Genomic DNA, 57,671 nt, shown 5'->3' with positions numbered 1-57,671 from the left:
TGGGCGACCCGGCGCAGCCCGGCCTCGGCGGCGGCTTCGTAGACCTCGCGGAATTTGGACGGCGGGTTGCCGACCTCGGCGGAGTCCAGGCCGACGGCGGAGAGGTGGTGCAGGTAGGGGGCGGCCGCCTTGAGGGTGTCGAGAGCGGACTCGGCGGACTCGTCGCGAAGGAAGCAAAGGATCAGCTGGGTGGTGATGCCGTGCCGCTCCTCGCTCCGGTCCAGGGCGCGGGCAAGTCCCTCGATGACGGTGCCGATGTCGACACCGCGGGCGGTGTGGGCCTGGGGGTCGAAGAAGATCTCGGCGTGCCGGACGCCCTGCCCGGCGGCGCGGGCGAGATAGGCGTCGGCGAGGTCGGCGAAGTCGTCCTCGGTGCGGAGGACGGCCATGAGGGCGTAGTAGAGATCCAGGAAGGACTGCAGGTCCGTGAAGGAGTAGGCCCGGCGCAGCTCGTCGGTGGTGGCGTAGGGGAGCTGTACCCCGTTGCGTTCGGCGAGGGCGAAGGCGAGCTCGGGTTCGAGGGTGCCTTCGATGTGGAGATGGAGTTCAGCCTTGGGAATGGGCACAGGAGATCACTTCGCCGGGAGCAGGGGACACGGGGCACGGGGCACGGGGCACGGGACACGCTGCTGGGACACCGTGTCGGGGAATTACTGATTCTAACGGCAACCTTTTCGGCCACGGCGGTCACTCATGGGTGAAGGATCCTCTGATGAAGGACGTCCCCTGGTGTCCAAGCCCTCCTCCGCCGCCGCCCGACACCGCCGGTCGCGTGCCGGACGCCGCACGGCAGTGTTCTCCGCCGCAGCCGTGGCTGCCGCCGGACTCGGCGCGATACCCCTGGTGATGAGCGCGCACGCCGCCACCGACCTGGCCCACCAGGTACTGCCCGCCGAGGACGGCTGGGCCGCGAGCGGCACCGGCACGACGGGTGGCTCGGACGCCGCGGCGGCGCAGATCTTCACGGTGTCGACCCGGGCTCAGCTGGTGAAGGCTCTCGGCAGCGCTTCGAACACCATCCCCAAGATCGTCCAGATCGAGGGCACCATCAATGCGAACACCGACAGCTCCGGCAGCACCGTGAGCTGCGCCGGCTACGCCTCCGGTACGGGATATTCACTGACCGCCTACCTCAAGGCGTACGCCCCGTCGTCGTGGGGCCGGAGAAAGGTGCCCTCCGGCACGCAGGAGACCGCCCGCGCCGCCGCCGCGGCCAAGCAGGCGAAGAACGTGCAGATCACGGTGCCGGCCAACACCACGATCGTGGGTGTCCCGGGGAGCAATGCCAAGATCGTCGGCGGCAACCTGATGCTGAAGAACGTCAACAACGTCATCGTGCGGAATCTGACCCTCGACAGCCCCGAGGACTGCTTCCCTCAGTGGGACCCGACGGACGGCCCGACGGGCAACTGGAACTCCGAGTACGACACCGTCACGCTGCGGGGCGCGACTCATGTCTGGGCCGACCACAACACCTTCACCGACGGCCCGATGTACGACAGCGCCGAGAAGACCTACTTCGGACGCGAGTACCAGGTGCATGATGGCCTGCTGGACATCACCAAGGGCTCGGACCTGGTGACGGTGGAGCGGAACCGTTTCACCAGCCACGACAAGACGACACTGATCGGCAGCAGCGACACGGACGACGCGAGCAAGCTGCGGGTCTCGATCCACCACAACGTCTACGCGGGAATCGTGCAGCGCGCACCGCTGGCCCGGATCGGCCAGGTGGACGTCTACAACAACTACTTCGACACCACGAAGCTCAACGGCTACGCGCACAGCTACAGCATCGACTCCCGGGCCGGCGCCCAGGTCGTCGCCCAGGACAACTACTGGAAGCTTGCCGGCGGCCGCAAAGCCTCCAGTCTCTTCAGCGGCGACGGCACCGGCGCCATCGCGGGCAGCGGCAACCTCGTCAACGGCACCGCGACCGATCTCGACGCCGCCCACAACGCCACCGCGAGCTCGTCAAAGAAGATCAAGACGACCGTCAACTGGACCCCGGCCCTCACGGCGGGCCTGGAGTCCTCGGCCAAGAACCTGCCGATCTCGCTCGCGAGAACCACGGGCGCCGGTGTGCTCACCGCTTCCGGCGGGACGGCCGCGGTGGCGGCGGCTGCCACTGAGGACTGAGACGTCAACCAGTTGTGGGCAGGCGTTCCGCAGGGCGAACGAAGCGAGATGGGGGCACCTCCCGGCCGAAGGCCGGGGGAGGTAGCTGGGGGAGGGTGGGCACAACACCGACCACCGGCCCGCACATCGGCCACAGGCCCGCGCTACCGGCGCCGTGGCACCGGGACCCGCATCAGGTCCTGGGCCACGGTGAGCTCGCCGTCGAAGCCGGCCGCCCGCGCCTGCCGCGCGAACAACTCCGGGTCCGGGTAGCGCTGCGAAAAGTGCGTCAGCACCAAATGCCGTACCCGCCCGTTGACCGCCGCCCGCGCCGCCTGCCCCGCTGTGAGGTGGCCGTAGTCCTTGGCCAGCGCCGCGTCCTCGTCCAGAAACGTCGACTCGATGACGAGCATGTCACACCCTTCCGCCAGCGCGTCCACCCCCTTGCACTCCCGGGTGTCCATGACGAACGCGAAACGCTGCCCGCGCCGCTCCTCGCTCACCTCGTCCAGGGTGACCCCGCCGAGCACGCCTTCGCGCTGGAGCCGCCCGACGTCCGGACCGGCGATGCCGTGCGCCGCCAGCCGGTCGGGCAGCATCCGGCGGCCGTCCGGCTCGGTGAGCCGGTAGCCGTACGCCTCGACGGGGTGCGAGAGCTTCCGCGTCTCGAGTACGAACCCGGCGGTCCGGGCGAGCACGCCGTCCGCCCGCACCGGCTCCTCGCGGAGCTTGACCGTCTCGCGGTAGGCGGTCGCGTAGCGCAGCCGGTCGAAGAACCGCTGCCCGGACAGCGGGTAGTGGGCCGCCACCGGATGCGGCACCCGGTCGAGGTTGATGCGCTGGATCACCCCGGCCAGGCCCAGGCTGTGGTCGCCGTGGAAGTGCGTGACACAGATCCTGGTGATGTCGTGCGCGGCCACCCCGGCGCGCAGCATCTGACGCTGGGTGCCCTCGCCGGGGTCGAAGAGCAGGCCCTCGGTGTCCCAGCGCAGCAGGTAGCCGTTGTGGTTCCGGTGACGGGTCGGGACCTGGCTGGCGGTGCCGAGCACGACCAGTTCGCGTACGGACACAGATGCGCTACCCGGGAGGCCAGTCGAGGCCGCGCCCGCCCAGGACGTGGGCATGCGCGTGGAAGACCGTCTGGCCGGCGCCGGGGCCGGTGTTGAAGACGACGCGGTAGCCGGTGCTGTCCACCTTGTCGTCGGCGGCGACCTCGCCGGCCTCGCGCAGCAGGTCCGCGGTGATCTGCGGCTCGGCGGCGGCGAGGGAGGCGGCGTCCGGATAGTGCACCTTGGGGATGACGAGGACGTGGGTGGGGGCCTGTGGGTTTATGTCCCGGAACGCGACGGTGGTCTCGGTCTCACGGACGACGGTCGCTGGAATGCTGCCCGACACGATCTTGCAGAACAGGCAGTCTGCCTGCGGTTCTCCCGCCATGGCGTCTCCCTCTCCGGTTTTCGAGTTGATGACGTGCGATGACAACGAACGGCATCGTATCGGCGTAGGCACCCGGACGGGTCCCAGGCTAGGGCAGTGGCGGCGGGGACTTGGCCGGGGTCACCGCCAGCGCGTCGAGGGCGAGGCGGATGGCGGTGTCGAGCTGGGGGTCTCGGCCGGCGGCCCAGTCGTCGGGGGTGTGGAGGACCTCGACATCCGGGTCGACGCCGTGGTTCTCGACGTCCCAGCCCTGGCCCTCCAGCCAGAAGGCGTACTTCGGCTGGGTGACGAGGGTGCCGTCGACCAGCCGGTAGCGGGAGTCGATGCCGACGACGCCGCCCCAGGTGCGGGTGCCGACGACCGGGCCGATGCCGAGGGCCTTGATGGCGGCGTTGACGATGTCGCCGTCCGACCCGGAGAACTCGTTGGCCACGGCGACAACGGGCCCGCGCGGCGCGTCCTGCGGGTAGCTGTAGGCGGGGAGCCCACGCGGCAGGTCCCAGCCGACGATCCGCCGGGCAAGCTTCTCCACGACGAGCTGCGAGGTGTGGCCACCGCTGTTCTCCCGGACGTCGACGACCAGCCCCTCCCGGGCGACCTCGACCCGCAGATCGCGGTGGAGCTGCGCCCAGCCGGAACCGACCATGTCGGGTACATGCAGGTACCCCAGCCGCCCGCCGGACTGTTCGTGGACGTAGGCGCGCCGTCCGGCGACCCAGTCGTGGTAGCGCAGCGCCTCCTCGTCCGCGATCGGTACGACGACGGCGTGCCGTACGGCTCCGCCGCCCGCCGGGGCGATGGTGAGCTCGACGGGCTTACGGGCGGCGCCGATGAGGAGCGGGCCGGGACCGGTGAACGGGTCGACGGGGTGCCCGTCGACGGCCAGGACGGCGTCGCCCGCGCGCACGGCGACGCCGGGGGCGGCCAGTGGTGAGCGGGCCTGCGGGTCGGAGGTCTCCGAGGGCAGGACGCGGTCGATCCGCCACAGCCCCTCGGCGTCGCGGGAGATGTCGGCGCCCAGCAGACCCTGGCGGTGCAGGCCGTTCCCATGGCCGCCGGAGGGCATCACATAGGCGTGCGAGGTGTTGAGCTCGCCGACGACCTCGTAGAACAAGTCCACGAGGTCGCTGTGGGTGGCGACGCGGTCCAGGACCGGGCGGTAGCGGTCCCGTACCGCGTCCCAGTCGACGCCGCCCATGTCGGGGCGCCAGAAGTTGTCACGCATGAGACGGTGGGCCTCGTCGTACATCTGCCGCCACTCGTCCTGCGGCCGTACGGTGACGCGGATCCGCGAGAGGTCGACGGCGACATTGCTGTCGGAGTCGTCCTCCGCGGGCACCGACTTGTGGTCGGCTGAGCCGACCCGCACCCGGGTGCCGGAGGTGATGAGCACCTTGTTGCCGTCGCCACTGACCGCGAAGTCATCCGCGGAGTCGGCGAGTTCCTCGATACGGAGCTGCTTGAGGTCGTAGCGCTCCAGCGCGCTGCCGGGCGGCTCGGACTCGGGCGTGGCAAGGGCCGCGCCCAGGACTCCGCGCAGCGGATGGCGCAGCCACAGCACGCCGTCCTTGGCCGCACGGAGCGTGGAGTAGCGGGCGGCCTCGACCGGGAAGGGGATGATGCGGTCGGCGAGCCCCTCGGCGTCGACGCGGGTGACCGGCGTACGGGGCCGGTCCTCGCCCTCCCCCTCCGTCTTCCCCTTGCCGGAGTCGTCCTGACCGTCCGCTTCCTTCTTCTCCTCGGCGGCGGGGTCGACGGGACGGCCGTGCCGTTGCGGGCCGAACGGCGAAGGGGTGGTGGCCGCCAGGGTGATCAGATGCGGGCGGCAGGCGCCGAGGAAGGACAGGTCGAAGACATGCTCGTCATAGATGGGGTCGAAGGCCCGCTCGGACAGGAACGCCAGGTGCTTGCCGTCGGAGGTGAAGGCGGGCGAGAGGTCCCGGAAGCGCAGCGGAGTGGCCTCGGTGACGGCGAGATCCGCCGTGGCCGCCAGCTTCAGCTGGCGCAGCTCGCCGGGCCCCGGGTGGGACCAGGCCAGCCAGCCGGAGTCGGGCGAGAAGGTCAGGCCGGTGGCGTGCCCGTGCTCGGTCGTCTCCACGGTCCGCACCTCGCCGGTCTGCGTCTCGACGAGCAGGATCCGGCCGTCGTGCGACGCCACGGCGATCCGGTGGCCGTCCGGCGAGACGGTCATCCCCAGGACCCGGCCCAGCCGCCCCGCCGCCAGCCGGCGCGGTGGCGTGCCGGGCGCCGTGCCGGCCGCCGGGGCGACCTCCAGCGCGTCCTCGCCCTCCGCGTCGGTGACCCATACGACCTGCTGGTCGCCCTCGCCCCCGAAGGTCCGCGGCAACCGGTTCCGCACCCCCGGCCCGGCGGCGAGCGCCCGGGCCGGGCCGCTCCGGTGGGTGACCCAGTGAACGGTGCCCCGTACCTCGACCACGCTTCCGCGGCCGGTGTGGTCGGGGCGCGCGTCGTTGAGGTGGTGGGCGGCGCGGATGGGGTGCGGCTGGAGGTCGGTGCGCTGGCCGCCGAGGCGTACGTCGAGCTTGCGGGGGGTGGCTTCGGCGAGATCGTCCAGCAGCCAGAGTTCCCCGGCGCAGACGTACACGACCCGGGTGCCGTCCGTTGCCGCGTGGCGCGCGTAGAAGCCGTCGACCGGGCTGTGCCGGCGCAGCTCGGTGCCGTCCGGGAGGCTCGAATAGACCGCCCCGACGCCCTCGTGGTCGGAGAGAAAGGCGATCCTCTCCCCCACCCACATCCCGGACTCCACATTCCCGTCCAGGTCCTCATGCAGCCGCTCGAACTCCGCGCCCTCCGTGCTCCGCAGCCACAGCTTCCCCGCCGTCCCGCCCCGGTACCGTTTCCACGCCGCCGCCTCCCGGCCCATCCCGGCCGACACCAGCAGCACCGCGCCCTCCGGCCCGTACGCCACGTCCCCCACCGGCCCGTACGGCAGAGTCCGCCCCGGCGCCCCGTCCACCGGTACCGCCCACGCCCAGCTCCGGCGCGACGACGCCTGACCGTAGGCGCTGATCGCCAGCACCTCGCCCGCGGCCGTCCAGCCCCGCACCGAGGTCCGTCTGCTCCCCCAGTACGTCAGCCGCCTCGACGGCCCGCCGTCCACCGGCGCGACATGCACCTCCGGTGCGCCGTCGCGGGTCGACGTCCAGGCCACCCACTCCCCGTCCGGCGAGATCCGCGGATGATCCACCGGCATGTTGTCCGCGCTCACCCGCCACCCCCGCCCCCCGCCGAGCGGCGCCACCCAGACGTCGTCCTCGGCCGTGAACGTGATCAACTCGCCGTGCAGATGCGGATACCGGAGGTACGAAGGCTGCGTCACGTCGCCACATTAACCACGAATCGGCCTCATGACGACCGTTTTGGATCTACGATCTGCTCGCCACCGGGGCCATTCCGGCGGATCATGGGCGGTCACCGCGCCGGCGCGTGACATCAGCCGCTCTGCGGCGGGCGCGGCGGCGGCGAAGGGATCGTTCATGATCCGCCGGAATGGGCGGCCCGAAGTGGGCCGTCTTTCCCCATGGTGTGCTGCGAGAAGCCCTACGGGATGGCTCTTAGAGGGCCCGGCAGTAGGCGGGGTGGGTGAAGGAGCGGGGCGAGGGCCGAGTCTGGCAAGGCGGAGGAGGAAGACACAGCGGAGCTGCGGCGACCGACGACAACGCCGCCAGGCGAGCCCGCCGACGGAGTCGGCTGATGTCACAGCTCGGCCCGCGACGCCGCCCCGCCTACTGCCGGGCCCTCTTAGCCCCAGCGGCCTGTGCGGCCCAGCAGCAGCGCCGTAGCGGCGACCCCCGCCGTGGAGGTCCGGAGCACGGTCGGGCCCAGGCGGTACGGTTTGGCCCCCGCCGCGGCGAAGGCGTCGATCTCGTCCGGCGAGACACCGCCCTCGGGGCCGACGACGAGGACGAGGTCGCCGTCGTCCGGCAGCGGGGCAGCAGCCAGCGGCTCCGCGCCCTCCTCGTGCAGGACCGCGGCAAAATCGGCGGCGCCGAGCAGCCCAGCGACCTGACGGGTCGTCATGGCATCGGCCACGTCAGGGAACCGCAGCCGCCGCGACTGCTTCGCGGCCTCCCGCGCGGTGGAACGCCATTTCGCCAGAGCCTTGGCGCCGCGCTCGCCCTTCCACTGGGTGATGCAGCGCGCAGCCGCCCACGGCACGATCGCGTCCACGCCGGTCTCGGTCATGGTCTCCACGGCGAGCTCGCCGCGGTCGCCCTTCGGCAGTGCCTGGACGACAGTGATACGGGGCCGGGGCTCCGGCTCGGTCCGTAGCTCATCGACGGCGACCTCCAGCTCGTCCTTGCCGGAGACCGCGGCGACGGAGCCGTAAGCCGCCCTCCCCCGCCCGTCCGTGAGGACGATCTCCTCCCCGACCCGCAGCCGGCGCACCGACACCGCGTGCCGGCCCTCGGGGCCGGACAACACGATCCGGTCGCCGCTGAGCCGCCCGGGCTCGACGACAAAGACCGGCGCGGTCACGATGCGGCCATCGCGTTGCGGGCGGCGTCGAGTTCGTCGGCCAGGAGCTCGACGAGCTGGCCGGCGGGCAGGTCACGGGCGAGACGGTGGCCCTGGCCGGCCCACAGGGCCATGGCCTGCGGGTCACCGGCCGCGGCGGCGGCCTTGCGCAGGGGCGACGTCAAGTGGTGGACCTGCGGATACGCCGCCGGGGCATACCGTCCGTGCTCGCGCATGAAGCGGTTGACGAGACCCCGCGCAGGACGGCCGGAAAAGGCCCGGGTGAACTCGGTGTGAGTGAAGACGGGATCCGTGACGGCCCGCTTGTGCAGGGCGCTTGCGCCGGACTCGGGGCAGACCAGGAACGCGGTGCCCAACTGGGCGGCGTCCGCGCCGATCGCCAGCACCGACGCGATCTGGTCGCCGCGCATCAGGCCGCCGGCCGCGATGACCGGCACCTCCACCGCCTCGCGGACCTGCGGGACGAGCGCCAGGAGGCCGACGGCCGCGCCGTCGAGCCGCGGGTCGTCGCGATGGGTGCCCTGGTGGCCGCCCGCCTCGATGCCCTGGACGCACACCGCCCCCGCACCCGCCCGCTCGGCGGTCTGCGCCTCGGCGACAGAAGTGACGGTGACCACGGTCAACGTCCCGGCCTTGGCCAGCGAGGCCAGCGCCTTGCCGCTCGGACAGCCGAAAGTGAAGCTCACCACCGGCACCGGATTGTCGACAAGGATGGACAGCTTGGCCTCGTACGCGTCATCCGTGCCCGAGTCGGGGTCCCCGAGGGACGTCTCGTACCAGGCCGCTTCCCCCGCCAGCTGCTCCGCGTAGACCTCGACGGCGGAGCGGTCGGAGGTGTGCGGCTGCGGCATGAACAGGTTCATCCCGAATGGCTGCTGGGTGAGGCTCCGGACCTGCTTGATCTCCTCGTACATGGCCTCGGGGGTCTTGTACCCAGCGGCGAGAAAACCCAGCCCGCCCGCCTCGCACACGGCAGCGGCAAGCTTTGGGCTGGACGCCCCGCCCGCCATCGGGGCCTGAACGATCGGATACAGGGCGAGTTCGGAGAGCTCGGACATGAGCTCATCGTTTCACGTCGCCCTCGCCGGGCTGGCCGGGGCGGTGCCGGGTCCCCCCGTTCGGGGGTGCCGTTTGTCCGGCCGGACCGGCGCGGCGGGGTGCTCCGGCGCTGGCGTGCCGGTTCCGCGCCCCCTCTGCGGTGGTTGCCGGGAGGTGCCCCCACAAGCGCCGGACGGGCTTGGTGGTCGTGCTGGCCGGCACGCGATGTTGTGGTCGGGGTCGGGGCCGCTGTGGGGTGATCTCCTCGGGGCTCGCGCGTGCGGGTCCACAGCCCGCTTGCCCGGGGTGCACGCGCTCGTCCCCTGCGGGGACACCCCGGCGCGTCCCCTCCCAGCCGGACAAGCGCGTGACGGCCTCGCCGTGGCGGAGACCGTAAAACCAAAGGCACCGCACCCGGTGGTTTGGACCCCAAGGAACCACGCACCGCAAGGCGCTGAACCGGGCCGAAGGGGGCGGTGCAGGGGTGTGTCCCCGCAGACTGTGTCGCCCAAGTGCCGGCGGCGATGGCGCAAAGAACGCCGGGTCCTGGCACACAGTCGTGGGGGCACCTCCCGGCCGAAGGTTGGGGGAGCGAGTCACCCCGGAGGCGCCACCGACCCAACCACCGAACAAAGCGCACCCCACCCCCGGCGCAGGGCGCCAAAACTCAGCGCCCGTTAAACGCGTCCTTCAGCCGCGAGAACAGCCCCTGCTGGCCCGGCTGGAAGTGGCCCGACGGCCGCTCCTCGCCGCGCAGCTTGGCGAAGCGGCGGAGCAGCTCCTCCTGGTCGGGGTCGAGCTTGCTGGGGGTCTGGACCTCTACGTGGACGATGAGATCCCCACGCCCGCCGCCCCGCAGATGGGTGATTCCACGCTGGTGGAGGGGGACGGACTGGCCGGACTGGGTGCCGGGCCGGATGTCGACCTCCTCCAGGCCGTCCAGCGTCTCCAGCGGACACTTCGTGCCGAGAGCCGCGGCCGTCATCGGCAGAGTGACCGTGCAGTGGAGATCGTCACCACGCCGCTGGAACACCGCGTGCGGCAACTCGCGGATCTCGACGTAGAGGTCACCGGCGGGGCCGCCGCCGGGCCCGACCTCGCCCTCGCCGGCGAGCTGGATCCGGGTGCCGTTGTCGACGCCGGCCGGAATCTTGACGGTGAGGGTCCGCCGGGAGCGAACGCGCCCGTCGCCCGCGCACTCGGGGCACGGAGTGGGCACAACCGTACCGAACCCCTGGCACTGCGGACACGGCCGCGAGGTCATGACCTGGCCGAGGAAGGACCTCGTGACCTGGGAGACCTCGCCGCGGCCGCGGCACATGTCGCAGGTCTGGGCGGCGGTGCCCGGCGCCGCGCCCTCGCCGGAGCAGGTGGCGCAGGTCACAGCCGTGTCGACCTGGATGTCCTTGGTGGTGCCGAAGGCGGCCTCGTCGAGCTCGATCTCCAGCCGGATCATCGCGTCCTGGCCGCGCCGCGTCCGCGAGCGCGGTCCACGCTGGGACTGCTGCCCGAAGAAGGCGTCCATGATGTCGCTGAAGTTGCCGAACCCGGCCCCGAAGCCACCCGGCCCGCCGGCGCCCGCGCCACCGCCGTTGGCGGAGAGCGGGTCGCCGCCGAGGTCGTAGACCTGCTTCTTCTGCGGGTCGGAGAGCACCTCGTAAGCGGCGTTGATCTCCTTGAACCGCTCCTGGGTCTTCGGATCCGGATTGACATCCGGGTGCAGCTCGCGCGCGAGGCGGCGGAAGGCCTTCTTGATCTCGTCCGGGCCCGCATCGCGGCGCACACCCAGGACGGCGTAGTAGTCCGTCGCCACTTACGACTCCGCCAGGATCTGTCCGACGTAACGTGCCACTGCGCGTACCGCTCCCATCGTTCCGGGGTAGTCCATGCGGGTCGGTCCGACCACGCCGAGTTTGGCGACGGCCTCCTCGCCCGAACCGTAGCCGACCGCGACGACGGATGTGGAGTTGAGGCCCTCGTGGAAGTTCTCATGACCGATACGTACGGTCATGCCCGAGTCCTTGGCCTCCCCCAGCAGCTTGAGAAGCACCATCTGCTCCTCCAGCGCTTCCAGCACCGGGCGGATCGTCAACGGAAAATCATGATTGAACCGGGTGAGGTTCGCCGTGCCGCCGAGGATGATCCGCTCCTCGGTCTCCTCGACGAGCGTCTCCAGCAAGGTGGCGAGGACGATCGACACGGCGGGCCGGTCGTCCTGCTCGAAGCTGTCCGGCAGATCCTGCAGCAGCGGTGGGACATCGGCGAACCGCCGCCCCACCACCCGGCTGTTCAGCCGGGCCCGCAGATCGGCCAGCACGGTCTCGCCCACCGGGGCGGGGCAGTCCACCAGCCGCTGCTCGACCCGCCCGGTGTCCGTGATCAGTACGAGCATGACGCGGGCCGGTGAAAGCGCGAGCAGCTCGACATGGCGCACGGTGGAGCGGGTGAGCGAGGGGTACTGGACGACAGCGACCTGCCGGGTCAGCTGCGCCAGCAGCCGCACCGTACGGGTCACGACGTCGTCGAGGTCGACCGCGCTGTCGAGGAAGTTCTGGATCGCCCGCCGCTCGGCCGTGGACAGCGGCTTGACGCCCGCGAGCTTGTCGACGAAGAGCCGGTACCCCTTGTCGGTGGGTACCCGCCCGGCGCTGGTGTGGGGCTGGTGGATGTAGCCCTCGTCCTCCAGCACCGCCATGTCGTTGCGGACGGTCGCGGGTGACACGCCGAGGCTGTGCCGCTCCGTGAGTGCTTTGGAGCCGACCGGCTCCTCGGTGCCCACATAGTCCTGGACGATCGCACGCAGCACTTCGAGCCGCCGTTCACTGAGCATCGCGTACACCTCCAGTCCGCCATTCGGCCGTCACCTGGCACTCTTCCGTTTTGAGTGCCAACTCCCCGCAGTCAGTGTACGGCGCAGTAGCAAGGCCACGGCAAGGCCAGGTCCGAACCGCCCCGCGAACCACTTGTCATGACCGCCGTGATCCGCCATGACCGGCCACGCTACCGGCAACTTCAGGCCACCGGCGATACCTTCACCCCGTGGACAGCGACAGCACACGCAGAGACCTCGGCGGCTGGGAGCACCTCGCCCCCGGCGTCGCACGGCGCCGGCTCCCATTCCTGGACGTAACGATCGGGATCGTCGTCGGGGACGAGGGCGTGCTCATGATCGACGCCGGCTCCACCCCACGCGAGGGCGAGGAGCTCCGGCAACAAGTGATGGAGCTCACCGGACGGCCGGTCAGCCACATCGTGCTCACCCACGGCCACTTCGACCATGTGCTCGGCGCCTCCGTCTTCCCGCACGCGCAGGTGTACGGGGAGATGTCCCTCGACGGCTACCTGGAGCGCGGCGGGGTCACGCTGCGCGACGACGCTGTGGCGCACGGCGTCGCCCCGGACGAGGCCACCGAGGCCATCGAGGCCCTGGTCCGGCCGGGCAATCTCATCCACGAGCGGTACGCGCTCGACCTCGGCGGCGCCCGAGAGGTGCTGCTGGTGCACCCCGGCGGCGGCCACACCACGCACGACCTCGTCGTGGTCGTGCCCGGCACGCCCGCTGTCGTCTTCTGCGGTGACCTCGTCGAGGAGTCCGGCGAGCCGCAGGCGGGCCCCGACTCACTGGCCCGGCAGTGGCCCGCGACCCTGGACCGGCTGCTGCGGCTGGGCGGCGAGACCGCGCTCTATGTACCGGGACACGGCGCGGTGGTCGACGCGCGGTTCGTCCGGGCGCAAAGGGACGAACTGGCCGCCCGTTTCGGTGTGTCGTAACCACCGGCGTGTCGTAGCCAGGCGTAAAGCAGCCGCTCTGAACAGCCGCCGCTACGATCCCTGCCATGCGCAGCAGGAGTTACGGCCCGGATCTCACCCCGCCCTGGAAGAAGAGCGTCCCGGCCCCGGAAGCCGCCGCCGAGCCGGGCCTGGTGGTCGAGGAGGCCGACAGCGGCTTCTGCGGCGCCGTAGTCCGCTGCGAGAAGACGGCCGAGGGCCTGACGGTGACTCTGGAGGACCGCTTCGGCAAGCACCGGGTCTTTCCGATGACCCCGCGTGGATTCCTGCTCGAAGGGCGCCCCGTCACGCTCGTACGGCCAGGGCCAGGAGCCGGTGTCGGCGCCCCGCGTGCGCCCCGGCTGACGGCCTCCGGGTCCATCGCGGTGCCGGACGCACGTGCCCGGGTGGCCCGCGCGGGGCGGATCTATGTGGAGGGCCGGCACGACGCGGAGCTCGTCGAGCGGGTCTGGGGCGACGACCTGCGGATCGAGGGCGTCGTGGTCGAGTACCTCGAAGGCATTAACGACCTCCCCGCCATCGTGGCCGGTTTCTCGCCCGGTCCCGACGCCCGGCTCGGCGTCCTTGTCGACCATCTGGTCCCGGGTTCCAAGGAATCCCGGATCGCCGCCGAGGTGACGGACGCGAATGTGCTCGTCGTCGGGCATCCCTATATCGACGTGTGGGAGGCCGTGAAGCCGTCCTCGGTCGGCATTCCCGGCTGGCCGTCCGTCCCGCGCGGGCAGGACTGGAAGACCGGTGTCTGCCGGGCACTGGGCTGGGAGCCGAATACAGGGGCCGCCTGGCAGCGCATCCTGTCCTCGGTCCGTTCCTACAAGGATCTGCAGCCGGAACTCCTGGGCCGGGTGGAGGAATTGATCGATTTCGTCACGATGCCCTGATTGCGCTCTACACGGACCGGCATCTGGGTATATGAGTGTCCCTCAGCTACGGCGTTGCGGGGGAGGCACATATGGCGCCCGAAGTCTGGCGTGGCACGGTGGAGGTCGAAGCGGCCGAGTCCGTATTCGATCTGCTTGAACGACTGATCGACGACTACCCGAGGAACGGGCCGCTACTGCCGCTCGTCGTCCTCCAGGCGGCGGAATCCGACCGCCCCGGCGTCCTGGAGCGGCGGGTACGGGAGATCGTGCACTTCGTCCAGAAGGCCCAGCAGCCACGGGGGCTGCTCTCGAAGCTGCTGGAGGACAGTGACCACGGCGAGGGCCCGTACGCGGGCGCCGTGGCCAGGGTGCGCGAGCTGAGCGAGCACCCGTGGGAGAACCAGACCCGCTCGCAGTACCGGCCCTTCACCTTCCCGCGCTCCCGGCTGCTGTCCGCCATCGAACAGGCGGCCTCCGAGGCCGACGACGCGGTCGGCCGCAGACCACTGACCACCGCCGACCGCAGAGCCCGGCTCCTGGCCCGGCTCGCCGAGCTGCGCTGGCGGCCGGGGGCCAGCCGGCGGATAGCCGGGCTGCAGGACTCGATACGGTCCGCTCTCAACCCGTCCGGGTTCGCCGGGGCCATCTTCCTCGCGGGCTTCAGCGTGCTGCTCGGCGCGGCCGGCTGGCAGACCGCGATGGGCGTCGGCGTCGGGGCCTTCGCGGCCTTCACGGCCATAAGGTGGCTGGCCCGCAAGGCCCCGCCGCTGCTGTGGCTGCGCCACGCGAGCCAGTGGTTCGCCACCACCACCTTCCTCGCCCCCTCGGCCGCCCGGCCGCAGACCGGCGAGTGGTCGCGCTGGCGGCCGACCAAGTCCTGGGAGACCATCCAGGGGCGCGCCTTCGCCGTCGCCGAGCAGTTCGTCGCCGCCGAGTCCCGCACAGAGTCCGAGGAACGTGCCAAGGCCCGCCAGTTCTACCTGGAGCTGCGGGTGCTGGCCCTGCTGGAGGACTTGCGGTACAACTTCCGCCCCCGCTCCCTCGACCTGCGGCGGCGCAAGCGCACCGTGCCGCCCGTGGTCTTCCTCCCGCACGCCACCGCGACCAATGGCGGCATGCTGCTGCTCCGCGCCATCAGCAACGTACGCAGCCGCCGCAGCGAGGTCGATCCGCTGCTCGTGCTGGCCGCCATCCCCGCCACCGAGGCCCTGCGGCCCCGCGCGGAACCCGCCGACGGCGACTTCGCCGGTGACGACGACGAGCAGCCCTCGGGGCCGTACGCCCGCTACGAGCAGTGGGTGGTGAACCTCAGCGTCGGTCAGTCCCCGAGCCTGGCCCCCCGGCTGCCGTGGATCCTCTGGCTGCCGCTCGCCGCCGACCAGCTGCGCCCCCGCCCCGTGCAACGCTCCACCACCCGCATCCGGCGGACCGCCACCAGGGTGCTGTGGTCCCGGACCGGCCTCGGCGTCGTTCTCGCAGCCGCCCTCGCCCTCGGCTCCTTGGCCAACGTCCGAATATCCCACCATTACTGCGACGGCCAGCTCATCGGCTCCAACACCGACTCGGTGTGGCTCCCCGACCGCGCGGGTCACAAGGAGTGCATCGGCGTCGCCACCGGCGGCGTGCTCTTCGCCAAGCGCAGCGGGCTCGAGCTGGACGGCTCGGGCAAGGGCGTCACCTTCGCCAAGGTCGAGCAGGCGGTCCGCGCGGAGAACGCGACGGTCAAAAGCAGCAAGAAGATCGCCACCATCGTCTACGCGGGCCCGCTCACCCCGGGCAACGACAGCGCCAAGAAGGGGCTTGAGGAGCTGACCGGCGTCTACCTCTACCAGCACGAGAGCAACAGCTCGAACTACGAGGTCAAAATCAGGGTGCTGCTCGCCAATGGCGGCAACGACATGCTCAATACGACGGCCATGGTGAACTCCATCGTCCGGCTGGCGGCGCAGGACCACAGCATCGTCGGAGTCGTCGGCATGGGACGTGACACGGACTTCAGCGACCCCGCCACCAAGGCCCTGGCACGGGCCGGGCTGCCCGTCGTCGACACCACCAACTCCGGCAGCTACTTCGCGAAGAGCTACGCCAACTACTTCGGGCTGGCCGCGACCGACGACGAAGAGGCCCAGGCCATGCTGGGGATAGCCAGGCGTCAGGCCCAGCAGGGGCCGAAGAAGTACTCCGTCGTGCTCTCCCGGAAGACCGTCACCAACGATCACGACCGGTACGCCACGGAGCAGCGGCGCGTCGGCACGAACATGCTGCGGGAAGCGGGCTTCGTCCCCAACAACAGCCAGAGCTACGAGCTCGGTGAGAATGGATCGGCCAACCTCCAGGGGCCGGTCGCCGCGATCTGCAGCGCCGCCCATGTGCCCGACGCGCTGTACTTCGCCGGGCGCGTGGAGGACATACCCGTGCTCATGGACCAGCTGAACCAGACATCGGGCTGTTCCGACAAGCAGATCACCGTCTACACCGGCGATGACATCTCCAAGAACCAGGACACCGTCAACGCGCCCAATGTGACGGTCTACTACACCTCGCTCGCCCCCATGGATCAGGGCAAGGGCAATTTCTACCCCCGGGCGCGGGAGACGTTCCAGGAACTGGATGCGCAACAGACCGCTGCGGCGAATCCCTGGTACAAGGACAAGGTCTTCGCGAGCGGTCAGATCGTGTTGGCGTACGAGGCGACAGCCGCCATGTACACGGCCGCCTCACGCGGCGGTGAGGCGCACAACGCCGCAGAGACCTGGGGCAATCTGCGCAACGTCATGATCGAAAACATGCCTACCGGGACGGTCACTTTCACCGGCACCCAGCCGTACCAGCCCCAGGACGTGCACGGCATCGATGTGATCCGCGTCTGGTACCCCCCAGGCAAGGTCGAAGCCAGTTCCAGGATCCTCTGCGGTCGTGGCTCCGGTCTTCGTACCCCGAAGCTCACGGAGCTCAACTGCCCCTCGCAGTAGACCCTGGTCAGACCCCCTAATCAACCAGATCCCGTACGACGGCGTCCGCGAGCAGCCGCCCGCGCAGGGTGAGGACGGCGCGGCCGTCCTCGTAGGGGCCGGACTGCAGGAGCCCGTCCGTCAGAGCGCGGGCTGCTGCACGGGCCCCGGCGGGGGCGAGCAGGTCCAGCGGGCACCCGGCGGCGAGCCGCAGCTCCAGCAGGATCCGCTCCACCCTGCGGTCCTCGTCCGTCAGCAGTTCGCGGCCGGCGCCGGGCGTGCGGCCCTCCGCGAGGGCCTGGGCGTACGCCCCTGGGTGCTTGACGTTCCACCAGCGGACGCCGCCGGCATGGCTGTGTGCGCCCGGCCCGGCGCCCCACCAGTCCGCGCCCGTCCAGTACAGCTCGTTGTGCCGGCAGCGGCCGGCGGCCGAGGTCGCCCAGTTCGAGACCTCGTACCACTCGAATCCGGCGGCGGCGAGCGCCTGTTCGGCGATCAGATAGCGGTCGGCGTGGACGTCGTCGTCCGTCATCGGCACCTCGCCGCGGCGGATCCGGCGGGCGAGCTGGGTGCCCTCCTCGACGATCAGGGCGTAGGCGGAGATGTGGTCGGGCCCCGCGCCGGTCGCCGCGTCCAGCGACGCCCGCCAGTCGTCGTCGGACTCGCCGGGGGTGCCGTAGATCAGGTCCAGGTTGATGTGCTCGAAGCCCGCCGCCCGCGCCTCGGCGACACAGGCCTCGGGCCGGCCCGGGGTGTGCCGCCGGTCCAGCACCTGGAGCACATGCTGCCGGGCGCTCTGCATGCCGAAGGAGACCCGGTTGAAGCCGCCGGCCCGCAGCCGGTCCAGATACGCCGGGTCGACGGATTCTGGGTTGGCCTCGGTGGTGATCTCCGCGTCGTCCGTGAGGCCGAATTCGTCCCGGATCGCCGCCAGCATCCGCGCCAGGTCGGCGGCGGGAAGAAGGGTCGGTGTGCCGCCGCCGACGAAGACGGTCTCGACCCGGCGCGGGTCGTCGCCGAGGACCTTCCGGGCCAGCCGGATCTCGTCGATGAGTGTGTCGGCGTAGTTCTCGCGCGAGGCGAGGGCTCCGCCGGAGCCGCGCAGCTCACTGGCCGTATACGTGTTGAAGTCGCAGTAGCCGCAGCGGGTGGCGCAGTACGGGACGTGCAGATAGAACCCGAGCGGCCGGTCCGCCGCCCCGGCGAGCGCGCTCGCGGGCAGCGCTCCGTCCTCGGGCACGGGCTCGCCGTCAGGCAGTACGGAAGGCATGCGATCCATTGTCGCAACCTTTGACGCCGGTCTCGCACCGCGCGGCCCCAGGGCCGGTCTTTCGTGGCGGACGATTCGACAACGCGGCGAGCGTGCGTGCCTGGGCGCACCTCCCAGCCGCCAGGCCCGGGGGAGCGTCGCGGGCAGGGCGGCCCCCGCCGAGGTGAATTCGCAGAGTATCCACACGGACACGGTTAGTATGGGCAGTTGTGGCCGGTCAGGAAGTCCAGCAGGAAACCCAGGCACTCCAGAACCCCGACGCCGTGCGCGTGCTGATCGTCGACGATCACCCGCTGTTCCGCTCGGGCCTGCGCGCGGCGCTGGAAAGCGCGGACGGCGTCGAAGTGGTCGCGGAGGCCGAGACCGCCGGGGCGGTGCCCGGCGCGGTGGCGCGGCACCGGCCGGATGTAGTGGTGATGGACGTGTCGCTGCCGGACGCCTCCGGTATCGAGGCCACCCGGCGGCTCATGGACGGCGACACCCCGGTGCCGGTGCTGATGCTGACCATGTCCGACGACGACGGCAGCCTGCTCGCGGCGCTGCAGGCCGGGGCCCGCGGCTACCTGGTGAAGGGTGCCGGGCGGGACGAGGTGCTCTACGCGGTACGTACCGTCGCGGCGGGCGGCGCGGTCTTCGGGAAGGTCATGGCGGACCGCATCACACCGCTGATCACCGGGGGCCGGCAGCGCGCCGCGGAAGCCCTGTTCCCCGCGCTCACCGTGCGGGAGTGCGAGGTGCTCACCCTGGTCGCGCGCGGGTACGACAACCGGCGGATCGCCCGTGAGCTGTATGTGGCGGAGAAGACCGTACGCAACCACGTCACGCACATCTTCGAGAAGCTCCAGGTGGCCACCCGCGCGGAGGCGGTGGCCCTCGCCCGCGACATGGGCCTCGGTGACGAGCGCTGACAGCGGCCGACAGCGGAGCGCCCGGCCGGCGCACCCGGTCCGGAACCGGGACCGGGACCGGGACGGGACAACCGCCCCGTGCGCCCGGGACTGTCCGGGCCGGAGGGTGGAGCCCCGACCGCCCACGGCGGCCCGCTGTCAGGAGGGCCATGAGCGCACCCGACTCGACTCTCGCCCGCGCCTGCGCCTGCGCCGCGTGCGGCCTGGCACTGCTGTCCGCCGCCGTGTGGGTGGTGCTGGCGCTCACGCACCTGGACGACCCCGGGCTGCGGGACTCCGGGCTCGGGGATTACGGGATCTACGTGGTGGTGGGAACCGGATTCGCCCTGTCCGGGGTCTTCGCCACGACCCACCGCTCCGGCCGCGCCGTGGGCGTGCTGCTGTTGTCCGCCGGACTGGCCCTGACGCTGGCGCACGCGGTGTCGATCACCGCGGCCCTGATCCGGCCGGGGCCGGGACCCGTCACCGCTGTCGTCACCCTCGTGATGGCCGCCGACACCCTCTACTTCTTCGTCATCTTCGCGCTGCCCCTGTGGCTTCCCTCCGGACGGCTGCCGGGCCCCCGGCGGGGCAGGGTGTACGCGGTCGCCGTCACCGGATGGAGCGTGCTGGAGGAGTACTACGACACCGGTACGTCGGCCGACTGGTACGGGCTGCCGAACCCGTACCAGCGAGGGATGTGGGGAGACCTGGCAGGCCGGGCGGACTCCGCGCTGGGTAAGCCGGTGATGATCGTCCCGCTGGCGATCCTGCTGGTCAGCCTCACGGTCCTGCTGGTCCGCCGGCCCCGCGCCACCGGGCCGCATCCGCTGCGGCACGCGGCCCTGCTGCTGCCCTATCTGCTCTGGGTCGGCGTGATCTTCCTCGGCTACTACGTCGGCCTGCGCGGCACGCCCGCCCGGGTGGTCTACTACGCCGACGCCGCCGTGTGGCCGCTCACGCTGGGATACGTCTTCGCCCGGGACCGGTCCACTCACCCGGACCGCTCCACCCGCCGGGTGCTGGCCGCCTTCGTCCTCGCCGTCTGCCTGATCGCCGCGTACACCGCACTGGCCCTGGCGCTGTCCCGCTCGCTGCCCGGGGCGCGCACCACCGGCGCGCTGGCGCTGGCCGGGGCCGCCCTGGCGATCGGGCTCGTGCTGCGCCCGACCGGACGCTGGGCGCTGCGGGTCGTCGACCGGTTCTACTACGGCGAACGGGCCCGCCCCTACCATGTCGTGCGCGACCTCGCCGAGCGGCTCAGCCGGGCCGTGGGGCCGGGCGACGCACCACGGCTGCTGAGCGAGACCGTGGTCCGCACGCTCAGGCTGCCCGGCGCCCGGGTCGTCGTCCACACCCGCGCCGGCCCCCGGGAGCTGGCCGTCGCGGGGGACCCGGGCCCGGACTGCGTGGTCTTCCCGCTCACGTACGAGGGCGCCTCCATCGGGCACCTGCTCGTACCGCCCCGGCCCGGCGACCGGACGCTGGACCGCCAGGACCATGGCGTCCTGCGCTTCCTGGCCGACCAGGCGTCCCCCGCCATCGCCTCGCTACGGCTCTACGAAGACCTCCAGGCGAGCCGGGAGCAGCTCGTCATCACCCGCGAGGAAGCCCGCCGCCGGCTGCGCCACGATCTGCACGACGGGCTGGGACCGACGCTGTCCGCGCTGCGCCTCCAGGTGGACACCGCCCGCGCGGCGGTCACCGCGGGATCCCCGGCCGTGCTGCCGCTGCTGGACGTGTCCGAGGGCATCGGGCAGGCCATCGTGGAGTTGCGCCGGATCACCGACGGCCTGTCCCCGGCGGCCCTGGACCGGCTCGGCCTGCCCTGCGCCCTGCGACAGCTCGCGGAGCGGCTGGGCGGCCGGTCGGCGGGGCGTCCGCAGATCGACGTCATCGTGCACCCCGATCCGCTGCCGCCGCTGCCGGCCGCGGTGGAAGTGGCCGTCTACCGGATCGGCGGCGAGGCGCTGAACAACGTCGTACGGCACTCCGGGGCGGCACACGCCCTGCTGGCGGTGCGGTTGGCGCCCGGCGCGATCACGGTCGAGGTCAGCGACGACGGCTGCGGGCTCCCCCCGCACCGTACGGGCGGCGGCGTGGGGCTGCGGTCGATGGCCGAGCGGGCGGAGGAGCTCGGCGGCAGTTTCACGGCCGAGAACGGCCCCCTGGGGGTGGTGGTGCGCGCCTCGATCCCGCCGGTCGGCGGTGCCCTTACGGGTGGCTCTGGGTCCATTTCATGACCTGTGCCACATGCGCCTGGGACATCGGGCGGGCAAATCTTGGAGCACTGGATGACCGGTCACAACGTATGGAGGTTCGCGATGTCACGGAAGGCCCGCCGGATGAACATCATGGCACTTTCGCTGTCGGCTCTGGCCGCTGCCGCCGCGGTGACATTTCCCTGGATCAGGGAAATGCGGCGGCTCCGGGTCCTGGGGGCACCCGGGGACGAGGACGGTGGCGGCGGCAACGGTGGTGGCGGCGGCGACAAGGACCGCAAGAGCCCGCCCCAGCCGGACCACTGCTCGCCGGGAAAGCCCTGCACCAAGTGAAGGGACGGCGACGAGATGCGTGCCCCGCAGTGACGGAACGACAACGGAACCAGCAGGGCCGCGAGGCTGGTCGAAGGGGTCCGCAGCGAACCGCCCATGCCGACGACGAGCACCGGGTGCGCCATCCTGGTCCATCCCTTCCGTGGGATCGGTGAGCTGTTGGTCGTTGCGTACGAATGGAAACCCGCCCACCTCGGACCGGACCACCCGCACGACGGGTGCCGCCACCAGGTACGCGAACGCGGGCAACCAGCGCACCCAACACCGTTCGGGACACGCGCACCGAGCCAGGACACACTCCCGCTCAGCGCTGAGGAACGGTCAGAGCACCTCCAACGGTACGGGCCCGCTGGGCGGCGGGAACGCCTCGTCGAGGACGGCGAGCACCTCCGCAGGCAGCCGGAGGTCCGCCGCGCCGCGGTTCTCCCGGACGTGCTCCGGCCGTCCGGACCGCGGGATCGCGGCCACACCCTGTTCGAGCACCCACGCGAGCGCCACCTGGGCGGGAGAGGCCCCGAGGCTCCGGGCCACGGCCCGCAGGGTCTCGGCGCGCAGCAGCCGCCCCTGCTCGATGGGCGAGTACGCCATGACGGCCACCCCGTTCCGGCGGCACCAGGGGAGCAGGTCCCACTCGATGCCGCGTCGGGTCAGGTTGTAGAGCACCTGGTCGAGCGCCACCGCGCCGCCGCCGGGCAGGGAGGTCAGCTCGACCATGTCGGCGGCATCCAGATTGCTCACCCCCCAGTGGCGGATCTTTCCCGCGGCCACCAGGTCGGCGAATCCGGCGAGGGTCTCCTCCAGCGGGAACCGTCCGCGCCAGTGCAGCAGATAGAGGTCCAGCCGATCCGTACCGAGCCGCCGCAGGCTGCCCTCGCAGGCGGAGACTGTGCCCCGGCGGCTCGCGTGGCCGGGAAGCACCTTGCTGACCAGGAAGACCTCCTCACGGCGCCCGTCGATGGCCTCCCCGACGAGTTCCTCGGCGGCGCCGTCGCCGTACATCTCCGCCGTGTCGACGACGGTCATGCCGAGGTCCAGGCCCAGCCGCAGGGCAGCGATCTCGTCGCCACGCCGGCTCGGGTCCTCGCCGAGATACCAGGTGCCCTGCCCGAGAGCCGGGATCTCCTCCCCCGAGGGGAGCGGAATCGTGCGCATCACTGCTGTCGTCATGCCTGCCCTCCCGGCAGCTGGGGCCTGTTCGGCCGATTTCCGTGGGCAAGGGAGCGGCCCGCCGTGCTGCGGCACCTTGGGGGAGGCTGATGTCCGCAGCGGCGCCTGCGATCGCAAGGCGCCGGGTTGCCGTCATAGCGGAGCTACCAGAGCGTTCCGGCAATGCCACGATCTCCCCCCGACTACCGCTGGGAGGGCCGCCCGGGCCGTGCCGGATCGCGGCGTACGGCTTCTTCAGCCCATCATCACCGGCACAGTCGTGCAACTCAGCGTGTTTGATCTTCACCGGACCCATCAAGCCCGGCGCCGGAGGGTACTCGTGTTCAGCGTTAAGAGGCCGCGCGGCCCCTAAGCGTGCTCGTGTCCGGGGTCCCCGCCGTGTCCCATGCCGGGATCCGTGTCCATCACCGCTCCCGGCATGACCGAGAAGGGCCGCATCATCCCGGCGTCCTCGTGCTCCAGGATGTGGCAGTGGTACATGAACCGCCCTGTGGCGCCGCCGAAGCGGCCCGCGACGGAGACCATCGTGCCGGCCGGCACCCTGATGACGTCCTTCCAGCCCTGCTCGGCCGGTTCGATGTCCAGCGGCCCGGTGTAGGCGACCGGCGCGTCCTTCGCCGTACCGCCGCCGGCGGGGAGGAACGCCGCCGTGTCGTAACCCTCGACGGACAGGGCCTGGAAGCGGATGAGGTGGATGTGGATGGGGTGCAGGATCCCGCTGACGTTGAGGATCTTCCACTGCTCCCAACCGTCGAGGCGGACATGCCAGTTGAGGGTGTCGTCGAAGCGGGACGCCAGTCGCTGGTACGTCTTGGTGACGCCCTTGTCGTCCTTGACCTGGACGATGCCGTCCAGCACGGTGCCGGGCCCGGTGGGCGCCTGGCCCGCGTCGGCTTCCGCCATCTCCCACAGCCCGAGGGTGCCCTCCTTGTCGGCGGCCAGCATCAGCATGCGGTGCTCGTGCGCGGCCACATTGTCGTGGGTGAGGCGCAGGAAGCCCGCGGAGAGCGTCGCAGGGAGCCGGAACGGGTCGTCGGCCGGGGCGTCGGCCACCCGGAACTCCATGACATCGGGCTCGGGGAGCCGGGCGCCGGGCAGTGGATCACCGGGGCGTACGCCGTCGGGGAGCGGATCGCCGCGGAACGGGGCCTGCGCCGAGTTGACCAGCCGCAGCCTCCGGCCCTTGAGCGCGCCGAAGTCGATGAGGATGTCGGCCCGCTCGGCCGGGGCGAGGGTCAGGCCCCCGGCGGGCAGTGCGAGCGGCTCGCCGAGCAGGCCGCTGTCGGTGCCGATCAGATAACCGGCGCCGGTGACCTGCTCATTGTCCTCGCCGAGCAGGTGCAGACGGTAGACGCGGGCATTGGAGGCGTTGAGCACCCGGAAGCGGTACCAGCGCGGACGTACCTCCAGGTGCGGCCAGATGACACCGTTGACCAGGGTGTAGGGACCGAAGAAGGGCAGGGTGCCGGTGGTCTTGTGGAGCAGCTGCCCGGTGAGGCCGCCACTGTCGTCGGTGACGAAATTGCGGTCGCAGATCACCAGCGGTACCTCGGCGTCGCCCGAGGGCAGCCCGAGCCGGTCCTCCTCCTCGTCCCGCAGCAGGTACATCCCGGCGAGCCCGGCCATCACGTTGTAGCGGGTGATGTCCATCGCGTGGTCGTGGTACCAGAGCGTCATCGCCGGCTGGTCGTTGAGGTAGTCGGACAGCTGCGACTCGCCGAAGAGCACGGCGTTCTCGGTCCAGCCGTCGCTGCCGCCGCCGGTCACCGCTCCGTGCAGATGGACGACGTTCCAGGCGGGCAGCGCGGCCACTCCCGGTGTGATCGTGGCGGCGCCGACCCCGGGGTCGTTCATGGCGAGCGACGGATTGCCGGCGGCGTCGTCCAGGTGGGCGGCGACCACGGGGTAGGGGCTGGTGATGCCGTTGGTCCACGAAACACGGAGCCGCCGGCCCCGGCGCACCTCGATGACGGGTCCCGGGAAGTCGCCCTCGTACGTCCACAGCGGCGTCGGGGGGAGCTGCGAGTGCAGCCGGATCGCGGCGGAGCGGCTGCGCACGGTCAGCGGAATGTGTTGAGGGCCGGGCTCGGGGTGCCACCGGCGGGGGATCCGCAGCGGATCGGCGAACTTCTGGAGGGTTGTCGGCAGGGTTGTCGGCAGGGCGCTTGTCGTCTGGGTCAGGTCGGTGGTCATTCCGTGTCCTCCACAGGAGTGGTGCGGGTGGTGGGGCGGTCCCTCTCCGCGGCCCACAGCGGGAGCGGCGCGGCGGCGAGGGCGGCTCCGAGCACGCACACGCCCGGCCAGCCGAAATGGGCGTAGACGGACGCGGAGGCCGCCGAGCCGACCGCGCCGCCGATGAAGTAACTGGTCATGTAGACGGTGGTCACGCGGCTGTGCGCCACCCGTGGCAGGCGGTAGATCTGCTGCTGGTTGGCGGTCTGCGCGCCGCGCAGTCCGAAATCGAGCAGCACCGCCCCGGCGATCAGCGCCCCCAGGTGCCGCCCGCCGAGTGCCAGCGGCACGAACGACGCCACCATGAGCGCCAGGAACACCCCTGTCGCCGCCCGGGCGTGGCCCCGGTCGGCCATCCGGCCCGCCGGCCGCGCGGACAGCACCCCAACCAGTCCCGCCAGGGCGAACGCCCCGACCGCGCTCTCCCCGAAGTGGTAGGGGTCACCGGTGAGCAGGAACGCGCTGGGCGTCCAGAACGCGGAGAACGAGGCGAAAGCCGCGAAGCCGTACACGCACCGCCGGCGCAGCACCGGCTCGGCGGCGGCCAGCCGCAGCGTGCCGGCCAGCAGCCGCGCGTAGTGCCCTCCTCGTGCCTGCGGCGCTTGCTGCGGCAGCACGGCGCGCAGGGCGAAGGCCATGCCGGTGACCAGGACCGCGGCGGTCACATATACGGCGCGCCAGCCGAGGAGGCCGGTTACGGCTCCGGCGAACACCCGGGCCAGCAGTATCCCCGCGGTGAGCCCGCCCATGACGGTGCCGACCGCCCTGCCCCGTATCTGCTCCGGCGAGGCGGCGGCGGTGAGCGCCACCAGCACCTGGGACGCGCTGGCGGCGATGCCCAGCAGCCCGGCCGAGACCGTCAGCACCCACAGCGCCGGTGCCGCCGCCGCCAGTAGCAACGCCGGGGCCGCCAGCACCAGCAACCGCGACGCGAGCCGCACCCGGTCCACGATGTCGCCGAGCGGTACGACCAGCGCCAGACCGCACGCGTAGCCGACCTGCCCGGCGGTCACCACCGCCGTGGCGGCGGCATGCGGGACGTGAAAGCTCCGGGTGAGCTCCGGGAGCAACGGCTGGGCGTAGTAGATGCTCGCGACGGACAGCCCACACGCGGCAGCGGTCACCGCGAGGGCGTGCCCCCCGGGACCGGTCCCGGTCGCCGTTCCGGCAGCCCCGACGGGCACCGGGGGCTCCCCAGCGACGGGCGGCGTCGACAGACCTCGCCCGGCAGGACGTAGCCGCTGGCCTGCGGCCACCTCATAACCGCCGATCCGCGCAGTGGCGGCTGCCCGCCCTCGCGCCGGAAAAATCTCCTCCCGCCCCCACGGCGCGGACCAGCGGGGCCCACAGCCGAACAGGCGCCGGACAGGCCCCGCGGCACCGGCCTCGGCCTCGGGCCCGGGTTCGCCGGTCATCGGACGGCTCCCCGGGTGGGGTGGGCCGGGGTGGCGGGGCGGGCGGCGTCGAGCCAGCGGCCGTCGGGCGGGCCGAAGGTGCCGGGGGCGTCGGCGTCGTAGATGATCTGGCCGCGCCGGACGGTGAGCCGGACCTGGCCGGCCATGGTCCAGCCCTCGTAGGCGGACCAGCCGCATTTGGAGTGCATGGCGGCGCCGGTGACCATCCACGGGGTGTCCGCGTCGAAGAGGACGAAGTCGGCGTCGCGGCCGGGCAGGAGGCGGCCCTTGCGGCCGTCGATGCCGAACAGGTCGGCCGGGTTGGCGGCCAGCAGACGCGCGATCAGTTCCAGGTGCGTGCCGGGTGACTGCCAGGGCGCGTGCCGCCGCATGCCTGTGAAGACGGCGGGCAGCATCTCCTGCACGCCGGGAAGCCCTGGCGGGGCGTCCGCGACCGGGCGCAGCTTCTCCTCGCGGGTGTGCGGCGCGTGGTCGCTGCCGATGGTCGCGGCCTGCCCGGCCAGCACCGCCTCCCACAGCCGCCGCTGGTCGCGCTCGTGCCGGATCGCCGGACTCAGCCGGGCCCGCGCCCCGATCCGGGCGCTGTCGGCGGCGGTGAAGGACAGGTGGTGCGGCGTCACCTCGAAGGTGACTGGCAGCCCGGCGTGCGCGGCGGCGGCGAGCAGGTCGGCCTCCTCGGCCGTGGAGACGTGCAGGACGTGGACGGCCGTGCCGTGCCGCCGTACGAGTTCGAGCACTTTCGCCACGGCGACGATGGCGCCACTGCGTGGCCTGACCCGCTCGTAGTCGAGGTAGCGGCCGGGCGCGCCGGTCCAGCTGTCCAGCAGCTCGAAGACACCGTCGTCCTCGGCGTGCAGCACCACGCGCAGCCCGCTCTCCCGGGCGTAACCGAAGATCCGGGTCAGGCTCGCCGGATCGCGGACGACGGTCGGCGCGGTGTGGTGCCCGGCGAGAAACACCTTGACGCTGGTGGCCTCGCGCGGCGTGGCATCGAGCAGCGGGGACGGGTCGTCGCCCGCGACACCGAGGTGGAAGCGGTAGTCCACCAGGGAACGGCCCTGCACCATGGCCGCCTTGCGGGCGGCGTCGGCGGGATCGAGCAGTGGCGGCAGGGTGTTGGGCATGTCGATGACAGTGGTCACTCCGCCGGCTGCGGCGGCCCTGCTGCCGTGCTCCCAGTCCTCCTTGTAGGTCAGTCCGGGGGTGCGGAAATGGACGTGCGAGTCGATCAGGCCCGGCAGCAGATACCTGCCGCCGCCGTCCACGGTGCGGGCCGCCCGGGGGCGCTCCTCGGCGGACAGGAACCGCAGCAGCACCCCGTCGCGTACTGCGACGCCGCCGTGGATCACCCCGGCCGGGGTGACGGCCCGGACGTCGGTCAGGACCAGGTCGTACGGCCGCTCGGCCGGTCCGGCGTGCTTGCCGCCGGTTACGCGGACAGGCTCAGGCATGGCGCTGCCTCCTCGGGCATCGGGGTGACGGTGAGCGGACCGAGGTTCACCGGCCCGACGGGGTTGGACTCCTTCTCGCCGACGCTGATCCACATCAGCTCGTCGTCCGTGCTGTCGCCGGTGGTCGCACAGGCGGCCGTCACCGGCCCGCCGGGCGTGTCGACGGCGATCCGCCCGGCGGCGGCCCGGTCGGGGCCGAGCAGCCGGTTCGGCACCGTGCCGCCGATCGCCGTCGCCGCCGCGAGGCACACCACGCCGGTCAGCGCCAGGCCGGGGTGCCAGCCGGGAACCGTCAGGGCGCGCACCGCGAGACGTCCGGGCCGGAAGGACGCGACCGCGGCGATCTTCGGAAACGCGCCCTCGGGCGCCCAGCCCAGCCGGACGGCCGCGTCCTCGCGCAGCCGCGTCAGCGCGGCGAACAGCTTCCGGTCGTCGCGGAAGAGGCCGTCCTGGTGTCGTACGCCCAGGTCCGCCGCGTCCACGAAGATGTACGGATTGCCCATCCGTACGTACGACGACGCCACCGCCGCCGCCCCCTCCGACACCGGCTTCCCGGTCATCAGCAGCGAACCGAGCCGGGTGCCCGGCTCGGCGAGGAAATGCGCGGTGAACACAGAGCCGCGCCGCCCCGCCTGGTCGACCTCGCACACCACGCGGTCACCGTTGTTGAGCGCGTTGACGCGCACCCGCTGGCCCGGTGCGAGGCGCGGCAGCAGGCCCATCCGCTCGGCCGCGGTGATGGCCGCGAGAATGGAGTGGCCGCAGTTGCCTCGCAAGTCGAAACGGTCGGGCGCGCCTGGCATGGCCTGAACGAAGCGGTAGTCCAGGTCGTAGAGCGGGTGCCGGGCCGGCCCGATCAGGGCCAGCTTCAGCACCTCCGCGCCGGACACCTCGGGCAGCCGCCGCCGGATGTCCGCGAGCGCGGCCAGCAACGCCTCCTCCCCGGCCGGCAGGGCGGCCCGGTCCATGACGAGCGTGGGACCGGGGGCACCGACCGCGCGGGACAGGTACGCGATCACCGGTGTCATGACTCCACCTCCACCAGCGAGGGCCGGCGGGTGAGCACGGGCAGCGGCACCGGACTGCGTTCGCGTACGACAGGTGTGAAGGCCGTGGCCACCGCGAACTGCTCGCGCCACAGCTCGAACACCATCAGCGCCCAGATCGCCAGCGCCGTACCGTCCGCCGGCCGCTCCCGCTGCGCCTTGAACAGCACGCCCACCGCCGCCGGATCCAGCAGCCCGGCCGCCCTCAGCCGCCCCGGCGAAAGCAGCTCCCGGGCGTAGGCCGTCAGCGGCGAGCCGGGGCTCAGCATCGCCGTCACCGGCAGCGTGAACGGCTGCTTCGGGCGGTCGATCACGGAGGGAGGCAGCAGCCCGGCGGCAGCCTCGTACAGTGCGAGCTTTCCGCGCGGCCCGTCGACCCGGTGCGCCGCGGGCAGGGAGCGGGCCAGCCCGGACACCGGGCGCTGGCAGAACGGAAGGCGTACCTCGACGGAGTGCGCCATGCTCAGGTGGTCCACCCTGCGCAGGTGGTACGCGGGGAGCCGGATATCCGTCTCGAAGGCGGTCAGCACATCCAGCCGGGACGCCTGCGCCTCGGCTTCGGAGAGCCGCCTCGCGATCAGGTCCGACGCGCTGCCCCGATCGGCGACGTAGGCCCGGTAGTCGGAACTGTAAAGACGTTCCCGCGCCGCCGCCGGTACGGCCGCCAGCGCGTCCACGTAGGCCGGGATCCATGCCCCGTCCGCCCGCAGCGCCGCCTTGACCCGGGCGTAGCCGCCAAAGGCCTCGTCCGCCGCGTCGCCGGTCAGGGCCACTTTGAAGCCTTCGGCCCGGACCGCCTCGAACAGCGCGTACGTGCTGACCGTGATCGGGTCCGCGTTGGGCTGGCCCGAGTGCCACACGACCTCCGGCAGCATCCCGGGGATATCTGCGACATCGAGTTCGACCTGGTGGTGCCTGGTCCCGCACAGCTCAGCGACCTCGCGGGCGAAGTGCCTCTCGTCCCAGGGCCATTCGCCCTGGTACGCGATGTTGAACGTGTGCAGTCCGGGCCCGGCGCCGCGCTGCGCCATCAGCGCCGTCACCAGGCTGGAGTCCAATCCCCCGCTGGTGACCGCGCACACCGGCACATCGGCGACGGCCAGCCGGCGGACCTCGTCCCGGAGGGCGTTGAGGACCCGCTCCCCCGAGCCCCGCAGTTCTTGCCCGGCCCGGTCGGTTTCCCCGACGGCGTCCCGCGCCGTGCGCCGCGTCAGCCGCAACCCCCTGCTCCGGCTGCAGACCAACGTGGCGCCCGGGGGCAGCACCCGTACGCCCTCGACCATCGTCTCCTCGCCGAACGGCGTCTTCGTCGCGAGATACGCGTCCAGCCCCGGCGCCCACTGCGCGGGACGTCGCTGCTGGAGCGCGAGCAGCGCCGGCAGTTCCGACGCGAAGTACACTTCGCGCCGGGCCGCGTCCCACCGGTAGTACAGCGGCTTCATGCTCGCGTCATCCGTGGCCAGTACGAGGGTCGGCTCCCGGCGCAGGTCCATCAGCGCCACGGCGAACATCCCGTCCAGGTGCTCGGCGAATCCCTCGCCGTACTCCGCGTACAGCGCGGGCAGCACGGATCCGTCGCAGGCGTCCGGGAAGCGGTAACCCCGGTCCTTCAGCCGGGCCCGCAGCGCCTCGTGGTTGTAGACCTCACCGTTGAATACCGCCTTGATCCCGGCGCCCAGTTCATACGGCTGCCGGCCGCCCCCCCGGGTCCGTGATCGCCAGCCGATTGCTCCCGAGCCCCCACCCCGGGCCGTACGAGCTGTGCTGCGCATCGGGACCGCCGTGCCGCTGGGCGGCCGACGCCAGTTTCAGTTCGTGTGCCGACACATCGGCACCGAAATGACCGTAAATCCTGCACACCCTCATCAACGCCTTCCGCGAGGATGCGGCGCCCCTCCACCCACGGGCCCCGCGACGACACCCTCACGGTCCCCGGCCCCCCGTCCCGGACGCATGAGCCCCCAGTCCCGGCCCGGGCCCACCGCGAAGTGCCCCGCCGCCCCCGGCGGGGGGCCCGGGCCCACCGCGGGGTGCCCCGCCGCCCCCGGCGGGGTTGCCGATCCTCCCCCAGCTACCTCCCCCAGCCTTCGGCCGGGAGGTGCCCCCAGGAGGTGCCCCCACAAACGCCGGACGGGCTGGATTTTGGCGCCCTGCGCCGTGGGGCGGGGTGCGCTGTGTTGCCGGTTGGGTCGGTGCCGTCTCCGGGGTGACTCGCTCCCCCAACCTTCGGCCGGGAGGTGCCCCCACCAGCTACCTCCCCCAGCCTTCGGCCGGGAGGTGCCCCCAGGAGGTGCCCCCACGACTGTGTGCCAGGACCCGGCGATCTATGCGCCATCGCCACCGGCACTTGGGCGACACAGTCTGCGGGGACACCCCTACACCGCCCCCTTCTGCCCGGTTCAGCGCCCCGCGGTGCGTGGTTCCTTGGGGTCCGAACCCCGGGGTGCGGTGCGTGGGTTTTGCGGTCTCCGCCACGGCGAGGCCGTCACGCGCCTGTCCGGCTGGGAGGGGACGCGCCGGGGTGTCCCCGCAGGGGACGAGCACATGCACCCCGGGCAAGCGGTCTGTGGACCCGCACGTGCGAGCCCCGAGGAGATCACCCCACAGCGGCCCCGACCCCCACCACCACCTCGCGTGCCGGCACGCACGACCACCCAGCCCGTCCGGCGCTTGAGGACAGCTCGGCAACCACCGCAGAGGGGGCGGAACCCACACGCCCGCAGCCGGGACAACCAGCCGCGCCGGTCCGGCCGGACAAACCCAGCCCCGGGGCCGGGGCAACCCGGAGCGCTGGTCCAGCCGGACAAACGCGAACTACATCTCGCGCGACCCCGCATACATCTCGTCGATGAGGTCCTTGAACTCACGCTCGACAACCGGCCGCTTGAGCTTGAGACTCGGCGTCAAGTCACCGTGCTCGACATCGAGATCGCGCGGCAGCAGCCGGAAGGACTTGATCTGCTGCCAGCGCTGCAGTTCCGCGTTGACCCGCTGCACATAGCCGTCGATGAGCTCTCGGGCCGCCGGGGAGGCGACGACCGCCGCGTACGGCCGGCCGCCCAGCCCGTTCTCCTCGGCCCAGCCGAGAATCGTCGGCTCGTCGAGGGCGAGCAGCGCGCTGCAGAAGTTGCGATCGGCGCCGATGACGAGCACGTTGCTGACGAACGGGCAGACCGCCTTGAACTGCCCCTCCACCTCTGCCGGGGAGACGTACTTGCCGCCGGAAGTCTTGATCAGGTCCTTCTTGCGGTCGGTGATCTTGAGGTAGCCGTCGGCCGACAACTCGCCGATGTCGCCGGTGTGGAACCAGCCGTCGGGCTCCAGCACTTCGGCGGTCTTTTCGGGGAGCCCGTGGTAGCCCTGCATGATGCCGGGCCCGCGCAGCAGGACCTCGCCGTCCTCGGCGATGCGGACCTCGGTGCCGGGGAAGGGCTTGCCGACGGTGCCGATGCGGTAGGCCTCGCCGGGGTTGAGGAAGCTGGCGGCGCTGGACTCCGTGAGGCCGTAGCCCTCGAGGATGTGGATGCCGGCGCCGGCGAAGAAGTAGCCGATGTCGGGGGCGAGGGAGGCGGAGCCGGAGACGCAGGCGCGGAGCCGGCCGCCGAAGGCCTCGCGGATCTTGGCGTAGACGAGCTTGTCGGCGATGGCGTGCTGTGCGGCGAGGGCGAAGGGGACGGTGGGGCTGCCGGTGCGGCGGCGGTTCTCCTGGGAGGCCTTCGCGTATTCGCGGGCGACCTCAGCGGCCCACTTGAAGATCTTGTACTTGGCCGGGCCGCCGGCCCGGGCCTTGCCGGCGACCCCGTTGTAGACCTTCTCGAAGATGCGCGGCACGGCGGCCATGTACGTCGGCCGGACGACGGGGAGATTCTCGATGATCTTGTCAACCCGGCCGTCGACGGCGGTGATGTGGCCGACGGAGATGTGCCCGGCGATGAGCACCTTGCCGAAGACATGGGCCAGCGGCAGCCACAGGTACTGCACATCGTCCTTGTCGAGCAGGCTGATCGCCTCGATCGCCCGCGCCATGTACGACCAGCAGTCGTGCGGCAGCCGTACGCCCTTGGGGCGTCCGGTGGTGCCCGAGGTGTAGATGAGAGTGGCGAGCTGGTCCTTGGAGAGCGCCGCCACGGTCTCCTTGACCACCTGGGGGTGCTTCTCCAGATACGCGGCGCCACGCCGCTCCAGCTCTTCGAGCGAGAGCACCCATCCGTCGTCCTCGCCGGCGCTGAGACCCTTCGGGTCGATGACGACGACATGCTTCAGGTCAGGTAGTTCCGGGCGCCGGTCGCGGGCCTTCGCCAGTTGCTGGGCGTCCTCGGCGATCAGCACCCGGCTGCCGGAGTCGGCGAGGATGAAGGTGGTCTCGTCTGCGTTGGTACTGGGGTAGACGGTGGTCGTCGCCGCCCCCGCGCAGAGGATGCCGAGGTCGGCGAGGATCCACTCGACCCGGGTTGCGGAGGCGATCGCCACCCGCTCCTCCGGGCGCACCCCGAGGTCCATCAGACCGGCGGCGATCGAGAAGACCCTGGAGGCGGCATCGCCCCAGGTGAGCGATGCCCATCCGTCGGGGCCCGGCCCCTCGGTGGGCACCGGGTAGCGGTACGCCTCGGCATCGGGCGTGGCTTCGACCCGCTCCAGGAAGAGCGTCGCCACGGAGGGCGGCCGGTTCTCGATCAACGTCTGCGTATCGGTCACGACAACCTCCGGGGCCCGCGTCTTTACTGGGGTGACTCGCGAGTAACTATCCCAGCAGAGATCAGAGTAAAGGGCCAGTGCGCGGGGCGTAAGGGGCTACGGGCCCCTCGATGCAAGAGTGACCGACGAGACAGATGCTGCATACACGCATATGGGGATGGGCCCGCCACGGAAGCGGCGGGCCCATCCTGAACATCAACAAATGGGGCCTGACTCAGCCACCGATGGGCAGGGCCCCAAGAGGTGACACAGCCTTCACTGTCTTGACGGCCGCATCCGAGTCCGCCTTCTTCAGCACCCGCTTCGCCTGGCCGACCAGCGGCTCCACCTTGTCGAGCTGACTGTGGGACCCCAGCCGCCCCACCGCGTCGCTGGACAGCACCTTCGAGGCGCCCTTGACCAGCGACAGGTCCGGGAGCCCGCCCTGAGCGAAGGCGGGGGCCGCCGCCCCCAGCATGGCGAGCGAACCGACGACGACTGCAGCGGCCTTCGAGTACTTCACTTCAAACCCTTTCCGAAGCGGCGTTCTCCTTCGGGCACGACCCTCGTGCCGCCCAGAACACCGCTGCCACCATCCGTAACGGTGGCAGCGCGCCCCCAGAAACCGCGAAGTGCCGGGTTTTTCACCAATCACCCGAATGCCGCAGGAGCCGCGAACCCCTACTTCTTCTTGCCCTCCGAGCCGTCGGAGTCGGTGGAGAGCGCCGCGATGAACGCCTCCTGCGGCACCTCCACCCGGCCGACCATCTTCATCCGCTTCTTGCCTTCCTTCTGCTTCTCCAGCAGCTTCCGCTTACGGGAGATGTCACCGCCGTAGCACTTGGCGAGGACGTCCTTGCGGATCGCGCGGACCGTCTCGCGGGCGATCACCCGCGAGCCGATGGCCGCCTGGATCGGCACCTCGAACTGCTGCCGGGGGATCAGCTTCTGCAGCTTGCCGGCCATCATCACGCCGTAGTTGTACGCCTTGTCCTTGTGCACGATGGCGGAGAAGGCGTCGACCGGGTCACCGTGCAGGAGGATGTCGACCTTCACCAGGTCGGCGGCCTCCTCGCCGATGGGCTCGTAGTCGAAGGAGCCGTAACCCCGGGTCTTGGACTTCAGATGGTCGAAGAAGTCGAAGACGATCTCCGCGAGCGGGAGGGTGTAGCGCAGCTCGACCCGTTCCTCGGAGAGGTAGTCCATGCCTTGGAGGCTGCCCCGGCGGCCCTGGCAGAGCTCCATGATCGCGCCCACGAACTCATTGGGGGCGAGGATGGAGCCGCGTACGACCGGCTCGTACACCTCGGCGATCTTGCCGGCCGGGAACTCGCTCGGGTTGGTGACGGTGTGCTCGCTGCCGTCCTCCATCACCACGCGGTAGACAACGTTCGGGGCGGTGGAGATCAGGTCGAGGTTGAACTCGCGCTCCAGGCGCTCCCGGATGATCTCCAGGTGGAGCAGGCCGAGGAAGCCGCAGCGATAGCCGAAGCCGAGGGCGACCGAGGTCTCCGGCTCGTAGACCAGTGCGGCGTCGTTGAGCCGCAGCTTGTCGAGGGCGTCGCGGAGCAGCGGGTAGTCCGATCCGTCCAGCGGGTAGAGCCCCGAGAAGACCATCGGCCTGGGGTCCTTGTAGCCGCCGAGCGGCTTGACCGCGCCCTTGTTCAGAGAGGTGATGGTGTCGCCGACCCGGGACTGCCGGACGTCCTTCACACCGGTGATGATGTAGCCGACCTCGCCGACCCCGAGGCCGTCGGCGACCTTGGGCTCGGGGGAGATGACGCCGATCTCCAGCAGCTCGTGGGTGGCGTTCGTGGACATCATCGAGATCCGCTCACGCTTGGTGAGCTGGCCGTCGACGACCCGGACATAGGTGACCACGCCCCGGTAGGAGTCGTAGACCGAGTCGAAGATCATCGCTCGGGCGGGCGCGTCCGCGACACCGACCGGGGCCGGGACCTTGGCGACGACATGGTCGAGGAGGTCCTCGACGCCGAGCCCGGTCTTGGCGCTGACCTTGAGCACCTCTTCCGGGTCACAGCCGATGATGTGCGCGATCTCGGCGGCGTACTTCTCCGGCTGGGCGGCCGGAAGGTCGATCTTGTTGAGCACCGGGATGATCGTGAGGTCGTTCTCCAGCGCCAGGTAGAGGTTGGCGAGGGTCTGCGCCTCGATGCCCTGGGCCGCGTCGACCACGAGGATGGTGCCCTCGCAGGCCGCCAGGGAGCGCGACACCTCGTAGGTGAAGTCCACGTGGCCAGGCGTGTCGATCATGTTCAGGATGTGGGTCTTCCCCACGTTCTCGCCGGTCCTGGGCGCCCAGGGCAGCCGGACGGCCTGCGACTTGATGGTGATACCGCGCTCGCGCTCGATGTCCATCCGGTCGAGGTACTGGGCGCGCATCTGGCGCGGGTCGACCACACCCGTGATCTGGAGCATGCGGTCGGCGAGCGTCGACTTGCCGTGGTCGATGTGCGCGATGATGCAGAAATTGCGGATCACGGCCGGGTCGGTACGGCTCGGCTCCGGCACGTGGGTTGGGGTCGCGGGCACGCAGGGTCCAGTCTGGTCGGATCGATACGTAGGGGACTGTATGGAGACCATGGTCCCACGATTGCGGACCGGCAGGCGGTTTGGGCGCTCCCCGGGCGGCTGGTAGTCTGGAGCACTGTGCCTCGTGCCCTCTAACCCGAGGAACACCAGATCCAACCCAGATCCAATCGAACCTGAGAAGGCTCTTTCGTGGCGAACATCAAGTCCCAGATCAAGCGGAACAAGACCAACGAGAAGGCGCGCCTGCGTAACAAGGCCGTCAAGTCCTCGCTGAAGACCGCGATCCGCAAGACCCGTGAGGCCGTCGAGGCCGGCAACGTCGAGGCTGCCACCGTGGCTGCCCGCGAGGCCTCCCAGAAGCTCGACAAGGCCGTGAGCAAGGGCGTCATCCACAAGAACCAGGCCGCCAACAAGAAGTCGGCGATCGCGACGAAGGTCGCCGCCCTCCAGGCCTGAGCTTCTCTCTTTATTCTTCCGCCGGTACGGGCACAGCGGTCCCTCTCACCCGCTCCGACCGGCAACCTGCACCAACCGCGCCGCACGCGGTCGTTCGCCACGCGGGTGCGGCGCACCTTTGCACCACGAAGTAGCTGGTCATAGACCAGTCGCGTACTGCCCGCCGGGGTTGCCCCGGCGGGCAGTACGCATTTTGTACGCATGCCGGCCTGCGGAGGCGCCGCCAATCGGGCGAGGCTTCCGGTCCGGTCCGGCAGGGTGTCGGTCCTGCGGCGAGATGTGTCCGGACACTGGTGGCCTCCGCCGATGCGGGCCGTGGCCCGCCGGTCAGCCGGGGGTCATCGGCATCGCGCTCGCCGCCGTGCTGACGGCCGCGCTCGCGCAGGGTTCGTGGGAGTGGTGGGCCACATACATCGGCGTGACACTTCTCGCGGTGGTCTTCTCCTTCTACCGCCTGCCGACGTGGATGCCCCGCCTCGGGTCTGAATATGTGCGGAATCTGGCAGCGTATTCGCTGGTCGTGGGCCTGTGCGTCGCGATCGTGCTAGCCCCCATGCTGCAGCGCTGGGCGTGGCTGTTTCCGATGCCAGGCACTCGCAGTGAGTGTCGTGGGCTGGGCAGGTACGAGGGCCTGCGCGTGGAGGCCTCGCTGGGGAATCTGGCTGGTCGCGACGGTGCCGCTTTGGCCCAGGCACAGGACATCCAGCGCCATACCGTCGTCGCTGACTGCCTGGCAACCACTACGACCCTGTGGCTGCCGGTATTCGGAGCCGGGGCGGCCGTATTGGTAGGCCTGGGCGCATGGTCCCTTGACCGAGCCCGGGTCAGGAGGGAGCCGGCCGTGGCCACTCGAAGTCCTCGTCAACCGGGCTGAGCAGCCCGGACCGGGCCCCGGTCAGTCGCGTGAACGTGCCGCGCGGGCCACCGCCACGACCGCCTTCTCCAGCGCGTACGCAGGGTCCGCGCTGCCGCCCTTGACTGCGGCGTCGGCTTCCGCGACGGCGCGGAGCGCGGCGGACACGCCGTCGCCGGTCCAGCCGCGCATCTGCTGCCGGACCCGGTCGATCTTCCACGGCGGCATGCCCAGCTCGCGCGCCAGGACTCCCGGATTCGCGCCACGCGGCGCCGAGGCGAGCTTGCCGATGGACCGTACCCCCGACGCGAGGGCGAAGGTGATGCCCGGCAGCGGCTGCCCGACCGCCAGCGCCCAGCGGAGCCGCTCCAGTGCCTCGGCGGCACGGCCCGTCACCGCCAGGTCGGCGACCTCGAAGCCGGTGGCCTCGGCGCGGCCGGTGTAGTACCGGGCGACGACGGCCACATCGATGGTGCCCTCGACATCAGCGGTCAACTGCGTGCACGCGCTCGCCAGTTCCCGTAGATCGCTCCCGATCGAATCCACCAGCGCCTGGCACGCCTCCGGCGTCGCCGACCGTCCCAGGACGCGGAATTCGCCCCGTACGAACGCCAGCCGGTCCGCTGGTTTCGTCATCTTCGGGCACGCGACCTCCCGCGCCCCGGCCTTCCGGGCCGCGTCGAGCAGTCCCTTGCCCTTGGCGCCGCCGGCGTGCAGCAGGACGAGCATGATCTCGCCGACCGGCGCGTCTATGTACGCCTTGACTTCCTTGACCGTGTCCGCCGACAGATCCTGGGCGTTCCGGACGACCAGGACCTTCCGCTCCTCGAACAGCGAGGGGCTGGTCAGCTCGGCGAGGGTGCCGGGCTGCAGCGCGTCGGGAGTGAGGTCCCGCACATCGGTGTCGGCATCGGCCGCGCGGGCAGCCGTGATCACCTGCCGCACGACGCGGTCGAGCAGCAGGTCCTCCTGCCCCACCGCGAGTGTGAGGGGAGCGAGCAGATCGTCTGGTGAAGCTTTCCTGGCCATCGTCGTCCAGCATCCCACGCGGGTCGGACAGCGGACGCCGGTCCTGCGCCCCGTCCGGCGTCCGGCACAATGTCCCGGTGAACGACCTACGACATGTCCTGGTGCTGCCCGACCGCGACGCCGCCAAGGAGGCCGCCGACGAAGCCGCGGCCCGCTTCGATCTTCCCGCCGAGCCCCGGCTCGTCCGCGACGCCCTGGCCGGGGAGGACGACGCCGAGGACGCCCAGTGGCTGGTGGTCATAGAGGACGAGGACGGCTTCCTCGACCCCGAGGCGCTGCACTCGCTGGCCGAGGAGTTCGACGGCTGGCGCGAGGAGGAGGACGAGGAGGAGTGAGCCGGGGTCAGCGTCCGGCGGTGGAACGCACGCGCTGGATGCCGAGCGTCATGAGGCCGAGGGCGACGACGCCGAGGCTGTAGACGACCGTGGTGGTGTGCAGGCCGAACGAGGTGCTGGCCAGACCTGCGGCCACGGCGGGGAGGCTGAAGGCCAGGTAGGCGATGACAAAGACGACGGCGAAGAGCTCGCCACGCTCATCCGGCGCGGCCAGGCGGCCCAGCTCCCCGAAGCAGGCGAGGGCGGAAGCGCCGAAACCGATGCCCGCGATGACCGTCCCGAGGGCGGCAAGTGCCACCGAGTCCGCCTCCACCCCGGCCAGCGCGAGCGCGGTCCCGGCCGTGAGCAGAACGGCGGCGATGCTGAGCACCTGGCCCGTCGGCCGGCTCCGCAGGGCGAAGGCGGTCACGGCCGCGGTGCCGCACAGCAGAGTGACGACGAGCCCGCCGACGAGGTGGCTGCCCAGGCCGAACAGACCGACGGCGACCGACGGGCCGAGGGAGAGGTAGAGCCCGCCGAGCGCCCAGCTGGCCACCAGGATGGGGAGCAGGGAGTAGAGGTCGGGGCGCAGCCGGGCCGGAACGCCTAGCCGGGGTGCGAGCGAGGCCCAGCCGCCCTGGCGCCGCGCCGAGGTCTCGGGTATCCCGGCCACGATCAGGGCCGCCAGAGCCATGCCGCCGAGCAGGAGGGCATAGACGAGGCGTGTCGGGGCCGGTGCGAACTGCACGAGCACCCCGCAGCCCAGCGCCCCCACCGCCAGGCCGCTGGTGGGCGCGATGCCGTTGACGACCCCGGCCCGGCCGGGCGCGTGCGGCGGATTCAGGTCGACCAGCGTGGCTCCGAGGGTGGTCATCGCCGCCCCGGTGGCGATTCCCTGCGCGACGCGGGCGAGGAGCAGTACGGGGACGTCGTTCGCGGTGATGAACAGTACGAGCGCCACAGCTTCCAGCGCGATCGCCGCAGCGAGGACGGGACGGCGGCCGACGTGATCGGACAGGGCCCCCACGACAAGCAGTGAGCCGATCAGGCCCACGACGTACACGGCGAAGACGACGGTGAGCGTCGTCGCCGAGAAGCCCCATTCCTGCTGGTAGACGACATACAGCGGTGATGGCGCGCTGGAGGCCGCCGTGAAGAGCACAAAGATCGCGGTGATCGCGGAAAAGGCGACCGGGTGGGACAGACGGCTGGAGCGGGCGATCGGCCTTTCCAGCGGCTCCCTGACGGAGGTGGCGCATGAGTCGGACATCTCACTCCTTCTTATGCAACGATCGCTGCGTTAGCGGCTGAGCCTACAGCAAACGCAGCGATCGGTGCGATAATCAAAAAATGACCGAGATCTCAAGCCACACCCGCCCCGGGGGGCGCTCGGCCCGCGTTCGCGGCGCCGTGCATCGCGCAGTCGAGGAACTCCTGGCCGAGGGCCCGCCGGAAACGCTGACCATGCCCCTGGTCGCCACCCGTGCCGGCGTCCACCCGACCACCGTCTACCGCCGTTGGGGATCACTGGCCGAGCTCCTGGAAGATGTCGCGACCAGCCGCTTCAGCGGCGACATCGTCGTACCCGACACCGGCGCTCTCCCCGACGACCTGGAGCGCTGGGTCACCGATGTCGCCACCGACCTCGCCGACCCCGACTCCCTGGCCCTCATTCGCGCCAGCATCGGCTCAAGCCCCGCGGGCGCCTGCGCCTGCACTGCGGACCGCCACGCCCAGCTCGCCGCCATCTTCGACCACGAACGCTCCCGCGGCGGCCATCCCCCGACCGTCGAGCGCGCCACCGACACCCTCCTCGGGCCGCTCTACTACCGCGCCATCTTCACCCAGCAGCCCGCCGAGCCGAGCTGGGCGCGCGAGCTCGTCGACACGCTGCTCCGCTGATGCCCCTGGCGGGGGTCATCGTCAGATATCCAGCACCGCCCAGACCGTCTTGCCCGGCCCTTCACAGTCCGCGACGCCCCAGCGGCTCGCCAAGGCGGCCACCACCAGCAGACCCCGCCCCGCTTCCGCGTCCGGCTCGGGTGCGGCGGGCCGCGCGGGCGGACGACTCTCGTCCCGTGCGTCGGAGACCTCGATCCGGATCCCCTGCCCGGCGGTGAGCACGACGCGCAGTTCCAGGTCCCGACCCGGGACACGACCGTGGGTGACCGCGTTCGCCGCCAGCTCGGCCACGATCGCGGCGACGGCGTCGGACAGCTCACTGCCGTACGGGAAGCCCCACGCGTCCAGCTCGTACAGGGCGAGCAGCCTGGCGAGGCGGGCACCCTTGCGAGAAGGGCTGAAGCGCTGGGCGAACACACTTACGGTGGCGGGTGCTTGGGGCACGGAGGGGGCTGACATGCCCCTACGGTGGCGGGCCTTCCGGGGGCGCGACCAGGTCAGCCACTCGTACGCTGGGTGAGCGTACGAGTGCGGAGAGTGGACAGTACCCGTAACGGGCCGTAACCATGAGCCAGTTGGGCGGTTGGCAAGGAAACGCGCACCGGAGGTGGCTGGATATGGCGGGCGGCAGTGGTATGGGGGCAGGGAACGGCGAGCCGGAACCCTCGGACAGCCTCAAGGTGTTCGGGGCAGTCGTCAAGGCGTTTCGCCTACGGGCGGGGCTCACGCAGGAACAACTGGCCCCCCAGGTGGGGTATTCAGTCGAAACCGTCGCCTCGATCGAGCAGGGACGGCGGTTCCCGCCGCAGGACTTCGTCGAGCGCACGGAGGAAGTGCTGGACGCGGACGGGGTGCTCACGGCTGCGGCGAAGCGGGTGACGCGGCGGCAGGGTCTGGCGGTGTGGTTCCGGCAGTGGGCGAGCTTGGAGGAGGACGCGGTCAGCTTGTGTACGTACGAGTGCCGGGTGGTCCCAGGGCTGTTGCAGACGGAGGCGTACGCGCGGGCGGTGATCTTGAGCGTCCCCCCGCTGGTTGAGGAGGAGCGGGTGGCGCAGCGGGTCGCCGCCCGCCTCGAACGCCAGCAGTTGCTGCGCCGGAAGCAACCCATCGCGTTCAGCTTCATCATCGAGCAGGCACTGCTCGAACGGCACACCGGCGGCACCGAGGCCACCGGGGAACTCATCGACCACCTGCTGGCCTGCACCGAGTTGTGGAACGTCGAGCTACAGCTCATGCCGCTGCGACAGCCGGACCACGCGGGCTTCGACGGGCCTATGCAGCTGCTGGAGACACCGGACCACCGGTGGGTCGCCTACAGCGAGGGCCAGAAGACCGGCCAGTTGATCTCCGAGCCGAAGGACGTCAGCGTGCTGCACCGGCGTTATGCCAAGATGCGTTCACAGGCTCTCACCCCGGAGGACTCCGTGGGCCTGCTGAAGCGAATGCGAGGAGCGCTATGAGCACAAGCGAGCTGAACTGGTTCAAGAGCAGCTACAGCGGTTCGCAGGGCGACGACTGCCTCGAAGTCGCCCTCTCCTGGCACAAGTCCAGTCACAGCGGTTCCGAAGGCGACAGCTGTGTCGAGGTCGCCGCCTGCCCCGGCACCGTCCACGTACGGGACTCCAAGGACAAGCAGGGCCCGCAACTCGCCCTCACCCCCGCCGCCTGGACGGCGTTCGTCACGCACGCGGCGAGCCGCTGACCGCATAGCGCGAGCACAGCCTGGAGGGCAAGGCCCCCTTGACGTGCACCTGAGGGGGCTTCACGCTCTTTTTCTCCGGCCCGGAGATCATAAGGAGTCGATCGATGACCCAGCCCCCCAGACCGGCAAAGGAAACGGCGGCCTCCCCCTCCTCCGCCGCGACGACCTCAAAGCCTGGCCTCGCCACGCTGCTGCGACTGGAGGACCGCGCACTGTGACCGTGCTCGCCATCGACCAGGGCACCTCGGGGACGAAAGCCCTCGTCGTCGACCCGGCGGACGGTGTGGTCGCCGTCGCCGAGGTGCCGGTCACCCCCGTCTACCTGCCCGGCGGCGGGGTCGAACAGGACCCGCAGCAGCTGCTCGCCTCTGTCCTGAAGGCCGGGCGGCGAGCCGTCGAGCTGGCAGGCGGCCGCCCCGTACAGGCTGTCGCCCTCGCCAACCAGGGCGAGACCGTCCTCGCCTGGGACCGCCGCAACGGCCGTCCGCTGTCCCCGGCCATCGTCTGGCAGGACCGAAGGGCGGAGGCACTCTGCGCCGAGCGCGCCGACGCGCGGGACTGGGTGAGGCAGCGCACCGGGCTGGTCCTCGACTCCTACTTTTCCGCGCCCAAGATGATGTGGCTGCGGGAGAACGTCACCCGGCGAGGGGTGGTGACCACCACCGACACCTGGCTGGTCCATCAGCTCACCGGAGGCGGGGCGTTCGTCACCGACGCCTCGACCGCCAGCCGTTCGCTGCTGCTCGACATCGATACCGTCCAGTGGGACCCGGAACTGGCCGCGCTCTTCCGGCTGGACCCCGACGGGCTGCCCCGGATCGCCGCCTGCGACGAGATCGTCGGCACGACGACGGCCTTCGGCGAGGAGATACCGGTGGCGGGCCTGGTGGTGGACCAGCAGGCGGCCCTGCTCGCGGAGGGCTGCCTCACCCCGGGCACCGCCAAGTGCACCTTCGGTACGGGGGCGTTCCTGCTCGCCAACACCGGTGAGAAGGCACTGCGGCCGGCCTCCGGCCTGACCTCGTCCGTCGCCTGGCGGGCGCGCGGGCAGACGCCGTACTGCGTGGACGGCCAGGTGTACACCGCTGCCTCGGCGGTGCGCTGGCTCCAGGACCTGGGCTTTGTCGATTCTGCCGCCGACCTCGACGAGGCGGCCGCGAGCGACGCACAGGGAGTGCTCTGCGTTCCCTCCCTCGCCGGGCTGGCCGCGCCCTGGTGGCGGCCCGACGCCACCGCCGCCTTCACCGGGATGACGCTTTCCACCCGGCGTGAGCACCTGGTGCTGGCCGTGCTGCAGGGCATCGCCGCCCAGGTCGCCGAACTCGCCACCCTGGTCGAGGCCGACCTCGGCGCTCCGCTGACCAGGCTGCGCGTCGACGGGGGCCTCACCCGCAGCCGGGCGCTGATGCAGGCCCAGGCCGATCTCGCCCAACTGCCGGTCGACGTCTATCCTTCGACGCACGCCACCGCGCTGGGCGCCGCCGCCCTGGCCCGGCTGGCGGCGGAACCCGGGCTCACCCTCGAAGCGGCCGTACCGGCCTGGACACCCGGCACCGCCTTTGAGCCGCGCTGGTCGAAGGACCGGGCGGAGGACCACCGCGCCCGGTGGCGGGCCGCAGTGGAAGCGACCATTGCGCGGGACCCGCAGGAGGACGCCCCATGACCGGCGATCCGGAGGTCTACGACGTCGCCGTGATCGGTGCGGGCGTCGTCGGCTCGGCGATCGCCCGGGACCTGTCGGGACACGCGGTCTCGGTGGCCCTCCTCGACGCCCGCGACGATGTGGGCGACGGCACGAGCAAGGCCAACACCGCCATCTTGCACACCGGTTTCGACGCCAAGCCGGGCACTGTCGAATCCCGCCTGGTCCGACGCGGCTACGAACTGCTCTCCGAGTACGCCAAGGCCACCGGCATCCCCGTGGAACGCACCGGAGCCCTGCTGGTCGCCTGGACCCTGGAGGAGCTGGACGCCCTCCCCGGGCTACGGGACAAGGCCGAGGCCAATGGCTACCGGCACTGCGAGCCCGTCACCGCCGAGGAGGTCTACCGCCAGGTCCCGGCGTTGGGCCCGGGAGCACTCGGCGGCCTCACCGTCCCCGACGAGTCGGTCATCTGCTCCTGGACCACCGCGCTCGCGCTGGCCACCGATGCCCTCGCCCGGGGCGCCCGGCTGCTCCTCGGCCACCGGGTGAACAGCGTCGAGAGCAGTGACGGCACGACCACGCTGCACACCTCGCGCGGCCCCGTCACCGCCCGGTGGGTGGTCAACGCCGCCGGGCTCGGCGCGGACGTACTGGACGCTCTCTTCGGCCACCGTCGGTTCACCGTGACCCCGCGCCGGGGCGAACTCCTCGTCTACGACAAGTTCGCCCGTCCCCTCGCCGACCGCATCGTGCTGCCCGTACCCAGCTCGCTGGGCAAGGGCGTGCTGATCTGCCCCACCATCTACGGCAACGTCATGCTCGGCCCCACCGCCGAGGACCTCACCGACCGCACCGACACCGGCACCTCCGAATCCGGCCTGGACTTCCTGCTCGCCAAGGGCGCGCGGCTGATGCCCCGCCTGCTGGAGGAGGAGATCACCGCGAGCTACGCGGGGCTGCGCGCCGCCATCGACCACGACGACTACCTCATCGAACCGGACCCCGACCGGCGGTACCTCCTGGTCGGCGGCATCCGCTCCACCGGCCTCACCGCCTCGCTGGCCATCGCCGAGTACGTCCGCTCGGTGCTGGCCGGGTCCGGACTGGCGCTGGAGCCACGCGCGGACCTGCCGGAACCGCCGCGCATGCCCAACCTCGGCGAAGCGTTCGTCCGCCCCTACCAGGACGCCGAACTCATCGCGCGGGACAGCGCCTACGGGCGCGTCATCTGCTTCTGCGAGCGAGTGACGGAGGGTGAGATCCGCGACGCCCTCCGCTCCCCGCTGCCGCCCGCATCCCTCAACGGGCTCGCCCGCCGCACCCGGGTGACGAACGGGCGCTGCCAGGGCTTCTACTGCGAAGCGGAGACCGGCGCCCTGCTGGCGGCGGCTTCGGCCTCCCGGGAGGGGAACGCATGACCTCTCGCCTCACCACCGATGTCGTGATCATCGGCGCCGGGCCCGCCGGACTCACCGCCGCTGCCCGCCTGGCCCCGCACCTGGACGGACGCGTCCTGGTCCTGGAACGGGAACGGTCCGCCGGCGGCATCCCCCGCCACAGCGACCACCCCGGCTACGGAATCCGCGACCTCAGGCGATTCGTCAGCGGCCCCGCCTACGCCCGCGCCCTCGTGGACCGGGCCACCCGCGCCGGGGCGGAGATCCGCACCGAGGCCACCGTCACCGGCTGGGCCGGGGAGCACTCCCTCGACGTCACCACGCCCCAGGGCCGGGTCCGCGTCGACGCCCGGGCTGTCGTCCTGGCCACCGGCGCCCGGGAACGCCCCCGCAGCGCCCGGCTCATCCCCGGGGACCGCCCCACCGGGGTGTACACCACCGGACACCTGCAGAACCTGGTGCACCTCCACCACCAGCAGGTCGGGCGGCGAGCCGTGGTCGTCGGGGCGGAGCCGGTAAGCTGGTCCGCCGTCCTCACCCTGCGCAAGGCAGGCTGCCGGACAGTGCTGATGACCACGGAGCACCCCGCGCCCGAGTCCTACGCCGCCTTCAACCTGCCGGGACGCACCCTCCTCAAGGTGCAGGTCGCCACCCGCACCCGGGTCACCAAGGTCATCGGCCACGGCGCACTGACGGCGGTGGAGATCGAGAACCGTGCCACGGGGCAGCGCCGCACCGTCGAATGCGACACGCTCGTCCTCACCGGCGACTGGATCCCCGACCACGAGCTCGCCCGCAGCGCCGGACTCGACCTCGATCCCGGCACCAAGGGCCCACTGGTCGACACGGCGCTGCGCACCAGCCGCCCGGGCGTGTTCGCCGCCGGAAATGTGCTGCACGCGGCCGACACGGCCGACATCGCGGCGCTTGACGGACGGCATGCCGCGGAGCACGTCCGCCTGTGGCTGCGTGGCCACACCCCGGCACCGACCGCCGTCCCGATCACCGCCGACGCCCCGTTCCGCTGGGTGGCCCCCGGCCTGTTCAGGCCCGGCGACCCGGCGCCGCCGCGCGAGCGCCTGCTGCTGTGGACGGACCGCCTGGTCCGCGTCCCGCATGTGGTGGTCCGCCAGGACTCCCGCGTCCTCACCCGCCGCCTGGTCCCCTGGCCCGCCTCCCCGGGGCGCGTCTTCCGGATCCCGTGGAGCGTGCTGGGCGACGTCGACCCGAAGGGCGGCCCCGTACACCTCGGCCTGTGACCGGAGGATGGCGTAAGGCACGGGTCCTAGGGCCTTTGGCTCAGGTGCGGCACCGCATGGCGCCGATAGCGTCTCGGCGCATGGGAACAAACGCAGGGCCGCGCCCCCTTGAGCAGCGTCACCGTGAGGCGCTGGACCGGTTGGAGCATGACAAGGACGTATGGGTCGCCACGGCGGATGCCGATGGTGAGCCGTGCCTCGTGCCACTGGCCTTCTGGTGGGACGGCGAGGAGGTGTGGCTGTCGACCCGGGAATCGAATCCGACGGGACGCAATCTGGCGGCCTCGGGGCGGGTGCGGCTGAGCTTTGGGGACACACGAGACGTGGTGCTGGTGGGCGGGACGGCACGGATGATGACGGCGGACGAGCTGCCGGCCGGGGTGGGCGATGCGTTCGCGGCGAAGGGCGATTGGGATCCACGGAAGAGCGGCCCGGCGTATGTGTACTACGCGGTACGGCCGTGGTGGGTGCAGGCCTGGGGGACGGTGGTGGAGATGCAGGACCGGGATTTGATGCGGGACGGGGTGTGGTTGTTCTGATCGCGCATGTGCGCGGATCCGTTTCCGGATGGGGTTTGGTCGGCGTTTGCGTGTTCGTATCACCGAATTCGCTACGGATTCCGTCGTCGGCGGGCTATTGACGCGTTCTTGGTACCGGGGTTTGATGCCGGGAACCGGAGACGGTAGCCCCCTTCAGCCCGAGCCGATCGGACCCGTATGACCGACATACTGCGCGAGGCCGCCACGCCGCCGCCCGCCCCGCTCGCGCCGCCGATCGGGGCGCCCAAGGCCCTGACGCGGTCCATCGGGGTCGTCGGCGGCACGCTGCTGACCTTGTCCTGCCTGACGCCTGCGTCGTCGCTGTTCGTGATCGTGCCGCCGCTCTTCGCGGATCTGGGTACGGGGACGGCGCTGACGATCGTGATCGCGGCGCTCCTCTGTATCGGCGTGGCCTTCTGCTACTCGGAGCTGGGCACGCTCATACCGAGCGCGGGCGGCGAGTACGCGATGGTGGGCACGCTGGTCGGGCGGCTGGCGGGATGGGTGGTCTTCGTACTGTCGCTGATCGTCGTGATGATCGTGCCGCCCATCATCGCCCTCGGAACCGGCGAATACCTCCAACCGATCGTGCACCTGAACGGCCAGGCCGCAGGGGCGGGAGTGATGCTGCTGGCGACCGTCATGGGCCTGCTCGACCTGCGCGCCAACGCCTGGATCACGGGCATCTTCCTCTGCCTTGAGGTCATTGCGGCCGGTATGGTCGCCTTCCTCGGCTTCTCGCACTCCTCACGCCCGGTCTCGACGCTGATCCACCCGGTGACGGCGGCCGGGCACGGCACGACCTCGGTGGTGACCACCGGCACGATCATCGCGGGCCTGGCCATCGCGCTCTTCGTGCTCCAGGGCTTCAGCACGGCGGTGTACCTGTCGGAGGAGATGGAGAACCCACGCCGGAATGTGTCCCGTACGGTGCTGTGGACGCTCGGGATCGGCGCGCTGGTCGTCATCGTGCCGACGATCGCCATCACACTCGGCGCGCCCGACATGCGGACGCTGGCGGAGGGCAACCTCTCCGCCCTGGTGCAGGGCTGGAGCAATTCGGCGGTCGGCACCTTCATCAGCCTCTGCATCGCGCTGGCCATCATCAACGCGGGGATCGTCATGGTGATCCAGAACTCCCGGATCCTGTACGCCTCCGCCCGCGACCGCGCCTGGCCGACGCCGGTCAACCGGGCCTTCGGCACGCTGGGCAGGCGTTTCGGCTCACCCTGGATCGCCACCCTGGCGGTCGGGGTGCCGGGCGCGGTGCTGTGCTTCGTGCCGGTGGAGACGCTGAGCGGGGTGACCGGTGTCGCGGTCGCCGCCATGTACATCGTCGTCGCGGTGGCGGCACTGGCGGCGCGCCGGGGGCACCACGGGAAGCGCGCGGCATGGCGGATGCCGCTCTGGCCTGCGGTCCCGGTGGTGCTCATCGCCGTACTCGCTTACGTCCTGACGCAGCAGACGGTGCGGGACCTGGTCGTCACGGGCGGCATCGTGGCACTGGCCGGGCTGTACTGGCTCTTCTACCTGCGGCCGCACCAGGACACGCGATGGGTGATCTCCGTACCGGAGGATCAGCTCGGGCTGGACTGAACGATCGCGGACGCCTCCCCGGCCGGAGCCTCATCGTCCCGGCCGGGGAGCTCCCGCATCCGGGGCACGGGGGACGGGATCAGCCACAGGACGCCGAGGAGTGCCCCGGTGGTCGCGATCCAGAGGGCGGGGCGCAGGCCGAGCGCGGTGCCCAGGTAGCCGCCGGTGAGGGCGCCGATGGGGCGGATGCCGTAGTTGAGGGTGCGCCAGGCGCCGGTGACGCGGGACCGCAGCTCGTCGGGGATGAGGGCGGCTTGGACCGCGCCGATGGTGATGTCGAGGATTACCACGCCGATGCCGTTGCCGAACTCGGAGAGGAAGAGCAGCCCGAGTACCAGCGGGGTCGGGCCGCTCGCGAGCGGGACCAGCAGGAGCGGCACCGGGAAGGCGACGCAGCCGAGGACGACGGCGGGGCCGATGCCTATCCGGCGGACGATACGGCCGGTGAGGACCGAACCGATCAGTCCGCCCACGGCACCAGCTCCAAGGACCACGCCCAGGGTCCCGGCGCTCAGGCCGAGCGCGGTGGTCGCGTAGAGCACAAGGAGCGCGTGGAAGATGAAGTTGAAGAAGTTGAGCGTCGCTACGGCTGCGAGGGCGAAACGCATCACCGGGTTGCGGGCGATCCAGCGCAGTCCGGCGGTGAAATGGCCCTTCGTCGGGTGGGCGAGCGGCGGTTCGGCCGGTGATATCCGGGCGAGGCAGCCGGCCGATACGAGGTAGCTCACGGCATCGACGGCGAGCGCGAAAGGCGCGGCCAAAACCTCGACAAGCAGGCCGCCGATACTGGGGCCCGCGACGAAGGACATCGCCCGGCTGCCGTTCATCAGTGAGCTGCCCTGCACGTAATGCCGGGCGGGAACGAGCGAGACGAAGAGCGTGGCATTGCAGACGTCGAAGACCACGCTGAACGCGCCTACGGCGAAGGCGATGAAATACAGCTGGACGAGGCTGAGCGCGCCGAGGATGTAGGCAACGGGCAGCCACCCCATCAGCAGCGCACGGGCCAGGTCGGCCGCGATCATGATGGCGGCGCCTGCCCCGCCGGTCGACCCAGGCACCGGCCGCGAGCGAGAGCAGCAGCGCGGGCAGCAGTCCGGCCGTGGTGAGCCAGCCCATCTGTGCGGCGTCCGCGTGCAGGACGAGAACAGCGGTGAGCGAGATGGCGATCAGGGATATCTGGTCGCCGAAGAGGGAGACGGACTGACCGGTCCAGTAGCGGCGAAAGGGGCGCTGGCGCAATAACTCGGGGACGCGCCTGGCGAGGCTCACTCGCTCTGCCCGGCGCCGGGCACTTCGCGGGCGGCGAAGGCGATCCGGAGGAGGGTCACCAGACGCGCTCCCTCGGGGCGTCGGCTTGGATCGCCCAACCGGCCGGTGTAGGGCTCCAGCAGCTCGGTCACCTTCTCCCCCAGCTCCTTGAGCTCACCCGCCGTCAGATAGAGCATGTCGTCGCCGTACTGCTCGGCCTCCTGCCACTCCTGTGGCAGATTCCCGCGCTCCTCCACGGCGTGCGTCATCTGTTCGAACCAGCGCTCGGCGACGGCCAGCGTCAGCGCGTTGGCCGCCTCGGCCACGGCGGGGTCGTCGGAGTAGCCGGGCCAGTCGGTGTACCGGGCCGTTGCCCGCCACGGTTTCTCCCTGCCCCGGCCGCCCTCCGCCTCCTCCACGAGGCCGTACTTCGCGAGCATCCGCAGGTGGTACGAGCAGCTGGCGACCGACTCTCCGGTGAGTACGGCGGCCCGGGTGGCGGTGAAGGGGCCCTCTCGGCGGAGCAGACCGACGAGGGCCATGCGGGTGGGGTGGGCGTAGGCGCGCAGGGCGCGCGGGTCAGTGAGCCGGGTAATCCTGGACATGATGTAAAGCTATCTTTAGAAAGATTCCTTTACAAGCGTTTGGATGGGCCGACCCCCTACCCTGAACGCCATGACAGCGCCGTTGCGAATCGTCACCCGCTCCTCCCCCATGGCCCTCGCCCAGGTCGAGCGGGTACGAAGTGAACTCACCGCGTTCCACGCCGGGCTGGAGACCGAGATCGTCCCGGTCACGACCAGCGGCGACAGATGGGCCGGGCCGCTGTCCGCGCTGGGCGGCAAGGGCGCGTTCACCAAGGAGGTCGACCAGGCCCTGCTCGACGGCCGCGCCGACCTCGCCGTGCACTGCATGAAGGACGTCCCCGGCGACCACCCCGTCCCGGCCGGGACCCTCTTCGCCGCCTACCTGGCGCGCGACGACATCCGCGACGCTCTGGTGCACCCCGGCGGGCTCGCCCTCGGCAAACTCCCCGACGGCACCCGCGTCGGCACCTCCGCCGTCCGGCGCATCGCCCAGCTCGGGCAGCTGCACCCGCACCTGCAGACCGTGCCGGTCCGGGGCAACGCCAACACCCGCCTGGCCAAGCTCGACGCCGGTGAGGCCGATGCCCTGCTGCTCGCCGTCTCCGGCCTGGAACGCATCGGCCACGCCGGGCGGATCACGCAGATCCTGTCCGTCGACGCCATGTGCCCGCCGGTCGGCGCCGGAGTGCTCGGGCTGCAGTGCCGCGACGACGACACCGCCACCATCGGCCTGATCACCCCCCTGGGCGACGCCGACGCCTGGCGCCAGACCACCGCCGAGCGCACGCTCCTCCATGTCCTGCGGGGCCACTGCAACTCCCCCATCGCCGGATACGCGAACACCGAACCCGACGGCCGGCTCTCGCTGCGCGCCAAGGTCTTCAGCCCCGACGGCAGGACCGTGCTGGACGCCCACGAGTGGGGCGACGCAGCCGACCCGGAGACGCTCGGGGCCTCCGTCGCCAATTCCCTGCTGAAGCAGGGCGCCCGGGGCGTCATCGACGACATCCCTCACTAGCCCGCGCTGGATGCGCGCAGAGCCTTTCTGTCACCGGTGACGGCGATCGCGCCGTCGGTGTCCGTACGCAGCACCGTCGCGCCCTCAGCGCGGAGGGTGTGGACGGTGTGCGGGGAGGGGTGGCCGTAGGGGTTGCCGTACGCCTGTCACTTCTAGTTCTAGCATGAACTTGCAGGTCAGCGCAGCAAAAGACCCCGATCATCCACACGGGACAACCGGGGTCGCTTGCTCGGGTCACTCGTCTCTCGTCACCAGCGCGAATGACGTGCAGATGCGCCGGAATCCCGCGTGTCCGGTCCGCCCCGTGTGCTCCATGCACGCGATGTCAACCGGCCCGCTGTCGTCGCCCTGGACGTCCCGCCAGTCGCAGCGCAGGCACTCCGCTTCGTACGTGACGTCGGTATTCGGATGCGCCGTGATCGTATGGCTCACGTACCGGTAGACCTTGCGGCTCATCGCTGCCCCCATGCTTTCGGCCTAGGGGTGTGCGCTGGGTGTCGCCGGACCAAGACTCGGCAGTCGATTTCCTTTGTCCTGTCACCAGCCTCTTTGGCTGCCCGCTCGATACGCGCAAGCTCTACGCACTCTCGACAGCTCACAGTGCCCCCCGACTACGGGCATTCGACTCAGCGACGCGGGCATGCAGTCGCTCTGACTCATCAGCGGGGCGCACGCACAAGGCTTCCCACTCTTCTCCTCCGGCCGGCGGCTTGAGAGTGACTGTCTCTCCGTCCAACGCCGTAACCTTGCCTACGCGGTTCTGCTCGGTATCTACCGCGAGCGTCCCCACCACGGGCACATATGGCGCGCTCACAGTGCCACCGCCGGGAGATCCATGCCCATAGTCGCCAGCACGAGCGCGCGTCGTCGGTGTTGTTGCCGCTCGCGCTCCCGCTGTTGCTCGAACGCCACGAGATACGGGCGGACAAGTGCCGTTTCCTCGCCATCGATCAGCGCGAGGTGGACGTGTGGGCGGCGGGGCAGTACCGGCGGCGGTGTCGGGGTCGGTGTAGCCCTACGTCGTCCAGATGGCGGGAATACGCATTCGATGATCCTGCGGATAAGCTCAAGCACTGTTGGCGCTCCCATAAGCGTCGGCCATGGCCCGGGACGGTTACCGCCGTTGCCGGGCTCTTTCATGACCAAAGCTACTCCACTGTGCACCCTCTGCACAGTCCGCACAGTGTGCTAGCCCTCGCGCGGAGTGCACAGGGCGCACGTAGGTTCGGATCATGTAATACGAGTACATCCGCATTGCCGACGACCTACAGCGGCAGATCGAAAGCGGGAAGATCCCACCGGGCGCGAAGTTGCCGGGCGAGCTGGAACTGTCGGAGGCCTACAGGGTGTCCGCTGGAACGGTCCGCCGTGCTGTGCGAGAGCTGCGGGAACGCGGGTTGGTCGCCACGCTGGCAGCGAAAGGGACGTACGTCGTTGACCAGGCAGCGGAGTAGGGCGCATGTCCGCTATGTCCCTCGGGCAGTCGTTGAAGCCGGTGCACCTACCGGCGAGTAAGTCAAGTAAAATCTCTAATCGGTCCTAGTGCATGCTGCGCAGCCTGTCAACTATGCCCTCTAGCATGCCTGTACGGTCCCCACAAGTTGGCAGGTCAGCGCTGTGAGCATACTTCCTCCGGTTTGGCAAACGGCTCACTTTGGCGAAACTGACTTCCAGTCAGCAAAATTCAATCACAAAGCGTCAACCAATCTGAGTTAAAGTCAGGTTTTCCGCCTATACCATCTCCGCTGACTCGTCAAGGGTTCCGGGCCAACGACTCGCCGACGGCTAAACCGGACATGGCGGACAGCGGGAAGGGCGACATGCGAAAGGGCCCGCACCGGCCACCGGATGGCAGCGGGTACGGGCCCCTGTGCTGTATGACAGGCGTCCTACACGGTTGAGACGCGCGTATTACCGACTATGAACCCTGTGATACGTGGTATTACACCAGGTGGGACGTCTTCATAATCTGCGGCATAGCGGTAGGCGTCCGCCAGCCGTTCCAGCGCCACACGGACGGCCTCTGTCGCGGTATCACATCCGTGCGCCTGTATTACGGCTAGGTCGTCGGACATGCCCTGGGTTAGCCGCATCGACATGCTAGGCATCGTTCGGTCCGTCCTCGCTGTCGATATCCTGCACAAGCTCGCGCGCGCGCTCAGCGGGGATACGGGGATGCACAGCCGTGCCGGCCGCTATACCGCGCAATAGCTGGTCCTCGTCCGCTGTCAGCGCGCCGAAACCGACCAGCCGCATTGCTGCCCATACCGGGATGGCGCGACCGAATGCCACGGAGCTTTCCTGCTCACCTAGTGCCTTCCATTCCGCGTCGGTGCGATGAAAGGCGGTTGCAGACGTCCTACGGGGCTTCACTGACTACCGCCTAGGGCATAGGTTCCGCGCACGCCTACGCGCCGCTGAGGGACGTTCTCGCTGTCATCTTCGGGCAAGCGCAGCGCAGCAACGAGCCGTGCGAGCGCTATGCGCATCTGACGTGCTTCCGTGAGTGCCGGATTCACGCGACCGGCGATTGTGTGGCCGGCGGAAGCCACGTGCGCAGCGAGAGCATCCAAGTCGTCCATGGTGCGCGCGATTTCGTCCAGTAGGACGATTTCGTGATCCTGCAACTCATAGCGACCGACGACCGATGCTCGGAAGTTGTCACCGCGCGTAACTGGCATGTCCATTATGTCCTAATCTCCGTTTGGTTCAGCTCGTGCGAATGCGCGTCTCTAGGGGGGCCGGGTCCCTAAAGGCCGCGTAACGGAACTTTGACCCACGCCCCCCTATAGGTGGGCAATACGGACATTCTTAGTCACTCAATGTGACAGCGAGGCAGGGCCACGGCAGCCGCACACCTAATCACGTGACTAGGTGGCTGCACGCTTGCGAGTACTGGCCTTCAGCCGACGGACAGGGACTGGCTTGCCAATTATGGCTGTACGTCCTCGACTCCGCGCGGCGAACATCTTGGCTACGTCTCGTTGGTTGTGCTGCTCAAAGGTCATCGTGTCCTCATTGTGTTCTTCATTGGTTACGCTGAGCACGGGCACGGCAGCCACATGGTTAGAGACTGCCGTGCCCATTGCTGATTACCAGCCCGGAGTCTTGAGACCGATGCCGCTGATGACCGCGATACCAGCCGGGTAGCGCCCTGCCTGGAAGCTCACGTAGTTGTACAGACGCACGTACAGCGAAAGGTTGTTGGCGTAGGTCTGCTCATATGCCTGGCAGCGGATGTTGGACTCCCAGGTAAGCAGCTCTTCCCGGCGAATCAGGATCACCCTGTCTTCATTGGTGCCCGCTCCGAGGTTGACCGGTATCGACGCATCGGCGTAGACCGGAAGACCGAGCAAAGTCCCAACCGAACCCTCTGCCGTAACCTCTGTCGAAAGGCCCATGGAATTGAATGCGCCATTGCCATTCGGCAGGACAAGCGGACGGCCGGTGCTGTCAGCCTGCGCACACAGATAGGCCCACCGTCGCGGGTGCATGACGATCGCATCCGGCGCCTTGAACCTAGTGGAGTGAATGGCCGAAATGGCGGACGCAAGGATGCTGAAGAATCCGCCTATACCGGTAAGAGTCGGAGTCGTCTGCGTATACGCGATCTGCTGCGTACCGGCCAGCGAAAGAATGCCGGTTAGCGCCCCGCCGGTACCGGGTCCAGAGAGGATGGCCGAATTGAGCTGTACGGCATACGAGGACGATAGGTCGTCCAATATCATCCTGTCCATGCCGCCGGTAATCGGAGACATCTCGACAAGCTGCATAGCCAGGATCTGCCCGCCGGCCAGCGTGATGACGGGCGAGGCGATAGACGAAGTTGTCATATCCGTCTGTGAGATCGCCGAGTTCTGGACGAGCTGTTGGGCTACCGAAGTGCCGGAATTGACCTTCGGAATGTTGATCGAATCGGTGCCCGGCGGAAGCGGCTGGATATCCGTGAGATCGACTGTGACCCGCCCAGGACGCGCGAGGCGCACGAATTCGTTGGTGAGCCACAGCGGAGGCACCATCTCGCCGGCGCTGCCATCGGTCGTGGTCAGCGCACGGACTTCGCCGGCAGCCTTATCGCGTTCCTGCACAATCGTATTGTTCCGCTGTAGCCGGTCGGCAGCGTCGGCATCGTGCTTGTTGTCAGCGCGGTAAAGGTCCTGGAAATAGGAGTATTTCCCGTACTTCCTGTAGATCTCTTCCGACTTGCTGACAGTCGCGCGCGGCTCGTAAGCCTTGCCGGGCATGGCGTTGCGGGTCTGGTCCATATTGCTGTTTCCGTTCTGATTGGGTGAAAAACGGGCTTGCATCGGTGCGGCAGCGGCATCGGCTAGTACTTGCTCGGAAAGCTCTTCGATTCGCTCGGTAAACTCGCGCAGCTCAGTCTCAAGCGCATCGAATCGCGTGCCCTCGACGGCTGTGAGACTGCGGTGTTCGGACTTCGCCGTATTGATTAGGCGGGTGGCCTGCGCATTCGATTCAGCGCGCTTCGCCCGTAGGGCTGTGATCATTTCGGTCTTTGTCACTGGGTTTCTTCCTTTTCTTAGGCTTGTGCGTCGGCGATATCGATAGACAGCGTGCGGCGGGAAACGGCCAGTTGGCGGCTGTTCGTGCCAGCGTCAACGAGTGCCGTAAGCGTGGCTACTAGCGGATTTGGCCTGCCCTGGTCGTCTACGGCACCGGTCTTTTCGATGGCTGAGAGGACTTCGGCGGTCAGCACATCGAGGCGACCCCTCAAATTCCCCACTATTCCGGTCTCGTAGTGCTCGTACGGCCGGCTGGCAGCCATCGCGCTGGGATTTGGGCGTATTTCTGGCATGACGAAGCCTTCTCTACTCTTGATTAAGTGGGGTTTTACCGGCACAGCGGGATGGGCGCGCTAGCGAGAGGGTGCAAGGATTTCGTGCACCGGTCTAAACTTTCCTTCTGCGTAAGAGAAGTTCCTACCGGTGCACGATTTCTTTGCACCCCTTCGCTACGCGCTGTTCTTGGCCTGCCCGAAGATGTCCGCCACGGTGCCGGGAGGATGCTCCGCTGTCGGCCGGTCTTCCGGGAGTCTGATTCCGACGTAGACCCAACCGGCCTTCCGTCGCTGCTCGGCCACTCCTCGCGTAAGAAGGTGCTTCTTAACGCTAGATGGGCTGTACTTAGCGGACTTGTCCCCGTTGTTGTCTCGCCAGTCCTTCAGCCGTCCGTTAAACGACGTGCGTAGGACCTCGCAACCGTCGTCATACTCGAACAGCTCACCAACGAGCGCCTTCAGCGGGTCAACCTCTTCCTTGTGCATTTCGGTTGCCGCCCGGATATCGTCAATGTCGCGCAGCCGGCCCGCTGCGTAGTACTCCACTGCACCGCGAACAACCCAAACGGCTACGCCTTCCACTTCGGGCCCTTGAATGGTCGGTTCGAGGTCAGGGTCTACCCTGTCGCCCGTGAACGACTCGCCAAAAAGAATGGCCTTAGTCCGCGCCCACAGTGCCGCTCCGCCCGCCGAGAATTCCGGTAGGTGGTTCGTAGACAACACCAATGTGAACGTAGGCGCGAAAGTGAATTCCTTGCCGTACAGGTGGCGTGCCTGGATACGGTCTCCGCCGCTGTGTTTCTTCAGACGCGCGGTATTCATCGGAACTTCCGCTTCGCCCTCTTGGGCAACAACCATGCGCGCACCGCGAAGTGCCGCTAGCTGTTCGGTGTGCGGCTCTCGCCCCCGGCCACCCTCGTACAGCCCGAAATCGACCTCACGGACGATCTGAGGGCCGAACGCAGCTTGCATGGTGCGAACGGTCGTCCCCTTGCCGTTGCGGCCCTGAGCGCCGTACCAGACGCCTAGAACGTGGTCCCGGACTTCACCCGTGATGCACAGCCCTAGGAATCGCTGATAGTAGCTCTGTAGCTCGGGCTTATCCGGGAAAACCTCTTCGAGGAAGCGTTCCCAGCGAGGGCAGGGCGCGCCCGGCACGTAGTCAACCAGCGCATGCAGCGTCAGCATGTCCGCCGGCTCGTGCGCCTTCATTTCGCCGCTGCGCAGGTCAACCGTGCCATTCAAGAATGTCGGCGGTCTCAAGTGGTGAGCGCATCAAGCTGACGCGATGAATTCCTGCAATTTTTCTGCCGGAGTCCGCCATCCCAGCGTTTGCCGAGGGCGTCCATTCAGTCGCGCAGCGATCTCATCAAGCTCGG

48 protein-coding genes (1 of these 48 running past the window's edge) are annotated in these 57,671 nt (G+C 70.2%); 19 read left to right on the top strand and 29 right to left on the bottom strand.

The window, feature by feature from the left end:
• On the bottom strand, positions 1–566 hold the 5' portion of the coding sequence (locus tag FCI23_RS14565) for an adenosine deaminase (protein WP_136724191.1). The gene continues 436 nt to the left of window position 1, outside the view; 566 of the gene's 1,002 nt are visible here — the first part of the coding sequence; it begins with the start codon at positions 564–566; its stop codon lies off the left edge, out of view.
• 163 nt (positions 567–729) lie between these two features.
• On the opposite strand from FCI23_RS14565, the gene FCI23_RS14560 reads away from it, so the two are divergent.
• Positions 730–2,139: a pectate lyase family protein gene (locus FCI23_RS14560; protein ID WP_246143709.1), complete on the top strand. Its 1,410-nt coding sequence runs from the start codon at positions 730–732 to the stop codon at positions 2,137–2,139.
• Positions 2,140–2,282: 143 nt separating this feature from the next.
• Here FCI23_RS14560 and FCI23_RS14555 read toward each other — a convergent pair whose 3' ends face one another.
• The 7 genes from FCI23_RS14555 to hrcA all read right to left on the bottom strand — a co-directional run bounded on the left by FCI23_RS14555 (position 2,283) and on the right by hrcA (position 11,923).
• On the bottom strand, positions 2,283–3,188 hold the full coding sequence (locus tag FCI23_RS14555) for a ribonuclease Z (RefSeq protein WP_136724185.1): 906 nt from the start codon (positions 3,186–3,188) through the stop codon (positions 2,283–2,285).
• A gap of 7 nt (positions 3,189–3,195) precedes the next feature.
• Positions 3,196–3,555, bottom strand: a complete 360-nt coding sequence (locus tag FCI23_RS14550; RefSeq protein WP_136724182.1) for a histidine triad nucleotide-binding protein — start codon at positions 3,553–3,555, stop codon at positions 3,196–3,198.
• An 88-nt stretch (positions 3,556–3,643) separates the two neighbouring features.
• Positions 3,644–6,895 carry a S41 family peptidase gene (locus tag FCI23_RS14545; protein WP_136724179.1) on the bottom strand — a complete coding sequence of 1,084 codons (3,252 nt, stop codon included), beginning with the start codon at positions 6,893–6,895 and terminating at the stop codon, positions 3,644–3,646.
• A 422-nt stretch (positions 6,896–7,317) separates the two neighbouring features.
• Positions 7,318–8,055, bottom strand: a complete 738-nt coding sequence (locus tag FCI23_RS14540; RefSeq protein ID WP_136724176.1) for a 16S rRNA (uracil(1498)-N(3))-methyltransferase — start codon at positions 8,053–8,055, stop codon at positions 7,318–7,320.
• Positions 8,052–9,113 carry a nitronate monooxygenase gene (locus tag FCI23_RS14535; RefSeq protein ID WP_136724173.1) on the bottom strand — a complete coding sequence of 354 codons (1,062 nt, stop codon included), beginning with the start codon at positions 9,111–9,113 and terminating at the stop codon, positions 8,052–8,054. Before FCI23_RS14535 ends, FCI23_RS14540 begins: the two co-directional genes overlap by 4 nt.
• A gap of 647 nt (positions 9,114–9,760) precedes the next feature.
• The gene (gene dnaJ, locus FCI23_RS14530; RefSeq protein WP_136724170.1) at positions 9,761–10,906 is read right to left on the bottom strand and encodes a molecular chaperone DnaJ; all 1,146 of its coding nucleotides are present in this window, start codon (positions 10,904–10,906) and stop codon (positions 9,761–9,763) included.
• A complete protein-coding gene (gene hrcA, locus FCI23_RS14525; protein WP_136724167.1) occupies positions 10,907–11,923 on the bottom strand; it encodes a heat-inducible transcriptional repressor HrcA in 1,017 nt (338 codons plus the stop codon).
• 209 nt (positions 11,924–12,132) lie between these two features.
• On the opposite strand from hrcA, the gene FCI23_RS14520 reads away from it, so the two are divergent.
• The 3 genes from FCI23_RS14520 to FCI23_RS14510 all read left to right on the top strand — a co-directional run bounded on the left by FCI23_RS14520 (position 12,133) and on the right by FCI23_RS14510 (position 16,717).
• Entirely contained in the window at positions 12,133–12,864 is a 732-nt protein-coding gene (locus tag FCI23_RS14520; RefSeq protein ID WP_136724164.1) for an MBL fold metallo-hydrolase, read from the top strand.
• A gap of 65 nt (positions 12,865–12,929) precedes the next feature.
• Entirely contained in the window at positions 12,930–13,763 is an 834-nt protein-coding gene (locus FCI23_RS14515) for a DUF3097 domain-containing protein (RefSeq protein WP_136724161.1), read from the top strand.
• Positions 13,764–13,834: 71 nt separating this feature from the next.
• Entirely contained in the window at positions 13,835–16,717 is a 2,883-nt protein-coding gene (locus FCI23_RS14510) for an ABC transporter substrate-binding protein (protein WP_136724159.1), read from the top strand.
• A gap of 16 nt (positions 16,718–16,733) precedes the next feature.
• Here FCI23_RS14510 and hemW read toward each other — a convergent pair whose 3' ends face one another.
• Entirely contained in the window at positions 16,734–17,966 is a 1,233-nt protein-coding gene (gene hemW / locus FCI23_RS14505; RefSeq protein WP_136724156.1) for a radical SAM family heme chaperone HemW, read from the bottom strand.
• A gap of 209 nt (positions 17,967–18,175) precedes the next feature.
• Between hemW and FCI23_RS14500 the strand changes: the two genes are divergently transcribed.
• From FCI23_RS14500 to FCI23_RS14490, 3 genes are all read left to right on the top strand, one after another.
• Positions 18,176–18,874, top strand: coding sequence for a response regulator (locus tag FCI23_RS14500; RefSeq protein WP_246143708.1), 699 nt, complete (start codon positions 18,176–18,178; stop codon positions 18,872–18,874).
• A 149-nt stretch (positions 18,875–19,023) separates the two neighbouring features.
• Positions 19,024–21,096, top strand: coding sequence for a sensor histidine kinase (locus tag FCI23_RS14495; RefSeq protein WP_136724153.1), 2,073 nt, complete (start codon positions 19,024–19,026; stop codon positions 21,094–21,096).
• Between the two features lie 81 nt (positions 21,097–21,177).
• Positions 21,178–21,408 (top strand): hypothetical protein, encoded by a 231-nt coding sequence (locus FCI23_RS14490; protein WP_136724150.1) that lies wholly within the window; start codon positions 21,178–21,180, stop codon positions 21,406–21,408.
• 321 nt (positions 21,409–21,729) lie between these two features.
• On the opposite strand, the gene FCI23_RS14485 is transcribed toward FCI23_RS14490, so the two are convergent.
• From FCI23_RS14485 to lepA, 9 genes are all read right to left on the bottom strand, one after another.
• Positions 21,730–22,575: an aldo/keto reductase gene (locus FCI23_RS14485; RefSeq protein ID WP_136724147.1), complete on the bottom strand. Its 846-nt coding sequence runs from the start codon at positions 22,573–22,575 to the stop codon at positions 21,730–21,732.
• 348 nt (positions 22,576–22,923) lie between these two features.
• Positions 22,924–24,768 carry a multicopper oxidase domain-containing protein gene (locus tag FCI23_RS14480; protein ID WP_136724144.1) on the bottom strand — a complete coding sequence of 615 codons (1,845 nt, stop codon included), beginning with the start codon at positions 24,766–24,768 and terminating at the stop codon, positions 22,924–22,926.
• A complete protein-coding gene (locus tag FCI23_RS14475; RefSeq protein ID WP_169316795.1) occupies positions 24,765–25,991 on the bottom strand; it encodes an MFS transporter in 1,227 nt (408 codons plus the stop codon). The genes FCI23_RS14480 and FCI23_RS14475 overlap by 4 nt, the downstream gene beginning before the upstream one ends.
• A 227-nt stretch (positions 25,992–26,218) precedes the next feature.
• A complete protein-coding gene (locus tag FCI23_RS14470) occupies positions 26,219–27,673 on the bottom strand; it encodes a dihydroorotase (RefSeq protein WP_136724138.1) in 1,455 nt (484 codons plus the stop codon).
• Positions 27,652–28,701, bottom strand: a complete 1,050-nt coding sequence (locus FCI23_RS14465; protein ID WP_136724135.1) for a PrpF domain-containing protein — start codon at positions 28,699–28,701, stop codon at positions 27,652–27,654. The genes FCI23_RS14470 and FCI23_RS14465 overlap by 22 nt, the downstream gene beginning before the upstream one ends.
• On the bottom strand, positions 28,698–30,491 hold the full coding sequence (asnB, locus tag FCI23_RS14460; protein WP_246143707.1) for an asparagine synthase (glutamine-hydrolyzing): 1,794 nt from the start codon (positions 30,489–30,491) through the stop codon (positions 28,698–28,700). The genes FCI23_RS14465 and asnB overlap by 4 nt, the downstream gene beginning before the upstream one ends.
• A 1,042-nt stretch (positions 30,492–31,533) precedes the next feature.
• Complete coding sequence (locus FCI23_RS14455) at positions 31,534–33,414, bottom strand: AMP-dependent synthetase/ligase (protein WP_136724132.1); 1,881 nt, start codon at positions 33,412–33,414, stop codon at positions 31,534–31,536.
• A 214-nt stretch (positions 33,415–33,628) separates the two neighbouring features.
• On the bottom strand, positions 33,629–33,916 hold the full coding sequence (locus tag FCI23_RS14450; protein ID WP_136724129.1) for a hypothetical protein: 288 nt from the start codon (positions 33,914–33,916) through the stop codon (positions 33,629–33,631).
• A 158-nt stretch (positions 33,917–34,074) separates the two neighbouring features.
• Complete coding sequence (gene lepA, locus FCI23_RS14445; RefSeq protein WP_136724125.1) at positions 34,075–35,946, bottom strand: translation elongation factor 4; 1,872 nt, start codon at positions 35,944–35,946, stop codon at positions 34,075–34,077.
• A 189-nt stretch (positions 35,947–36,135) separates the two neighbouring features.
• Here lepA and rpsT point away from each other — a divergent pair, with 189 nt between their 5' ends.
• Complete coding sequence (gene rpsT / locus FCI23_RS14440) at positions 36,136–36,402, top strand: 30S ribosomal protein S20 (protein ID WP_136724122.1); 267 nt, start codon at positions 36,136–36,138, stop codon at positions 36,400–36,402.
• A gap of 895 nt (positions 36,403–37,297) precedes the next feature.
• Here the strand turns inward: rpsT and holA are convergent.
• Positions 37,298–38,284 (bottom strand): DNA polymerase III subunit delta, encoded by a 987-nt coding sequence (holA, locus tag FCI23_RS14430; RefSeq protein WP_136724116.1) that lies wholly within the window; start codon positions 38,282–38,284, stop codon positions 37,298–37,300.
• A 77-nt stretch (positions 38,285–38,361) separates the two neighbouring features.
• Between holA and FCI23_RS14425 the strand changes: the two genes are divergently transcribed.
• Entirely contained in the window at positions 38,362–38,619 is a 258-nt protein-coding gene (locus FCI23_RS14425; RefSeq protein WP_136724113.1) for a hypothetical protein, read from the top strand.
• 7 nt (positions 38,620–38,626) lie between these two features.
• Here FCI23_RS14425 and FCI23_RS14420 read toward each other — a convergent pair whose 3' ends face one another.
• The gene (locus tag FCI23_RS14420; RefSeq protein ID WP_136724109.1) at positions 38,627–39,868 is read right to left on the bottom strand and encodes an MFS transporter; all 1,242 of its coding nucleotides are present in this window, start codon (positions 39,866–39,868) and stop codon (positions 38,627–38,629) included.
• A gap of 80 nt (positions 39,869–39,948) precedes the next feature.
• On the opposite strand from FCI23_RS14420, the gene FCI23_RS14415 reads away from it, so the two are divergent.
• Positions 39,949–40,500 carry a TetR/AcrR family transcriptional regulator gene (locus FCI23_RS14415; protein ID WP_136724106.1) on the top strand — a complete coding sequence of 184 codons (552 nt, stop codon included), beginning with the start codon at positions 39,949–39,951 and terminating at the stop codon, positions 40,498–40,500.
• 21 nt (positions 40,501–40,521) lie between these two features.
• Here the strand turns inward: FCI23_RS14415 and FCI23_RS14410 are convergent, their stop codons facing one another.
• A complete protein-coding gene (locus FCI23_RS14410) occupies positions 40,522–40,959 on the bottom strand; it encodes an ATP-binding protein (RefSeq protein ID WP_136724103.1) in 438 nt (145 codons plus the stop codon).
• A gap of 158 nt (positions 40,960–41,117) precedes the next feature.
• Between FCI23_RS14410 and FCI23_RS14405 the strand changes: the two genes are divergently transcribed.
• The 7 genes from FCI23_RS14405 (at position 41,118) to FCI23_RS14375 (ending at position 48,638) form a co-directional block, all read left to right on the top strand.
• On the top strand, positions 41,118–41,960 hold the full coding sequence (locus FCI23_RS14405; RefSeq protein ID WP_136724100.1) for a helix-turn-helix domain-containing protein: 843 nt from the start codon (positions 41,118–41,120) through the stop codon (positions 41,958–41,960).
• A complete protein-coding gene (locus FCI23_RS14400; RefSeq protein ID WP_136724097.1) occupies positions 41,957–42,202 on the top strand; it encodes a DUF397 domain-containing protein in 246 nt (81 codons plus the stop codon). Before FCI23_RS14405 ends, FCI23_RS14400 begins: the two co-directional genes overlap by 4 nt.
• Before the next feature lie 214 nt (positions 42,203–42,416).
• A complete protein-coding gene (locus FCI23_RS14395; protein WP_136724094.1) occupies positions 42,417–43,865 on the top strand; it encodes an FGGY family carbohydrate kinase in 1,449 nt (482 codons plus the stop codon).
• A complete protein-coding gene (locus FCI23_RS14390; RefSeq protein WP_136724091.1) occupies positions 43,862–45,265 on the top strand; it encodes an NAD(P)/FAD-dependent oxidoreductase in 1,404 nt (467 codons plus the stop codon). The genes FCI23_RS14395 and FCI23_RS14390 overlap by 4 nt, the downstream gene beginning before the upstream one ends.
• On the top strand, positions 45,262–46,503 hold the full coding sequence (locus FCI23_RS14385) for an NAD(P)/FAD-dependent oxidoreductase (RefSeq protein ID WP_136724088.1): 1,242 nt from the start codon (positions 45,262–45,264) through the stop codon (positions 46,501–46,503). The genes FCI23_RS14390 and FCI23_RS14385 overlap by 4 nt, the downstream gene beginning before the upstream one ends.
• Positions 46,504–46,583: 80 nt before the next feature.
• Positions 46,584–47,042, top strand: coding sequence for a pyridoxamine 5'-phosphate oxidase family protein (locus FCI23_RS14380; RefSeq protein WP_136724087.1), 459 nt, complete (start codon positions 46,584–46,586; stop codon positions 47,040–47,042).
• Between the two features lie 177 nt (positions 47,043–47,219).
• The gene (locus FCI23_RS14375) at positions 47,220–48,638 is read left to right on the top strand and encodes an APC family permease (RefSeq protein WP_136724085.1); all 1,419 of its coding nucleotides are present in this window, start codon (positions 47,220–47,222) and stop codon (positions 48,636–48,638) included.
• Here the strand turns inward: FCI23_RS14375 and FCI23_RS14370 are convergent.
• Both FCI23_RS14370 and FCI23_RS14365 read right to left on the bottom strand, forming a co-directional pair.
• Positions 48,620–49,663, bottom strand: coding sequence for an MFS transporter (locus FCI23_RS14370; protein ID WP_246143706.1), 1,044 nt, complete (start codon positions 49,661–49,663; stop codon positions 48,620–48,622). The two genes, FCI23_RS14375 and FCI23_RS14370, sit on opposite strands and share 19 nt — an antisense overlap.
• A gap of 243 nt (positions 49,664–49,906) precedes the next feature.
• Positions 49,907–50,494 (bottom strand): winged helix-turn-helix domain-containing protein, encoded by a 588-nt coding sequence (locus FCI23_RS14365; protein ID WP_136724081.1) that lies wholly within the window; start codon positions 50,492–50,494, stop codon positions 49,907–49,909.
• A 70-nt stretch (positions 50,495–50,564) separates the two neighbouring features.
• Here FCI23_RS14365 and hemC point away from each other — a divergent pair, with 70 nt between their 5' ends.
• Positions 50,565–51,494, top strand: coding sequence for a hydroxymethylbilane synthase (hemC, locus tag FCI23_RS14360; protein WP_136724078.1), 930 nt, complete (start codon positions 50,565–50,567; stop codon positions 51,492–51,494).
• 234 nt (positions 51,495–51,728) lie between these two features.
• Here the strand turns inward: hemC and FCI23_RS14355 are convergent, their stop codons facing one another.
• Complete coding sequence (locus FCI23_RS14355; protein WP_136724075.1) at positions 51,729–51,950, bottom strand: DUF7848 domain-containing protein; 222 nt, start codon at positions 51,948–51,950, stop codon at positions 51,729–51,731.
• A gap of 791 nt (positions 51,951–52,741) precedes the next feature.
• Here FCI23_RS14355 and FCI23_RS14345 point away from each other — a divergent pair.
• Positions 52,742–52,948, top strand: a complete 207-nt coding sequence (locus FCI23_RS14345; protein WP_136724396.1) for a winged helix-turn-helix domain-containing protein — start codon at positions 52,742–52,744, stop codon at positions 52,946–52,948.
• 646 nt (positions 52,949–53,594) lie between these two features.
• Here the strand turns inward: FCI23_RS14345 and FCI23_RS14340 are convergent.
• The 5 genes from FCI23_RS14340 to FCI23_RS14320 form a co-directional block, all read right to left on the bottom strand.
• Positions 53,595–53,786, bottom strand: coding sequence for a hypothetical protein (locus tag FCI23_RS14340; RefSeq protein ID WP_136724069.1), 192 nt, complete (start codon positions 53,784–53,786; stop codon positions 53,595–53,597).
• 77 nt (positions 53,787–53,863) lie between these two features.
• A complete protein-coding gene (locus tag FCI23_RS14335) occupies positions 53,864–54,181 on the bottom strand; it encodes a hypothetical protein (protein WP_211265325.1) in 318 nt (105 codons plus the stop codon).
• Between the two features lie 405 nt (positions 54,182–54,586).
• Positions 54,587–56,017, bottom strand: coding sequence for a phage major capsid protein (locus tag FCI23_RS14330; RefSeq protein WP_136724066.1), 1,431 nt, complete (start codon positions 56,015–56,017; stop codon positions 54,587–54,589).
• 17 nt (positions 56,018–56,034) lie between these two features.
• Entirely contained in the window at positions 56,035–56,280 is a 246-nt protein-coding gene (locus FCI23_RS14325; RefSeq protein ID WP_136724063.1) for a hypothetical protein, read from the bottom strand.
• 186 nt (positions 56,281–56,466) lie between these two features.
• A complete protein-coding gene (locus tag FCI23_RS14320) occupies positions 56,467–57,537 on the bottom strand; it encodes a DNA primase family protein (protein ID WP_169316794.1) in 1,071 nt (356 codons plus the stop codon).
• Between the last annotated feature and the right edge of the window lie 134 nt (positions 57,538–57,671).

Source organism: Actinacidiphila oryziradicis (genome assembly GCF_005047355.1).
In the GTDB taxonomy this organism is placed as follows: Bacteria; Actinomycetota; Actinomycetes; order Streptomycetales; family Streptomycetaceae; genus Actinacidiphila; species Actinacidiphila oryziradicis.
This window is presented reverse-complemented; position numbering and strand designations above follow the sequence as displayed.

Excerpts from the sequence above, each read along its gene's own strand:
- FCI23_RS14465 (WP_136724135.1), bottom strand. The coding sequence starts at position 28,701 with ATGACACCGGTGATCGCGTACCTGTCCCGCGCGGTCGGTGCCCCCGGT.
- FCI23_RS14400 (WP_136724097.1), top strand. The coding sequence starts at position 41,957 with ATGAGCACAAGCGAGCTGAACTGGTTCAAGAGCAGCTACAGCGGTTCG.
- FCI23_RS14490 (WP_136724150.1), top strand. The coding sequence starts at position 21,178 with ATGTCACGGAAGGCCCGCCGGATGAACATCATGGCACTTTCGCTGTCG.
- FCI23_RS14370 (WP_246143706.1), bottom strand. The coding sequence starts at position 49,663 with ATGATCGCGGCCGACCTGGCCCGTGCGCTGCTGATGGGGTGGCTGCCC.
- hrcA (WP_136724167.1), bottom strand. The coding sequence starts at position 11,923 with ATGCTCAGTGAACGGCGGCTCGAAGTGCTGCGTGCGATCGTCCAGGAC.
- FCI23_RS14485 (WP_136724147.1), bottom strand. The coding sequence starts at position 22,575 with ATGACGACAGCAGTGATGCGCACGATTCCGCTCCCCTCGGGGGAGGAG.
- FCI23_RS14405 (WP_136724100.1), top strand. The coding sequence starts at position 41,118 with ATGGCGGGCGGCAGTGGTATGGGGGCAGGGAACGGCGAGCCGGAACCC.
- FCI23_RS14480 (WP_136724144.1), bottom strand. The coding sequence starts at position 24,768 with ATGACCACCGACCTGACCCAGACGACAAGCGCCCTGCCGACAACCCTG.
- holA (WP_136724116.1), bottom strand. The coding sequence starts at position 38,284 with ATGGCCAGGAAAGCTTCACCAGACGATCTGCTCGCTCCCCTCACACTC.
- FCI23_RS14495 (WP_136724153.1), top strand. The coding sequence starts at position 19,024 with ATGAGCGCACCCGACTCGACTCTCGCCCGCGCCTGCGCCTGCGCCGCG.
- FCI23_RS14470 (WP_136724138.1), bottom strand. The coding sequence starts at position 27,673 with ATGCCTGAGCCTGTCCGCGTAACCGGCGGCAAGCACGCCGGACCGGCC.
- asnB (WP_246143707.1), bottom strand. The coding sequence starts at position 30,491 with ATGCGCAGCACAGCTCGTACGGCCCGGGGTGGGGGCTCGGGAGCAATC.
- FCI23_RS14390 (WP_136724091.1), top strand. The coding sequence starts at position 43,862 with ATGACCGGCGATCCGGAGGTCTACGACGTCGCCGTGATCGGTGCGGGC.
- FCI23_RS14410 (WP_136724103.1), bottom strand. The coding sequence starts at position 40,959 with ATGTCAGCCCCCTCCGTGCCCCAAGCACCCGCCACCGTAAGTGTGTTC.
- FCI23_RS14415 (WP_136724106.1), top strand. The coding sequence starts at position 39,949 with ATGACCGAGATCTCAAGCCACACCCGCCCCGGGGGGCGCTCGGCCCGC.
- FCI23_RS14385 (WP_136724088.1), top strand. The coding sequence starts at position 45,262 with ATGACCTCTCGCCTCACCACCGATGTCGTGATCATCGGCGCCGGGCCC.
- FCI23_RS14420 (WP_136724109.1), bottom strand. The coding sequence starts at position 39,868 with ATGTCCGACTCATGCGCCACCTCCGTCAGGGAGCCGCTGGAAAGGCCG.
- hemC (WP_136724078.1), top strand. The coding sequence starts at position 50,565 with ATGACAGCGCCGTTGCGAATCGTCACCCGCTCCTCCCCCATGGCCCTC.
- FCI23_RS14375 (WP_136724085.1), top strand. The coding sequence starts at position 47,220 with ATGACCGACATACTGCGCGAGGCCGCCACGCCGCCGCCCGCCCCGCTC.
- hemW (WP_136724156.1), bottom strand. The coding sequence starts at position 17,966 with ATGCCTTCCGTACTGCCTGACGGCGAGCCCGTGCCCGAGGACGGAGCG.
- FCI23_RS14355 (WP_136724075.1), bottom strand. The coding sequence starts at position 51,950 with ATGAGCCGCAAGGTCTACCGGTACGTGAGCCATACGATCACGGCGCAT.
- FCI23_RS14325 (WP_136724063.1), bottom strand. The coding sequence starts at position 56,280 with ATGGCTGCCAGCCGGCCGTACGAGCACTACGAGACCGGAATAGTGGGG.
- FCI23_RS14365 (WP_136724081.1), bottom strand. The coding sequence starts at position 50,494 with ATGTCCAGGATTACCCGGCTCACTGACCCGCGCGCCCTGCGCGCCTAC.
- FCI23_RS14535 (WP_136724173.1), bottom strand. The coding sequence starts at position 9,113 with ATGTCCGAGCTCTCCGAACTCGCCCTGTATCCGATCGTTCAGGCCCCG.
- FCI23_RS14380 (WP_136724087.1), top strand. The coding sequence starts at position 46,584 with ATGGGAACAAACGCAGGGCCGCGCCCCCTTGAGCAGCGTCACCGTGAG.
- FCI23_RS14515 (WP_136724161.1), top strand. The coding sequence starts at position 12,930 with ATGCGCAGCAGGAGTTACGGCCCGGATCTCACCCCGCCCTGGAAGAAG.
- FCI23_RS14335 (WP_211265325.1), bottom strand. The coding sequence starts at position 54,181 with ATGGACATGCCAGTTACGCGCGGTGACAACTTCCGAGCATCGGTCGTC.
- FCI23_RS14510 (WP_136724159.1), top strand. The coding sequence starts at position 13,835 with ATGGCGCCCGAAGTCTGGCGTGGCACGGTGGAGGTCGAAGCGGCCGAG.
- FCI23_RS14550 (WP_136724182.1), bottom strand. The coding sequence starts at position 3,555 with ATGGCGGGAGAACCGCAGGCAGACTGCCTGTTCTGCAAGATCGTGTCG.